At 70.6% G+C, this 57,671-nt stretch carries 47 protein-coding genes (1 of these 47 running past the window's edge); 19 read left to right on the top strand and 28 right to left on the bottom strand.

The window, feature by feature from the left end; genetic code table 11:
• On the bottom strand, positions 1-402 hold the start of the coding sequence (locus BMY07_RS29965; protein ID WP_092786040.1) for a cysteine desulfurase-like protein. Its footprint begins 801 nt before the window's first position; only the first 402 of its 1,203 coding nucleotides appear in the window; its start codon is at positions 400-402; its stop codon lies beyond the left edge, outside the window.
• 60 nt (positions 403-462) lie between these two features.
• Between BMY07_RS29965 and BMY07_RS29960 the strand changes: the two genes are divergently transcribed.
• A complete protein-coding gene (locus tag BMY07_RS29960; RefSeq protein WP_092786038.1) occupies positions 463-996 on the top strand; it encodes a bacterial proteasome activator family protein in 534 nt (177 codons plus the stop codon).
• Between the two features lie 462 nt (positions 997-1,458).
• Here BMY07_RS29960 and BMY07_RS29955 read toward each other — a convergent pair whose 3' ends face one another.
• A complete protein-coding gene (locus BMY07_RS29955) occupies positions 1,459-2,118 on the bottom strand; it encodes an acylneuraminate cytidylyltransferase family protein (protein WP_092786036.1) in 660 nt (219 codons plus the stop codon).
• A gap of 77 nt (positions 2,119-2,195) precedes the next feature.
• Between BMY07_RS29955 and BMY07_RS29950 the strand changes: the two genes are divergently transcribed.
• Positions 2,196-2,843 carry a hypothetical protein gene (locus tag BMY07_RS29950; RefSeq protein WP_245782738.1) on the top strand — a complete coding sequence of 216 codons (648 nt, stop codon included), beginning with the start codon at positions 2,196-2,198 and terminating at the stop codon, positions 2,841-2,843.
• Complete coding sequence (locus tag BMY07_RS29945; protein WP_092786032.1) at positions 2,840-3,247, top strand: hypothetical protein; 408 nt, start codon at positions 2,840-2,842, stop codon at positions 3,245-3,247. The genes BMY07_RS29950 and BMY07_RS29945 overlap by 4 nt, the downstream gene beginning before the upstream one ends.
• 660 nt (positions 3,248-3,907) lie before the next feature.
• Here BMY07_RS29945 and neuC read toward each other — a convergent pair.
• Positions 3,908-5,020: a UDP-N-acetylglucosamine 2-epimerase gene (gene neuC / locus BMY07_RS29940; RefSeq protein WP_245782737.1), complete on the bottom strand. Its 1,113-nt coding sequence runs from the start codon at positions 5,018-5,020 to the stop codon at positions 3,908-3,910.
• Between the two features lie 22 nt (positions 5,021-5,042).
• Positions 5,043-6,080, bottom strand: a complete 1,038-nt coding sequence (locus tag BMY07_RS29935; protein ID WP_092786028.1) for an N-acetylneuraminate synthase family protein — start codon at positions 6,078-6,080, stop codon at positions 5,043-5,045.
• Between the two features lie 137 nt (positions 6,081-6,217).
• On the opposite strand from BMY07_RS29935, the gene wzm reads away from it, so the two are divergent.
• The 3 genes from wzm to glfT1 are packed head-to-tail and all read left to right on the top strand — an operon-like array spanning position 6,218 to position 8,806.
• Positions 6,218-7,105: a galactan export ABC transporter permease subunit Wzm/RfbD gene (gene wzm / locus BMY07_RS29930; protein ID WP_092786222.1), complete on the top strand. Its 888-nt coding sequence runs from the start codon at positions 6,218-6,220 to the stop codon at positions 7,103-7,105.
• A 16-nt stretch (positions 7,106-7,121) separates the two neighbouring features.
• Complete coding sequence (gene wzt / locus BMY07_RS29925; protein WP_092786026.1) at positions 7,122-7,910, top strand: galactan export ABC transporter ATP-binding subunit Wzt/RfbE; 789 nt, start codon at positions 7,122-7,124, stop codon at positions 7,908-7,910.
• Complete coding sequence (gene glfT1 / locus BMY07_RS29920) at positions 7,910-8,806, top strand: galactofuranosyltransferase GlfT1 (RefSeq protein ID WP_092786024.1); 897 nt, start codon at positions 7,910-7,912, stop codon at positions 8,804-8,806. Before wzt ends, glfT1 begins: the two co-directional genes overlap by 1 nt.
• Here the strand turns inward: glfT1 and BMY07_RS29915 are convergent.
• Entirely contained in the window at positions 8,803-9,309 is a 507-nt protein-coding gene (locus tag BMY07_RS29915; RefSeq protein ID WP_092786022.1) for a DUF6817 domain-containing protein, read from the bottom strand. The genes glfT1 and BMY07_RS29915 overlap by 4 nt on opposite strands.
• Before the next feature lie 94 nt (positions 9,310-9,403).
• Between BMY07_RS29915 and BMY07_RS29910 the strand changes: the two genes are divergently transcribed.
• Positions 9,404-9,676 carry a hypothetical protein gene (locus BMY07_RS29910; RefSeq protein ID WP_092786020.1) on the top strand — a complete coding sequence of 91 codons (273 nt, stop codon included), beginning with the start codon at positions 9,404-9,406 and terminating at the stop codon, positions 9,674-9,676.
• Positions 9,677-9,680: 4 nt separating this feature from the next.
• On the opposite strand, the gene BMY07_RS29905 is transcribed toward BMY07_RS29910, so the two are convergent.
• Positions 9,681-10,103: a GtrA family protein gene (locus BMY07_RS29905; protein WP_092786018.1), complete on the bottom strand. Its 423-nt coding sequence runs from the start codon at positions 10,101-10,103 to the stop codon at positions 9,681-9,683.
• Positions 10,104-10,180: 77 nt separating this feature from the next.
• On the opposite strand from BMY07_RS29905, the gene dprE1 reads away from it, so the two are divergent.
• Genes dprE1 through BMY07_RS29890 form a run of 4 tightly spaced genes read left to right on the top strand, consistent with a single transcriptional unit; the run spans position 10,181 to position 15,670 of the window.
• A complete protein-coding gene (gene dprE1, locus BMY07_RS29900; RefSeq protein ID WP_092786016.1) occupies positions 10,181-11,548 on the top strand; it encodes a decaprenylphosphoryl-beta-D-ribose oxidase in 1,368 nt (455 codons plus the stop codon).
• Positions 11,545-12,300, top strand: a complete 756-nt coding sequence (dprE2, locus tag BMY07_RS29895) for a decaprenylphospho-beta-D-erythro-pentofuranosid-2-ulose 2-reductase (RefSeq protein ID WP_092786014.1) — start codon at positions 11,545-11,547, stop codon at positions 12,298-12,300. The genes dprE1 and dprE2 overlap by 4 nt, the downstream gene beginning before the upstream one ends.
• A gap of 48 nt (positions 12,301-12,348) precedes the next feature.
• On the top strand, positions 12,349-12,513 hold the full coding sequence (locus BMY07_RS34660) for a hypothetical protein (protein WP_177215880.1): 165 nt from the start codon (positions 12,349-12,351) through the stop codon (positions 12,511-12,513).
• A gap of 58 nt (positions 12,514-12,571) precedes the next feature.
• On the top strand, positions 12,572-15,670 hold the full coding sequence (locus BMY07_RS29890) for an AfsR/SARP family transcriptional regulator (protein WP_092786012.1): 3,099 nt from the start codon (positions 12,572-12,574) through the stop codon (positions 15,668-15,670).
• 229 nt (positions 15,671-15,899) lie between these two features.
• Here the strand turns inward: BMY07_RS29890 and BMY07_RS29885 are convergent, their stop codons facing one another.
• The 4 genes from BMY07_RS29885 to BMY07_RS29870 form a co-directional block, all read right to left on the bottom strand.
• A complete protein-coding gene (locus BMY07_RS29885) occupies positions 15,900-16,766 on the bottom strand; it encodes a decaprenyl-phosphate phosphoribosyltransferase (RefSeq protein WP_245782745.1) in 867 nt (288 codons plus the stop codon).
• A gap of 56 nt (positions 16,767-16,822) precedes the next feature.
• Complete coding sequence (locus BMY07_RS29880; protein ID WP_245782744.1) at positions 16,823-17,305, bottom strand: phosphatase PAP2 family protein; 483 nt, start codon at positions 17,303-17,305, stop codon at positions 16,823-16,825.
• Between the two features lie 108 nt (positions 17,306-17,413).
• Complete coding sequence (gene glf / locus BMY07_RS29875; protein WP_092786005.1) at positions 17,414-18,631, bottom strand: UDP-galactopyranose mutase; 1,218 nt, start codon at positions 18,629-18,631, stop codon at positions 17,414-17,416.
• Between the two features lie 121 nt (positions 18,632-18,752).
• A complete protein-coding gene (locus BMY07_RS29870) occupies positions 18,753-19,739 on the bottom strand; it encodes an LLM class flavin-dependent oxidoreductase (protein WP_092786003.1) in 987 nt (328 codons plus the stop codon).
• Between the two features lie 80 nt (positions 19,740-19,819).
• On the opposite strand from BMY07_RS29870, the gene BMY07_RS29865 reads away from it, so the two are divergent.
• On the top strand, positions 19,820-20,635 hold the full coding sequence (locus BMY07_RS29865) for an HAD family hydrolase (protein WP_092786000.1): 816 nt from the start codon (positions 19,820-19,822) through the stop codon (positions 20,633-20,635).
• 46 nt (positions 20,636-20,681) lie between these two features.
• Here BMY07_RS29865 and BMY07_RS29860 read toward each other — a convergent pair whose 3' ends face one another.
• Positions 20,682-21,038 (bottom strand): hypothetical protein, encoded by a 357-nt coding sequence (locus tag BMY07_RS29860; RefSeq protein WP_092785998.1) that lies wholly within the window; start codon positions 21,036-21,038, stop codon positions 20,682-20,684.
• A 245-nt stretch (positions 21,039-21,283) separates the two neighbouring features.
• Between BMY07_RS29860 and BMY07_RS29855 the strand changes: the two genes are divergently transcribed.
• A complete protein-coding gene (locus BMY07_RS29855) occupies positions 21,284-21,487 on the top strand; it encodes a cold-shock protein (RefSeq protein ID WP_092785996.1) in 204 nt (67 codons plus the stop codon).
• A gap of 286 nt (positions 21,488-21,773) precedes the next feature.
• Here the strand turns inward: BMY07_RS29855 and BMY07_RS29850 are convergent, their stop codons facing one another.
• The 6 genes from BMY07_RS29850 to BMY07_RS29825 form a co-directional block, all read right to left on the bottom strand.
• Positions 21,774-23,666: a glycosyltransferase gene (locus BMY07_RS29850; protein WP_092785994.1), complete on the bottom strand. Its 1,893-nt coding sequence runs from the start codon at positions 23,664-23,666 to the stop codon at positions 21,774-21,776.
• 70 nt (positions 23,667-23,736) lie between these two features.
• Positions 23,737-25,638, bottom strand: a complete 1,902-nt coding sequence (locus BMY07_RS29845; RefSeq protein ID WP_092785992.1) for a glycosyltransferase — start codon at positions 25,636-25,638, stop codon at positions 23,737-23,739.
• Between the two features lie 232 nt (positions 25,639-25,870).
• Positions 25,871-26,326, bottom strand: a complete 456-nt coding sequence (locus BMY07_RS29840) for a DUF2304 domain-containing protein (RefSeq protein ID WP_092785990.1) — start codon at positions 26,324-26,326, stop codon at positions 25,871-25,873.
• Between the two features lie 9 nt (positions 26,327-26,335).
• Positions 26,336-27,073, bottom strand: a complete 738-nt coding sequence (locus BMY07_RS29835; RefSeq protein ID WP_092785988.1) for a glycosyltransferase family 2 protein — start codon at positions 27,071-27,073, stop codon at positions 26,336-26,338.
• A 70-nt stretch (positions 27,074-27,143) separates the two neighbouring features.
• Positions 27,144-28,463 carry a lipopolysaccharide biosynthesis protein gene (locus tag BMY07_RS29830; protein ID WP_092785986.1) on the bottom strand — a complete coding sequence of 440 codons (1,320 nt, stop codon included), beginning with the start codon at positions 28,461-28,463 and terminating at the stop codon, positions 27,144-27,146.
• Positions 28,460-29,470, bottom strand: coding sequence for a glycosyltransferase family 2 protein (locus BMY07_RS29825; protein ID WP_092785984.1), 1,011 nt, complete (start codon positions 29,468-29,470; stop codon positions 28,460-28,462). The genes BMY07_RS29830 and BMY07_RS29825 overlap by 4 nt, the downstream gene beginning before the upstream one ends.
• A gap of 86 nt (positions 29,471-29,556) precedes the next feature.
• On the opposite strand from BMY07_RS29825, the gene BMY07_RS29820 reads away from it, so the two are divergent.
• Positions 29,557-30,657 carry a UDP-N-acetylglucosamine 2-epimerase gene (locus BMY07_RS29820; protein ID WP_092785982.1) on the top strand — a complete coding sequence of 367 codons (1,101 nt, stop codon included), beginning with the start codon at positions 29,557-29,559 and terminating at the stop codon, positions 30,655-30,657.
• Positions 30,658-31,215: 558 nt separating this feature from the next.
• On the opposite strand, the gene BMY07_RS29815 is transcribed toward BMY07_RS29820, so the two are convergent.
• The 4 genes from BMY07_RS29815 to BMY07_RS29800 form a co-directional block, all read right to left on the bottom strand.
• The gene (locus BMY07_RS29815; RefSeq protein WP_092785980.1) at positions 31,216-31,899 is read right to left on the bottom strand and encodes an LbetaH domain-containing protein; all 684 of its coding nucleotides are present in this window, start codon (positions 31,897-31,899) and stop codon (positions 31,216-31,218) included.
• On the bottom strand, positions 31,899-32,849 hold the full coding sequence (locus tag BMY07_RS29810) for a Gfo/Idh/MocA family protein (protein WP_092785978.1): 951 nt from the start codon (positions 32,847-32,849) through the stop codon (positions 31,899-31,901). Before BMY07_RS29810 ends, BMY07_RS29815 begins: the two co-directional genes overlap by 1 nt.
• Positions 32,846-33,943: a DegT/DnrJ/EryC1/StrS family aminotransferase gene (locus tag BMY07_RS29805; protein WP_092785976.1), complete on the bottom strand. Its 1,098-nt coding sequence runs from the start codon at positions 33,941-33,943 to the stop codon at positions 32,846-32,848. Before BMY07_RS29805 ends, BMY07_RS29810 begins: the two co-directional genes overlap by 4 nt.
• A gap of 76 nt (positions 33,944-34,019) precedes the next feature.
• Positions 34,020-35,711, bottom strand: a complete 1,692-nt coding sequence (locus tag BMY07_RS29800; protein WP_143073712.1) for a glycosyltransferase family 39 protein — start codon at positions 35,709-35,711, stop codon at positions 34,020-34,022.
• Between the two features lie 158 nt (positions 35,712-35,869).
• Between BMY07_RS29800 and lhgO the strand changes: the two genes are divergently transcribed.
• Complete coding sequence (lhgO, locus tag BMY07_RS29795) at positions 35,870-37,063, top strand: L-2-hydroxyglutarate oxidase (RefSeq protein WP_092785972.1); 1,194 nt, start codon at positions 35,870-35,872, stop codon at positions 37,061-37,063.
• Between the two features lie 38 nt (positions 37,064-37,101).
• Positions 37,102-38,181, top strand: coding sequence for an acyltransferase family protein (locus BMY07_RS29790; RefSeq protein ID WP_245782735.1), 1,080 nt, complete (start codon positions 37,102-37,104; stop codon positions 38,179-38,181).
• A gap of 569 nt (positions 38,182-38,750) precedes the next feature.
• On the opposite strand, the gene serS is transcribed toward BMY07_RS29790, so the two are convergent.
• The 4 genes from serS to BMY07_RS29770 form a co-directional block, all read right to left on the bottom strand.
• Positions 38,751-40,013, bottom strand: coding sequence for a serine--tRNA ligase (serS, locus tag BMY07_RS29785; protein WP_092785970.1), 1,263 nt, complete (start codon positions 40,011-40,013; stop codon positions 38,751-38,753).
• Positions 40,014-40,078: 65 nt separating this feature from the next.
• Entirely contained in the window at positions 40,079-40,561 is a 483-nt protein-coding gene (locus tag BMY07_RS29780; protein ID WP_092785968.1) for a DUF350 domain-containing protein, read from the bottom strand.
• 5 nt (positions 40,562-40,566) lie between these two features.
• Positions 40,567-41,730, bottom strand: coding sequence for a glutathionylspermidine synthase family protein (locus tag BMY07_RS29775; RefSeq protein ID WP_092785965.1), 1,164 nt, complete (start codon positions 41,728-41,730; stop codon positions 40,567-40,569).
• A 1-nt stretch (position 41,731) separates the two neighbouring features.
• Positions 41,732-42,376 (bottom strand): hypothetical protein, encoded by a 645-nt coding sequence (locus BMY07_RS29770; RefSeq protein WP_342741566.1) that lies wholly within the window; start codon positions 42,374-42,376, stop codon positions 41,732-41,734.
• 131 nt (positions 42,377-42,507) lie between these two features.
• Between BMY07_RS29770 and BMY07_RS29765 the strand changes: the two genes are divergently transcribed.
• On the top strand, positions 42,508-43,455 hold the full coding sequence (locus BMY07_RS29765) for a septum formation family protein (protein ID WP_092785963.1): 948 nt from the start codon (positions 42,508-42,510) through the stop codon (positions 43,453-43,455).
• Positions 43,452-43,802 (top strand): metallopeptidase family protein, encoded by a 351-nt coding sequence (locus tag BMY07_RS29760; RefSeq protein WP_092786216.1) that lies wholly within the window; start codon positions 43,452-43,454, stop codon positions 43,800-43,802. The genes BMY07_RS29765 and BMY07_RS29760 overlap by 4 nt, the downstream gene beginning before the upstream one ends.
• Positions 43,803-43,873: 71 nt before the next feature.
• Here the strand turns inward: BMY07_RS29760 and BMY07_RS29755 are convergent, their stop codons facing one another.
• The 3 genes from BMY07_RS29755 to BMY07_RS29745 all read right to left on the bottom strand — a co-directional run bounded on the left by BMY07_RS29755 (position 43,874) and on the right by BMY07_RS29745 (position 56,251).
• The gene (locus BMY07_RS29755) at positions 43,874-44,383 is read right to left on the bottom strand and encodes a hypothetical protein (protein ID WP_092785961.1); all 510 of its coding nucleotides are present in this window, start codon (positions 44,381-44,383) and stop codon (positions 43,874-43,876) included.
• Complete coding sequence (locus BMY07_RS29750; RefSeq protein WP_092785959.1) at positions 44,380-50,220, bottom strand: RHS repeat-associated core domain-containing protein; 5,841 nt, start codon at positions 50,218-50,220, stop codon at positions 44,380-44,382. Before BMY07_RS29750 ends, BMY07_RS29755 begins: the two co-directional genes overlap by 4 nt.
• A 76-nt stretch (positions 50,221-50,296) precedes the next feature.
• On the bottom strand, positions 50,297-56,251 hold the full coding sequence (locus tag BMY07_RS29745) for a LamG domain-containing protein (RefSeq protein ID WP_143073711.1): 5,955 nt from the start codon (positions 56,249-56,251) through the stop codon (positions 50,297-50,299).
• A gap of 363 nt (positions 56,252-56,614) precedes the next feature.
• Between BMY07_RS29745 and BMY07_RS29740 the strand changes: the two genes are divergently transcribed.
• Positions 56,615-57,289: a DddA-like double-stranded DNA deaminase toxin gene (locus BMY07_RS29740; RefSeq protein WP_092785955.1), complete on the top strand. Its 675-nt coding sequence runs from the start codon at positions 56,615-56,617 to the stop codon at positions 57,287-57,289.
• Positions 57,290-57,671 lie beyond the last annotated feature (382 nt).

The following is a 57,671-nucleotide window of genomic DNA, read 5'->3' as shown; positions in this document are numbered from 1 at the left end:
CCGCACCGTCGCCCCGGCGCGCTGGGCGACGCGCAACCACGGCGCCGTGTTGGCCTGGTGGTCGAGGCGCGACAGCACGACCTCGTCGCCGATCAACCACCCGTCGCCCAGCGCTTCGGCGAGCCTGGCGAGCAGCACCGCGGTGTTCGGCCCGAGCACGACCCCGGCCGGGTCGGCGTTCACCAGGTCCGCGACCGCGCGCCGGGCGGCGTCCACGATCGCCTCCGCGCGTTGCGACGCGGGGAAAACCCCGCCGGGACCGGACACCGGCGCGCGCAACGCCGTCGACACCGCGGTCGCCACCTGTTCGGGGACCTGCATGCCCGCGGGCGAGTCGAGGTGGACCCAGCCGTCACCCAGCGCGGGGAACAACCCGCGAATGCGCGCGACGTCGAAGGCCATGCGCCACACCGTACGAGAGTCCCCCCGCCCCACGCCGCGTGGGGCACTACCCTCGAACGCGTGACTCAACCCACCCCTGGCTCGGACGACGCGCACCACGTGGTGGTGGTCGGACCCGACGGTTCCCCGCTCGGCACCGCGAAGATCCCGGACAACTCTGACGCCGAGTCGGTCGGCGACATGGTCGAGCAACCCGCGAAGGTCATGCGGATCGGCACCATGATCAAGCAGCTGCTGGAGGAGGTGCGCGCCGCCCCGCTCGACGAGGCGAGCCGGGCCCGGCTGCGCGAGATCCACAAGCGCTCGATCGCCGAACTGGAGGACGGCCTGGCGCCCGAGCTGCGCGAGGAACTGGAGCGGCTGTCGCTCCCGTTCACCGAGGAGCACACGCCCTCGGACGCGGAACTGCGCATCGCCCAAGCCCAACTGGTCGGCTGGCTCGAAGGCCTCTTCCACGGCATCCAGACCGCGCTGTTCGCCCAGCAGATGGCCGCCCGCGTACAACTGGAACAAATGCGCCGCGGCCTGCCCCCCGGCACGGGAACCGAAGACCAAACCCACCTCCGCACCGGCGGCAGCGGGCAGTACCTGTAAGCCACCCCACGCGAAGGCCGACACCCACAGCCCGGGTGTCGGCCTTCCGTCATTCCCGGCCGATCGCTACCCGCAGCCGCTCCGCAGAACACCCACCCACGGACGAACCCGACTGACTCTGCGCCAGTCCACTCGCACCCAAGCCACCCTGCGCAGGGCAAGCCCCCGATCAACTCTGCGCCAGTCCGCTCACGCAGCCCACCCGACCAGGCCCAATCCTTGCCCGCACAGGCCCGCCGCCCCAGCACGCGAGCCCGGCCGACCAAGATCAACTCCGCTCCGGGGGCCCACCCTCCCGGGGCCCGGGGCCCCATCTCTGAACGTATCGAACTCGGCGACTTGTCACTAGGGGCCGCGGGCGGGCTGTGGATGACCGGCGGGGTTGTGGACAGCACGGTCCGGCAGAGGGCCAGCGAGGTCGGGATGCCAGGGGCTCGCGCGCTTGGATCGGGTGGGGTGCCGTCATTGCTGGGCGCGGGCGAGATCATCCGGGGTGTCGATGTCGATCGCGCGGTGTGGCGGGATCACCTGCGCCAGGACCTCGGGGATGAAGAACCTGCGGTGCGCACGGAGATCGGCGGCACCCACGACGTAGACGCCACCGGTCGGTCGTAGCACCGGCGGCAAGTTTTGGCGCGGGGCCTCAAGATCGGACCAGTCGTGCGCGGGTTCGATGCTGCCGTCGTGGACGATGCACGACTTCCACGGGTGATGCGCCTGCGCCGCGACCATCTGGACGACCGACCCGGTTGGCCGGTCGCCGTGCAGGGCCAGGCAGTCCGCGATGTCCTCGGCGGTGCGCAGCGGGGTGGTCGGCTGCACCAGGACGAGCACCGTCCCCGGGTGCAGCCCCAGGTGGTCGACGACGTGCAGGACCGCGTCGACGGAACGGCTGTCGGGGCCGGACAACCCGGCGGGCCGCACCACCACCTCGGCGCCCGCGCTCTGCTCGGCGATCGCCGGGTCGTCGGTCGTGACCACCACCCGGTCGACGCCCTCGGCCGCCACCGCGGTCAGCACCGCGTGCGCGACCAGCGACCTGCCCCGGAACAGCGCGAGGTTCTTCCCGGCGAACCCCCTGGACCCACCGCGCGCGGTCACCACCGCCACCACGTCACGCATGTTGCCCCTCCCGCACTGCGGCGATCAGCCCAACACTCTAGGCTTATCAACCCAGTACACCCGACCCCCCACCGGTGATGAACATTCTTCTCCAGCGTTCGGCCGCCATGCTCGCCGAACTGCTCAACAGCTACGCCCGCAGCCACCCGCCCCGCGCCATCGCCGTGGTGGGCAACGCGCCCATGCCGCCGTGCGCGGCCCGTTCGCGCGCCGTCGACGACGCCGACCTGGTGATCAGGATGACCAGTTTCGCCGTCGACCCGGCCGCGCTGGGCACCCGCACCGACGTGGTCGTCCTGCACCGCGGCGTGATCGCCAGCCCGCACACCTTCGCCGACTACAAGTCCCGGCTGTACCTGCTGGTCGAACCGGGCAGGCTGCACTGGGAACCGGAGGCGATCCCCGACTGGTGGCCCGCCGACCTGGGGTTCGTGCCCGTGCCCAACCACGAGTTCACCGTCGCGCTCAACGACCTGCTCGGCCTCGACCCGGCCGCGCCGACGTGGTCGACCACCGGGACCATGGCCACCTACCTGGCCACCGAGTTGTTCCCCGGGGCCAGGGTCCTGCTCACCGGCACCTCGATCGTCGACACCCCGGACCAGACCACCTTCCCGCACGCCTGGGGCGACCCCGTCGCGGTCACCGCCGAACACCGCCTGATCGCCGAGTCGACCCTCCTGCGCTCCTGGGAGTCGACGGGCAGGATCGAGATCCTCAGATGAACCCCCTCGCCCTCCTCCGCACCCGCGTCCGCGCCCTGGCCCAACGCGAAGCCGCCGCCGCGGCCGCCGAGGTCCGCGCCGACCTGGAAGCCCTGCGCGCCGAGTTCACCACGAAACTGGACGACCTGACCCCGCGCCTCACCCACCTCACCGAAACCCTCGACTGGCTCAACGGCGAACACCGCCGCATAGCCCCCCAACTAGCCGCCGTCGAATCCCGCCTGGCCACCGTCGAACACCCCCTCTCCCGCCCCGCCCTCCCTCCCAGCACCGACCCCACCCTCACCGCCATGACCACCCTGGTCGCCGAGATCCGCGAGGAACACTCCCGAATCCGCGCCCGCCTCAGCCTCATCTCCCGCTACGAAGAACGCCTCTCCCGCCTAGAACTAGCCCCCGAATAACCCCCCAGCCCACGCCCCACCCACCCCCTCGGCGGCACCTCGAACAAGATCAACTCCGCTCCGGGGACCCACCCTCCCGAGGTCTGGGGCCCCATCTCTGAACCTATCGACCCCGCCGGTTTGTCAATAGGGCTCGGCTGGGGGCTGTGGATGGTTGAGGGGGTTGTGGACAGACGTCCCTTCGCTGGCCGCTCATTGCGGCTCGAAGCGGCTGGTCCGAGCTGGTGGAGACTCGGTGACGATGATCTCCACCCGGCCCGCACAGACGTTGGCCAATCACGCGCTCCTCGGAGTCGCTGGTGCCAAGCCGGCTCGATGGGGTGGACTTGTTTTGCGTGGGGGAGCACCAGTCGTAGCGTCGTTCGCGGACAGGGCCATGCTTTTCGGCCCCTGCTTTGCGGTCCTGCCACGGCTGGTGTCGGGGCCCCGCGCAAAACAAGTCCACCGCATCGAGCACAGCTCGTAAATCGCGCCCCAACGCAATGCCGAAGGCGAGCCGGTGACCGTCGACGCCGCAGGCGAGACCGAGAGCCGGAACACCCCTCAGCTCAAGATCAAACCGCTCAAAGCACCCCCCAACACACAGCGTATCGAGAATCCCCACACCCCCAGAACCACCAACTTCCCCCTGTGGACAACTCCACCCCATGTGGACGCCCCCTACCCACCCACCACCCGATCCACAAACTCCTTATAAAGCGACGGCTCCCACAAGTCATCCCCCTCAAACAACTCAATAATCCGCCGCCGAGCCCCCGGCACCCCAAACCCGTGGAACGCGCCCAACCGAGGCAACCCCACAAGCGACTCCACCGCAGCCCCAATAACCCCAGCATCAGCAGCCACATTAACCACCCCCAACGCCTCAGTCCGCCCCCGCTGACGAGTCCCCACATTCACCGCCCGTGTCCCCACAACAGGCGCCTCCCGCACCCCCGACGACGAATTCCCCAGCACCACATCAGCATGCCGCATCAACGTCACAAAGTGCTCGAACCGCATAGACGGCAATCGGGCGAACCGCGGCCCCACGCACCGGTCCAACTGGAGCCGGATATCCGCGCACCCCTCATCGTTGTTCGGGTCGATGATCACCCAGTTCCCCGGAGAACCCAGCACCGCGTCCACCACCGACGACGCCAGTGCCTGGGTTGCACCTGCCTCGTTGGTCACCGGGTGCATCACGAGCACCCCGTACCGGTCGAAGGGAATGTCGTACCGCGTGCGCACGGCGTCGAGTGATGGCAAGTCCGGTGACGTCAGGATGTCGATTTCCGGGCTGCCCACCACGAAGATCCGGTGCGATTCCTCCCCCATCTGCACCAACCGCAGCCGGGCTTGGTCGTTGGCGACCAAATGCACGTGCGCGTGCTTGGAGATCGAATGCCGGACCGAGTCGTCAATCGCGCCCGAGAGTTCGCCGCCTTCGATGTGGATTACTCGGACGTTGTGCAGCGACCCGACCAGGGCCGCGGCCAGGGCCTCCACGCGGTCGCCCTGGACGACTATGGCGTCGGGGCGTTCTTCGTAGACCAGGCGGGCCAGGGCTTGGACCGTGTTCGCCAGGACCAGGGCGGTGGGCTCGCCCTCGACCTGGTTGGGGATCAGGTGGAGTCGTTGGAGGCCAACGCGTTCCACCTCGTGGACGGTGTAACCGTAGCGGCGGAGCAGGTGCATGCCGGTGACGACGACGCGGGCCGACAGGTGGGTGCTCGACTGGACGGCCAGCATGATGTCGCGGAGTTTGCCGAAGTCCGCTCTGGTGCCGGTCACGAAGAGCACCTCGCGGCGGCCGTCAGCCATCCGCGAGGTCGCCGAGGGACAGCTGGTGGTCGGCGGGCAGCGCAAGGCGGACGCGGCGGCCGAGCAGAGTCGGGTACTGGGCGGCGCGGAGTTCGCCGGTGCCGGGGCGCTTGACCCACAGGTTCGACTCGGTCAGCACGTCCCCCGCGGCGACCGGCGCGGTCGTGACGACGCTGGCGTAGGCGAAGTCGATCGTGGGTTGTTCGGCGGTCAAGACTTCTTTGGTCCCACCGAGTGCGGCGTGGATCAGCCGGGAACCCGTGACCAGGTCGGCGAACTCGGCGGGCGTGGACGACACCGGGATGTCCGGACCCGGCCAACCGGGGTCGGACGTGAAGTGCCGCTCCAGCACCCGCGCCCCGAGCGGAACCGCGCCCAGGCACGGGTAGATCGACGTCGTGTGGTCGGACAGCCCGAGGACCGCGTCCGGGAACGCCGCGCCCAGTTCGGCGAGAGCACCCAGGCGGACCAGTTCCGGCGGTGTCGGGTACAGCGAGGTGCAGTGCAGCAGCGCGAACCCGACTCCCGCCGCCCGCAGCACCGCCACCGCCGGGGTGACGGACGCGATGTCGTTCATGCCGGTCGACAGGACCACCGGCTTGCCGAGCCCGGCGATGTGCTCGATCAGCGGGTAGTTGTTGCACTCCCCCGAGCCGATCTTGTACGCGGCCACGTCCAGCTCGGCGAGACGGTCGGCGGCCGCGCGGGAGAACGGCGTGGACAGGAAGACCATGCCCCGCTCCTCGGCGTGCGCCTTGAGCTCGCGCTCCACCGAGGCGGGCAGCGCGCAGCGGCGCATCATCGCGTAGATGGGCTCGTCGGCGTTGCCCGGCACGACGTCGTTGGGGACCATCTCGTCCTCGACCACGTGGGTCTGGAACTTCACGCACTCCAGGCCCGCGTCGGCCGCGTCGTCGACCATCCGGTGCGCCTTCGCCGGGTCGCCCTCGTGGTTGATGCCGATCTCCGCGACGACCAGCGGGGGGTGGGCGGGGCCGACGGGACGGGTGCCGACGAAGAACTCGACCAAGGTGCGTCCTCCCGGATCCTCGGAAACGGCCAGTCTAGCCGCGCGCACCACACCCGCGCGGTGTCAAGACCGGGCACACACCGCCGGACGAACCGCCGGTAGGCTCCGGCCCCGTGCAGGTAACGAGCGCGATAGACATCCCGGAGAAACCTGTCGTGCACTCCGGTCGGAGTTCGGCGCGGGCCGCGAAGGACATCCGGGACGGGATCGCGGCCCGTGAGCTGTGGGGCCACCTCGGCTGGCAGGACATCAAGCAGCGGTACCGGCGCTCGGTCATCGGTCCGTTGTGGATCACCATGAGCATGGGTGTCACCGCCGCGGGCCTGGGGTTCCTCTACTCCCAGCTCTTCGGCATCGAGGTCGACACCTTCCTGCCGTACCTGACCGTCGGGTTCATCGTCTGGGGCTTCATCCTGGGCTGCCTGACCGAGGGCTCGGACGCCTTCATCTCCAACGAGGGGCTGATCAAGCACCTCCCGGCCCCGCTGACGGTCTACGCGCTGCGCACCGTGTGGCGGCAGACGCTGATGCTGCTGCACAACATGCTGGTGTACGTGGTCGTGCTGGTGCTGTTCTTCGGCTCCATCAGCAAGTCCGGCTACGTGCTCTCCCCCGGCGGCGTCGGCCAGCCCGGGCTGAGCTGGACCGTGCTGCTGGCCATCCCGGCGTTCGTCGCGCTCGCCCTCAACGGCGCGTGGGTGACGCTGCTGTTCGGCATCATCAGCACCCGCTACCGCGACATCCCGCAGGTCATCAACGCACTGACCCAGCTGCTCTTCTACGCGACGCCGATCGTGTGGCCGGTCGACATCCTCACCCAGAAGCTGGGCCCGGGGGACTGGAAGCACCTCATCGTCGAGCTCAACCCGCTCTACCACTTCATCCAGGTCCTGCGCGCCCCGCTGATCGGCAGCGAGCAGAGCTGGCACCACTGGGTGGTCGTCGGCGTCATCACGGTGGTCGGGTGGACGCTGGCCTTCGCGGCCATGCGCAACTACCGTTCCCGTGTCTCCTACTGGGTCTGAGCGAGGCAGCCGCACCATGGTCAGCATCGACGTACGCAACGCCTGCGTGGACTTCCCGATCTTCGACGCCAAGACGCGCTCGCTGAAGAAGGCCGTGCTCGGCAAGGTCGGCGGCAAGATCGGCACCGAGGCGCGGGTCCCGATCATCGAGGCGCTGCAGGACATCAGCCTGAGCCTGCGCGACGGTGACCGGGTCGCCCTGATCGGGCACAACGGCGCGGGCAAGTCGACCCTGCTGCGCCTGCTGTCGGGCATCTACGAGCCGACCAGGGGCACCTCGGAGATCCACGGCAAGATCGCGCCGGTCTTCGACCTCGCGGTCGGCATGGACCCGGAGATCTCCGGCCTGGAGAACATCCTCATCCGCGGCCTGTTCCTGGGCATGACCCGCAAGCAGATGCAGGACCGGGTGGAGGACATCTCCCAGTTCACCGAGCTGGGCGACTACCTGCACCTGCCGCTGCGCACCTACTCGACCGGCATGCGGGTGCGGCTGGCGCTGGGCGTGGTCACCTCGATCGACCCGGAGATCCTGCTGCTCGACGAGGGCATCGGCGCGGTGGACGCGGCGTTCATGGCCAAGGCGCGGGACCGGCTGGTCGACCTGGTGCGCCGGTCGGGCATGCTGGTGTTCGCCTCGCACTCCGACGAACTGCTCTTCGAGCTGTGCAACACGGCCATCTGGATGGACGAGGGCCGGATCAAGATGCACGGCGACCTGCGCGAGGTGCTGACCGCGTACAAGGGCCGCGACCCGCTGGAAGGCATGAGCCCGGAGACCCTGGAAAGGCTCGGCGAGAAGTGATGAGGCGGTTGCCGACGGGTGCCGTGGTGGCCGTGGTGGTCACCAGGCACCGGCGAGCACTCCTGTCCGACTCCCTGAAGATGATCGCGGCGCAGACCCGGCCGCCGGACCACCTCGTCGTGGTCGACAACGGCCCGGACGACTCGGCGCAGGACGTGGTCGAGTCCAGTCCGCTGCCCACCACCTACCTGCCGTCGCACCGCAACCTGGGCGGCGCGGGCGGTTTCGCGCTGGGCATCCTGCACGCCCTGGCGATGGGCGCCGACTGGCTGTGGCTGGCCGACGACGACGGCCGCCCCGCCGACGAGTCCGTGCTGGCGACCCTGCTGGACGTGGCCGAGCGGCGCGGGCTGGCCGAGGTGTCACCGATGGTGACCAACATCGAGCACCCCGAGAAGCTGGCCTTCCCGCTGCGCCGCGGCCTGACCTGGAAGCGCGACGCCGACCAGCTCGGCGAGGACTTCCTGCCCGGCATCGCGTCCCTGTTCAACGGCGCCCTCTTCCGCGCCGACACCCTCGACGTGGTCGGCGTCCCCGACTACCGCCTCTTCTTCCGCGGCGACGAGGTCGAGATCCACCGCCGCCTCGTCCGCTCCGGCCTCCCCTTCGGCACCTGCCTGCGCGCCGCCTACCTGCACCCGGACGGCAGCGACGAGTTCAAGCCCATGCTCGGCGGCAAGCTGCACGCGCAGGACCCGGACAACGCGGTGAAGCGCTACTACACGTACCGCAACCGGGGTTACCTGCTGTCGCAGCCGGGCATGCGCAAACTGGGCATGCTGGAGGTCTTCCGCTTCGGCCTGTACTTCCTCGGCACCAAACGCGACCCGAAAGCCTTCTACGAATGGCTCAAACTGGTCCGGCGAGGGCAGCAAGAGCGCTTCTTCCGGCACTAGAGCCGTTCCAAGGCCTCTACCGCGGGAAGGCTTGCGTAGGCGGACCACGAGGTCAAGCGCAGGCGGAGTTCGGCGGCGTGGCGGCGGCGTAAGAGGGGGCTTTGGGTCATGACGTCTAGTTCGTTGGCGTAGGTGAGTTCGACTATGTCTCGGAGTAGGCCGTTGTCGACTTGGCTGGCGGTGCCGGTGAAGCGGTCGCGGACTATGCCGGTGAGGAGGCGGGGGTAGCTGAAGGCGCGGTCCAGGGCGCAGTAGGCGTACACGATGGCTTCGGCTTCGACGCCGATGTAGTCGACTAGGACTGGGCGTTCGTGGGGGGAGAGCAGGGAGTGCGGGAAGCCGTCGGTGCCGTAGGCGGCGTGGGCCAGTCCTGCGGTCTGTAGCGCCGGGCGGGCGCCCCAGGCGGCTAGGGCGTCGCGGGTGCGACCGAGGTGGGCGAGCAGGGTGCCGCCGGGGTGGGCGAGTTCACCTGCCCCGCGGGCGGCGAGCAACTCCTCGATCATGGTTGCCAGGCTACCCCGGCGTTTCCGCTCTCAGCGGATCCGCTACGGGTGAACTTCCCTTGCCAGACAACGGTTGTCGTGGTGTCCTCAGCCCATGAGCGAACAGCGGCACGCCCTCGTCCTGCACCTCGCCAGCGGCGGGGAGCCCCTCATCTTCTCCCTGTCGGAGCGCAGTGCCAAGAGCCTGTCCGCGCGGCTGCCGGTGCTGATGGCCTCCGGTGGCGTCGACACCCCGGACTTGGCGGACGGCACCACGGCGGCGGTCAACTTCGGACACGTCGCGAGCGCCCACATGGACACGCTGCCCGCGCACGTGAAGGTCTACGGCACCCCCAGCAACCGCACCCACGGGTTCGCCAGCAACTAGCCACCTAGCGACCGGCGCGGAACACCACCGTCCGCAGCAGCACGAAGTTGATCGTGGTGCCGACGCCCTGGGCGATCACCCAGGCCACCGCGTACTCCCAGCGGAAGGTCGGCAGCACGGCCAGCATCAGCGCGTTGGTGCCCACGTTGACGAAGAACGTCACCGTGTAGAGCAGCGCGAACCCCCCGGCCTGCCCCGCGCCGCGGTCGGCGGCGTCGGTGAAGGTGAACCGCTTGTTGAGGAAGTACGCCGTGGTGGTGCCCAGGACGAAGCTGAGCGCCTTCGCCAGGTGCACCCACAGGCCCGACTGCAGCAGCAGCCAGTAGGCCCCGGAGTCGACCAGCGCGCAGAAACCACCGACCAGCACGAACCGGACGAGCTGCTGGAGCAACCCGACCCGCTGGGTGTCGTCTCGGACCTCGGCCATCTCGTCACGTCCCCTGTTCGGCCCCGACCGCGGGGACAAGTCTAGGAGCGCGCGACGGCCCGGCTACCCTGGGTCCGGTGGAGCCAGGAAAGTACGAGACGCGGAGGCTGACCGGCTGGGGACGCACCGCGCCGACGGTTGCCTCGGTCGCCACCCCCACCACTCCCGAGGACGTCATCGCCGCGATCGCCTCGGCCGGACCGCGCGGGGTCATCGCCCGCGGCCTCGGCCGGTCCTACGGCGACCCGGCGCAGAACGCGGGTGGCCTGGTCGTGGACATGACCGGCCTCGACCGCATCCACTCGATCGACGCCGACTCCGGCCTCGCGGTGCTCGACGCCGGGGTGAACCTGGACCAGCTGATGCGGGCGGCGCTGCCGTTCGGCCTCTGGGTCCCGGTGCTGCCCGGCACCCGCCAGGTGACCATCGGCGGCGCGATCGGCTCGGACATCCACGGCAAGAACCACCACAGCGCGGGCAGCTTCGGCAACCACGTGCGGTCGCTGGACCTGCTGACCGCGGACGGCTCGGTCCGCACCCTCACCCCGGACGGCCCGGAGTCGGACCTGTTCTGGGCGACGGTCGGCGGCATGGGCCTGACCGGGATCGTCCTGCGGGCCACGGTGGCGCTCAAGCACACCGAGTCGGCGTACTTCATCTCCGACACCGACCGCACCGCGAACCTGGACGAGACGCTGGAGGTGTTCTCCGACGGCTCGGACGACACCTACGAGTACTCGATGGCGTGGTTCGACTCGATCTCCACCGACGGCAGGCTGGGCCGCGCGGTGTTCTCCCGCGGTTCGCTGGCCAAGCTCGACGAGCTGCCCAAGAAGTACCGCAAGGACCCGCTGCGCTTCGACGCCCCGCAGCTGCTGACGCTGCCGGACGCGTTCCCCAACGGCCTGGCCAACAAGCTGACCTTCCGGATGCTGGGCGAGGCCTGGTACCGCAAGGCGCCGAAGCAGTCGCGCGGGCAGGTCATGAACCTGACCGCGTTCTACCACCCGCTGGACATGTTCGGTGAGTGGAACCGGGCCTACGGCACCCACGGCTTCCTGCAGTACCAGTTCATCATCCCGTTCAGCGCCGACACCGAGCTGCGCTCGATCATCCGGCAGATGGCCGAGTCGGGGCACGTGTCGTTCCTCAACGTGTTCAAGCGCATGGGCGAGGGCAACCGGGCGCCGCTGTCGTTCCCCCAGCCGGGGTGGACGGTCACCGTCGACTTCCCGATCGCGCCGGGGCTGCACGAGTTCTGCGCGCGGCTGGACGAGCAGGTCCTGGCCGCCGGTGGTCGGCTCTACCTGGCCAAGGACTCGCGCACGGCGCCGGAGACCTTCCACCGGATGTACCCGGGGCTCGACGAGTGGCGCAAGGTGCGGCACTCGGTCGACCCGGACGGCCTGTTCACCTCGGACCAATCGCGAAGGCTCGGACTTTGATCAACGCAGTCGGTACCCCGCAGTCCCTGCTCCTGCTCGGTGGCACGTCCGAGATCGGGCTGGCCATCGCCGCCAACTACGCCAAGCAGCGCCCGCTGGCGGTGACCCTCGCCGCGCGGCCGTCGCCCCGGCTGGACGCCGCCGCCGAGCAGCTGCGCGCCCTGGGCGCCACGGTGCGCACGGTCGCCTTCGACGCCCGCGACTTCGACTCGCACCCGAAGGTGGTCGCCGAGGCGTTCGGCGACGGCGACATCGACGTGACGGTCGTCGCGTTCGGCGTGCTCGGGGACGCCGAGCAGCTGTGGCAGGACCACGCGGCAGGCGTCGAGGCGGCCCAGGTGAACTACACGGCGGCGGTGTCGGTCGGCATCGCGCTGGCCGAGCGGCTGCGCGCGCAGGGCCACGGTTCGGTGATCGCCCTGTCGTCGGTCGCCGGAGAGCGGGTGCGCAGGTCGAACTTCGTCTACGGCTCCACCAAGGCCGGGTTCGACGGCTTCTACCTGGGCCTCGGCGAGGCGCTGCGGCCGCAGGGGATCACCGTCACGGTCGTGCGGCCCGGGTTCGTGCACACCAAGATGACCGAGGGCCTCAAGGCCGCGCCGCTGGCCACCACCGCCGACAAGGTCGCCCAGATCGCGGTCGACGCGGTGCGCTCGCGCCGCGAACTGGTGTGGGCACCCGCGCCGTGGCGGGTTGTGATGTCGGTCCTGCGGCACGTTCCGCGACCCATTTTCCGCAAACTTCCCATCTGAACCGTTCGCCCCATCGCCCGGTGCGCGCCGGGCTAGCATCCCCACGAGGTGGCGGAGGGGGGACCGATGGCGCTCGACGGGGTGTTCGCGCAGGCCGGGACCGGGTCGGCGCGGTACCGGCGCCCGATCTCCCGGCAGCCGGGCGCCCGCGTCCCGTGCGCGCCGAACGCGTCGATGCCACCGGTCACCGAGCCGCTGACGCGGTGGTGGTGACTTCCCGGACGCGACGGCCGATAGTGGTCACCAAGCACACTGACCTGGGGGTAGAGACGTGCGCATCCTGGTGCTGGGGCAGGTGGAGATCAGATCCGACGAGTCGGAGGACCCGGTCATCGCCCTCGGCGGGGCGAAACCGAAGGCGCTGCTCGCCGCGCTGATGATGCAGCCGCGGCAAGTGGTGCCGACCGAGCGGCTCATCGACCTGCTGTGGGACGACTCGCCGCCGGCGTCGGCGGTGGCGCTGGTGCACACCTACGTGTCGCTGGTGCGGCGGGCGGTCACGGCGGCCGGGCGGCGGGGGTCGCTGACCACCAAGGCCCCCGGTTACCTGCTCGACGTCGACCCGACCGACAGCGACCTGGAGAGCTTCGAGAACCACCTGTACGCGGCCAGGCACGCCGAGCGCCAGCTCGACCACGACTCGGCGACCGGCCTCTACGAGCAGGCGCTGCGGCTGTGGCGGGGTCCGGCGTTCGGCGGGGTCGACGCCGGTTTCGCCAGGACCCGCTCGGCCAGCCTGGCCGACGAGCGGTTGGCCGCCGAGGAGGGCCTGGCCAGGTGCATGCTGCAGCAGGGCAGGGCCGGTGAGGTCGCCGCCCACCTGCGCCGCCTGGTCAACACGCACCCGCTGCGCCAGCAGTCCAGGGTGCTGCTGATGCGCGCGCTGCACGAGAGCGGCAGGCAGGGCGACGCGCTCGCGGTGTACCGCAACGGCCGCGAGCACCTGATGGCCCAGCTCGGGGTCGAGCCGGGTGACGAGCTGCGGGAGCTGCACTCGGCGATCCTGAACGGCTCACTGCGCTCCACGACCACCAAGCGCAGGCCGCGCTCGCCCGCGGTCGTGCAGCACACCGTGCCCAGGCACCTGCCGCCGGACGTCAGCGACTTCACCGGTCGGGCCGAGCAGCTGCACACGATCATGGCGTTGAGCGAGGCCGGTGCGGCGACGGCGCCCGCGGTGCTGGTGTCCGGCGCCCCGGGGACCGGCAAGTCGGCGCTGGCGGTGCACGCCGCGCACCGGCTGCGGGTGCGCTACCCGGACGGGCAGCTGTTCGCCGACCTGCGCGGCAGCGGCCGCGACCTGGGCGCGCACGAGGTGCTCAGCCGGTTCCTCGGCGCGCTCGGGGTGGCGGCGGGAGATGTGCCGACCGACTTCGCGGAGCGGGTCGAGCTGTTCGGCAGGCGGGTCGCGGACAAGCGGCTGCTGATCGTGCTGGACAACGCCAGGGACGCCGAGCAGGTCAGGTACCTGCTGCCGCAGGCGCCGAACTGCCTGGTGATCGTGACCAGCCGGACGCGGTTGCCCGGGCTGCTCGGTGTGGTGCGGGTGGAGCTGGACCTGCTGTCCACCGAGGCGTCGATGCGGATGCTGGGCCGGGTGGTCGGGCTGAGCCGGGTGGAGTCGGAGCCGATCGCGGCGGCGACCATCGCCGAGCTGTGCGGCGGGATCCCGCTCGCGGTGCGCGCGGCCGGCGCGAAGCTGCTGGCCAGACCGAACTGGCCGCTGCGGGCGCTGGCCGCCCGGCTCTCCGACGAGCGCGGCAGGCTCGACGAACCCGCCGACGGCGACCTGGCCGTGCGGTGCGGGCTGCGGCTCAACTACGCCGAGCTCGACGACGTCCACCGGCACGCGTTCCACCTGCTCGCCCTGCTCGACCTGCCGGACTTCGGCTCGTGGCTGGCCGCCCCGCTGCTGGAGGTCGGCGTCGACGAGGCGGAGGACGTGGTGGAGCGGCTGGTCGACCTGCGGCTGGTCGAGGTCGCCGGGATCGACGCGATCGGCCGGGTGCGCTACCGCTTCCACGACATGGTGCAGCTCTTCGGCGCCGAGCAGGCCAACCGCGAGGAACCGGCGGACGCGGTGGCCGCCGCGGTGTGCCGCACGCTGGCGGCGTGGATGTGCCTGGTCGAGGCCGGGGCGAACAGGCTGCCCAGGGTGACGCTCGGGCTGCGGACCACGCCGCGGGCGGGGGTGGACCTGGACGCCAGGCTGGTCGCGGACACCGAGCAGGACCCGTCCGGCTGGTTCCGCTCGGAGACCGCCGCCGTGGTGCGGACCGTGGAGCGCGCGCACGAGCTGGGCATCGACGAGATGACCACGATGCTGATCGCCGCGCTGCTGTCGTCGCCGTTCGCCGCGCGCAACGAGTTCGACGGCTGGCAGCGCACCCACGAGGTCGCCCTCGCCGCCGCCAGGGACACCGGCGACACGCGCGCGGAGGCCACCGTGCTGACCGGGCTGGGCCAGCTGTACTACGAGAAGGACGAGTACCCGGACGCCCTGGCGCACTTCACCCAGGCGGCGGACGGCGCGAGCAAGGTCGACGACGACGCGACCCTGGCCATCGCCCTGGTCGGCATCGGCACCGTGCACCGCGACCTGGCCCAGTTCCGGCTGGCCCGCGAGCACCTGGCCAGGGCCACCCAGATCGGCGAACGCGGCGGTGACCTCAGCGTGGTCGCCGCCGCCGACTACGGCCTGGCCTCCATCTGGCGCGACCTCGGCGACATGCCCTCGGCCGCCGCCCGCTTCACCCGCTGCGCCGACGCCTACCGGGCGCTCGGCGACCCGCGGGGCGCTGGTCTGGCGCTGCGCGGGCTGAGCCTGTGCCACCGGGCGGTGGACGAGGTGGACCTGGCCGCGACCCTCAGCGAGCAGGCCGAGGCCATCCTGCGCGGGTCGGGCGACCAGCTGGGGGCGACGTACGCGGCCCAGTCGCTGGCCAAGGCCCGGATCCGGCAGGGCAGGGTGGCGGGGGTGGCGGAGGCGCTCGCGGACTGCCTGACGCTGTGCACCACCCAGGGCGACCGGTTCGGCGTGGCGCTGGTGACCAGGACGCTCGGGGAGCTGGCGCTGGCCGAGGGTGAGGCCGAGGCGGCCGTCCGGCTGCTGGCCGACGCACTGGGGAAGTGGACGGAGCTGCGGCTGCCGCTGTGGCAGGCGCGCACGCTGCGGGACCTGGCGGCGGCCGAGGCGGACAGCGACCCGGGCCTGGCGGACGCGCACTGGGCCAGGGCGGTGGCGCTGTTCACCCAGGTCGGCACCCGGGAGGTTGGGGAGCTGGCGGACCTCACGCCTGGGATGTGGTCGATGCGGGTCAGGCGTTGCTCGGCGGTGGCGGCGGAGCAGGGCTTGACCACCGGGACCTGAGGGCGGGGGTGGGGTGGTGGGCTCGATGGGGCGAACTTGTTTTGCGCGGGCCCCTGCACCCTCCTGGGAAGAGCACAAAGGCGGGGCCTGAAAAGCGGCCCTCCCCGCGCGGCGAGCTTACGGAGGGTGCCACCCCACACAAAACAAGTTCGCCCCATCGAGCAGTGTTCGTGTGGAGGGGCTGGAAGCAGTCAGGATGCGTGGAGTTCGCCAGTTGAGCGGGGAAGCGCTACAGGTAGATCGACAGGGCTAGGCAGGCCACCCAGGACAGGCCTAGGACCTGGAGCACCCGGTCCTTGAGGGCGATGTCCTCCGGGGTGCCCGCGTGGCCGCCGTCGACGTCGACGGCGTAGCGGAGGACGGCGATGACGAACGGGACGATGGAGATGACCGCCCAGACCGAGTTGTGCGGGTTGCGCTCGCGGATCTCGAAGGCCCACAGCGAGTAGGTGGTGATCATGACGGCGGCCGCGGTGGCCCACACGAAGCGCAGGTAGCTCGACGAGTACTTCGACAGCGACGCGCGGATCTTGGCGCCGGTCTTCTCGAACAGCACGATCTCGGCGTAGCGCTTGCCGGAGACCATGAACAGCGAGCCGAACGCGGTGACCAGCAGGAACCACTGCGAGAGCGGGATGCCGGCCGCGACACCACCGGCGATCGAGCGCAGCAGGAAGCCGGAGGCGACGATGCACAGGTCGATGACCGGCTGGTGCTTGAGGCCGAGGCAGTAGCCCAGCTGCACCGCGGCGTACACCGCGAGCACCACCGTCAGCTGCCACCCGGCGAGCAGGCTCACCCCGAGGGAGCCGAGGAACAGCACGACCGCGGCCGCGTACGCCAACCGCACCGGGACGATGCCCGAGGCGATCGGGCGGTTGCGCTTGGTCGGGTGCTCGCGGTCGGCCGCGACGTCGATGGCGTCGTTGACCAGGTAGACCGAGGAGGACACCAGGCAGAAGGACGCGAACGCGATCACGGCCGCGACCAGCACGTCCTGCTCGAAGATGCGGTTGGCGGTGAACGGGGCCGCCAGCACGAGGACGTTCTTGACCCACTGCCGGGGCCGCGCGGTGCGCAGCAGCCCGGCGAGCACGCCGGGGCGCGCGGTGGGGGTCGCCGACTCGGTCCGGTGTTCGGTCGCCTGGTCGCTCACCGCTTGCCTCCCCGGAGCTTGCGCCGCAGCAGCCCGCCGACGACGGCGCCGAGGGCGGAGCCCGCGAGCACGTCGGTCGGGTAGTGCACGCCGAGCACGAGCCGCGAGAGCAGCATCGGCGGGACGAGCACCGGGACCAGCTTGCGGCCGGTCAGCCCGGAGAACAACACGGCGGCCGCGGTGGTGGAGGTGGCGTGCGAGGACGGGAAGCTGAGCTTGCTCGGCGTGCCGACCAGGACCTGCACCGACGGGTCGTCGGGGCGGGGCCTGCGCACCACGCGCTTGATGGCGATCGACGCGGCGTGCGCTGCGACCACCCCGCCTGCGGCGACCAGCCAGTCCTTGCGCCGGTCCTTGTCGACGGCGGCGCCGAGCAGGCCGAGCGCGAACCAGCCCGCGCTGTGCTCGCCGAACAGGGACAACCCCCTGGCCGCTTTCACCACCGGCGGCGTGCCGATGGCGCTCTGCACGCGGCTCAGTGCGGCGGTCTCCCGCCCGGCCGCGGACGCGCTGCGGTCCACTTGGCTTTCCTCCCAGTCGTGGTGTTCCCCCGACAGAGCATCGGGGGAGCAGCCGCGGTGTTTCGCCTAGACGTCGATCGAGCCGTCGAGCGGGGCGCCGTCACGCAGGTGGGGGGCCACCTTGTTGTCGAAAACCGACAGCGCGGAGCCGATCGCCATGTGCATGTCGAGGTACTGGTAGGTGCCGAGCCTACCGCCGAAGATGACGTTCTTCGTGGCCGCTTCACCCTTGGCCAGGTCGCGGTAGCGGGCCAGCTTGGTGCGGTCCTCGGCGGTGTTGATCGGGTAGTACGGCTCGTCGTCGTCCTCGGCGGCGCGCGAGTACTCCTTGACGATCACCGTCTTGTCGGTCGGGTAGTGCGTGCGCTCCGGGTGGAAGTGCCGGAACTCGTGCACCCGGGTGTAGGGCACGTCCTGGTCGTTGTAGTTCATGACCGAGGTGCCCTGGAAGTCGCCGATCGGCAGGACCTCCACCTCGAGGTCGACCGTGCGCCAGCTCAACCGACCGGCGGAGTAGTCGAAGTACCGGTCCAGCGGTCCGGTGTAGACGGTCGGGGTGCCTGCCGGGATCCGGTCCCGCACGTCGAAGTAGTCGACGTCGAGGCGCACGTCGATGTTCGGGTGCGCGGCCATCTTCTCCAGCCACGCGGTGTACCCGTCGACGGGCAGGCCCTCGTAGGTGTCGTTGAAGTACCGGTTGTTGAAGTTGTAGCGCACCGGCAGCCGGGTGATGATCGACGGCGCCAGTTCCTTCGGGTCGGTCTGCCACTGCTTGGCGGTGTAGCCGCGGATGAACGCCTCGTAGAGCGGTCGTCCGATCAGCGAGACCGCCTTCTCCTCGAGGTTCTTGGCCTCGTCGGTGGCGATCTCGCTGGACTGCTCGGCGATGAGCGCCCGCGCCTCGTCCGGGGTGTGCGACTTGCCGAAGAAGGTGTTGATCAGCGCCAGGTTCATCGGCAGGGCGTAGACCTGGCCCTGGTACTTGCCGAACACCCGGTGCTGGTAGTCGGTGAACTCGGTGAACTGGTTCACGTAGTCCCACACCCGCTTGTTCGAGGTGTGGAACAGGTGCGCGCCGTAGCGGTGCACCTCGATGCCGGTCTCCGGCTCGTTCTCCGAGTAGGCGTTGCCGCCGATGTGCGGGCGGCGTTCGAGGACGAGCACCCGCTTGTCCAGTTGGGTCGCCGTCCGCTCGGCGATCGTCAGGCCGAAGAACCCGGACCCGACGATGACCAGGTCGTACCCGTCGTAGTTGTCATCACTGGTTTCTGCAACCGCGCTCACGGTGGGCCAGGCTACCCGCGCACCGGATTTCGCTTGACGGCGAGGCACGGATCACTCCCGGGCCGGGGACGGCGATCGGCCCCGGCGTCCTCCCCCGGGCGCCGGGGCCGATCGTTCCCCCCTATTTCCCTCCCCCGCCTTCTCGGACGCCTGACACCCCGGACCCGTTGCCCGGGTTCGCGGAGTTGTCGGCGTCGCGGCGGGTAGCCCTACCGCCCAGCAGCGGCAGCACGTCGGCGGCGACCTCTTCGAGCACCAGTTCGCGGCCCGCGTACGGCCCGTCCGGCCGGGGCCAGTGGATGACGACGTCGGTGAACCCGGTGTCGCGGGCCCGGCTGACGTGCTCGGTGAACGCCTCGACGCTCTCCAGGGCGAACAGCGGCGAGGCGTCGACGCTGACGTACCTGTCGATGGTCGAGGGGTCGCGGCCGATCTCCTCGAGCGCCCGGTCGAACCGGGCGGCCCGCTTGGCCACGTCGGCCCACCAGGCGGCCACGGTCTCGGCGCCGCCGGGGCGCCCGGTGGTGACCCAGCCCTGGCCGAAGCGGGCCGCGAGGCCCATCGCCTTGGGGCCGTTCGCGGCGATCAGGAACGGCACCCGGGGCCGCTGCACGCAGCCGGGGGCGTTCCTGGCGTCCTCGGTCCGGTAGTACTCGCCGGTGAAGGTGGTCTTCGGCCCGGTGAGCAGCGCGTCGGAGAGTTCGACGAACTCGGCGAAGCGGTCGGCGACCTGGGCCTGGGTGGTGTCCTCACCGCCGTGCCCCATGGCCTGGCGGTCGTACTGGCCGAGGCCGCTGGCCCCGGACCCGAGGCCGAGCATGAACCGGCCGTCGGAGATGTCGTCGATGGCCAGCGCCTGTCTGGCCAGCGGCACCGGGTGGCGGAAGTTGGGGGAGACGACGAAGGTGCCGAGCCGGATCTCGGAGGTCACCATCGCCGCCGCGGTCAGGGTGGGGACCGAGTCGAACCAGGGGCCGTCGACCAGGCTCCGCCACCCGAGGTGGTCGTAGGTCCAGGCGTGGTCGAAGCCGTATTCCTCGGCTCCGCGCCACTTCGGTTCGGCCGCCCACCAGCGATGCTCGGGGAGAATGACAATTCCTACGCGCACCAGGCGAACCTAGCGGCAGCCCGACCCGGGGGTAACGAAGGCCACCGGAACCGGGTCGACGGGTCCGGGAGGATGGGCGCGTGGACTCGCCCCGGCTCGTCGCCTCCGACATCGATGGAACGCTGCTCGGCCCGCTGGAGCGGGTGACCGACCGCACGGTGGGGGTGATCGCCAGGGTTGTCGCGACCGGGACGCCGTTCGTGCTGGTCAGCGGGCGTCCGCCGCGGTGGATCCCGCCGGTGTCCGACAGCGCGGGGCTGGACGGGTACGCGGTCTGCGCCAATGGGGCGATCATCTACGACATCAGCACCGGCTATGTGGTCTCGGCACACCAGTTGGACCCGGTCCAGCTGCACGACGTGGCGCACGTGCTGGACCGGGCGATCCCCGGTGCCGCGTTCGCGACCGAGCGGGTCGTGGTCGGCGGGCCGCACCTGGAGGCCCCGTACGCCGCGGAGCAGCGCTACTCGAACCCGTGGGGCGACGCAGTCGACGAGCTGACCGTCGCCTCCCGCGCCGAGGTGCTCGGCCGCCCCGCGGTGAAGCTGCTGGTGCGGCACGCGGGGATGACCAGCGCCGAGATGCTGTTCGCGGCCCGCGAACTGCTCGGCGACAGCGTCGATGTGACGTATTCGACGAACCTGGGCCTGCTGGAGGTCTCCGCGCCGGGTGTGACCAAGGCCAAGGGGCTGGCCGAGGTGGCCGAGCTGACCGGGGTGCCGCGGGCGTCGGTGATCGCCTTCGGGGACATGCCCAACGACATCGAGATGCTGCGCTGGGCCGGGCACGGGGTGGCGATGGCCAACGCCCACGACGACGTCAAGGCCGCGGCGGACGAGGTGACGGCGCCGAACTCCGAGGACGGGGTGGCGCAGGTCTTGGAGCGCTGGTTCTAGCGGGCCGACGCCCCGTCCCGGTGGCGGGACGGGGCGTGCCGGTGGGTCAGACCTCGCTGCCGCGGGCCAGGTGTTCGCGCAGGGCGATCGGGGCCCCTGCCAGGTCCTCGTCGTTGCAGAGCAGCTTGACGTCGTAGTACGGCCTGCCCTCGCGGTCGTCGTAGTCGAGGTGGATGGCGATCACGTCGACCGGTTCGCCGAGCCAGTCCTGGGTGCGCCGCAGCCAGGACGCCGCCCGCTCGAGCGCGGTGGGCAGGTCGTCGTCGCGGAACTCGACCGGTCGGTACGGGACGCCTTGGACCTGGTCACCCACATTGGCTGGCCTCGGCAGGTCGACGGATACGCCGACATCATCGAGGCGGAGTGCGATGGACTCGGTGTTGTCACTGGCGAGCTCGCTCACCTTGACAGCGTCTCCCAGCGGGTGGCTGGTCGCAACCCCCGGCATGCGGGTGCGCGGGTGCTGCGGTGTGTGGTTGACTGTATCCGGTCGTGAATTTTCTTGAGTACGTGTTAGATCACGCTCGCAAGAGATCGTTGCGGGCGCGCGGTTTTCCTCCAGGTCAAGCCGGAGAAGTCGCCGTCTGAAACCGACCATGGGTTTGCGCGACCGCGCAGAGCCAAGCGGTACCTGTTGAGGAGATAGACGTGGCACAGGGCACAGTGAAGTGGTTCAACTCCGAGAAGGGCTTCGGCTTCATCCAGCCGGACGACGGCGGCGCCGACGTCTTCGTGCACTACTCGGAGATCCAGGGCTCGGGCTTCAAGACCCTGGACGAGAACCAGCGCGTCGAGTTCGAGATCGGCCAGGGCCAGAAGGGCCCGCAGGCCACCGGCGTGCGCGCTCTCTGATCTTGACGCTAGCAACCTGAGGCCCGATCCCCGCTCCGGCGGAGATCGGGCCTCAGGCCATTTCCGAACCCTTGTCGGCTCTGGTCGGGAAAATTCACCCTATTGGGCGAAAGATGTGCGCGGGTCCCCGGAAAGGCGCCCAGAAGCGCCCTGGCGTCCCGCACCCCGCCCGTCCCGGTGCCGCCGCCCGATTCGCCCTCGACCGCCCGAGAAGGGCGGTGAGCGGGCCGCAAACGCACACGAGGGCGGCCCCTGGTGGGGACCGCCCTCGCCGAGTTCGTGCGGACTAGTTCTCGAAGACCTTGCGCCAGGACTCCGTCGAGGTGAGCTCCGGCATGGCCGCGCGCCAGGTCTCGCGGGCGGCGGGCCACTCGGTGGCCAGGCGCCGGTACGCCGCGGCGGCCTGCTTCGACAGCTCGCGGAACACCTTCGGGTCCCGTCTGCGGAAGGCGACCCCGCTGCCGTCCGGGTTGGAGACGGTGGCGCTGTCCAGGTTGCCGAGCAGGAACCACAGCGCGCTGCTGGCGGGCACGTTGACCTGCGGGCGGTCAGCCGCCTCCGGGGCCGGGGGGCGCAGGTTGTGCAGCAGCGCCTTGGAGGCCTGGGCGGCGATCTTGGCCGGGTTCACCGGCGGCCGCAGCATCCGCTCCGCGTGCACCGCGTCCAGCGACGGCGGCGGGAACTGGCTGGCCGAGGCCAGGGTCTGCGCGTCCGGGTACTGCTTGCGGATGCGCTGGACCTCCGGCAGGGCGGTCGGCAGCAGGTCGAAGAGCCGGTCGGGACCGGCCAGGAAGTCCTCGATCGCCTTGATCTCGATCGCGACCGTCGAGTACTCCATCGACAGCAGGCGGCGCAGGGTGTTGCGCATGCCCTGCTTGACCAGCACGGCGCGCTGGTCGTGCGGGCTGTGCAGCGCGGCGACGACCAGCCGGTTGCGCAGGTGGAAGTAGACCGTCCAGTCCGACAGGTCGTTCTTGTCGGTCCACGGCATGTGCCAGACCGCGGAGCCGGGCAGGGTGACCGTGGGGTACCCCTTGGCCAGCGCGCGCAGCGAGTACTCCGCGTCGTCCCACTTGATGAACAGCGGCAGCGGCAGGCCGTTGGCCTCGACGATCTCGCGCGGGAACAGGCACATCCACCAGCCGTTGTAGCTGGAGTCGATCCGCCGGTGCAGCTCGGGGGTCTCGCGCAGCGACTCCTCGCCGAAGTCGTGCTTGGTGACCGCGCCCGGCGCCGGGCGCCAGTAGCAGCTGTGCAGGTCGACGACCTCGCCCATGCTGTGCAGCTGGGCCTTCTCCTGCAGGTTGAGCATCTGCGAGCCGACGATCATCGGGCTGGTCGCCGCCCTGGCGAACGCGCTGGCCCGCAGGATCGAGTCCGGCTCCAGGGCGATGTCGTCGTCCATCAGCAGGATCTGGTCGACGTCGGAGTGCTCGATCGACTCGTAGAAGGCGCGGCTGAACCCGCCGGAGCCACCCAGGTTGCCCTGCTCGATGACCTCGAGCCTGGCCCCGAGCAGCTGGGCGGCCTCGGCGAAGCGCGGGTGCCCGGAGATCTTCTGGGTGCCCTGGTCGGCCACGTAGACCTTGGTGACCACGTCCAGGATCGCCGGGTCCTCGCCGAGGGCCAGCAGCGAGGCGACGCAGTCGTCGACCCGGTTGAACGTGGTGGTGCCGATGGACAGCTTCACCGGCGGCAGGTCCAGCTCGGTAGCCCACACCGCGTCCGCGAGCTCGAGGGTCGAGTCGTCGGTGAACAGGTCGAACCAGACCCAGCCGCCGTCCTCGAACGGGGCGAGGCTGACCCGGAACTCCGCGGTGGTCCACTCGGCGCCGGAGCGCACGGCCTGCCCGGCCAGGTGCGCCTGGTCGCCGTTGGGCTTGGACCGGTACACGTCGATCCGGCCGCCACCGCGCAGGTTCACCCGCAGGATGACCTCGGTGACCTTGGTCCAGCGCTTCCAGTACCCGGCCGGGAACGCGTTGAAGAACGCCGCGAACGACACCCGCGCCGAGACCGGCACGGTCACCGCGGTGCGCGAGGACACGTGGCTGTGCGCAGTCTCCAGCTCGTCCAGGTAGAGCGGTCGCACGTCCACCGGGTCGGTGTCGCGGGGCAGGATCACCCGCTGCAGCACCACCTGGTCATCGCTCCGCCGTGCCACGTCCTGCTCGGTCACTTCGCTCCTCCAGCGAACTGCGCTCACCCGGGGCGGTGTGCTGCCCCGGGCCTGTGGGGTTGGGACCTGCTCAGCGCAGGCCGTACAACCGCTCCCAGTTGTCCTTGTCGGTCAGTGCGGGCACCGCGGCGCGGTACTCCTCCTGAAGCCTGGGGCCTTCGGCGATGATCCGCCGCGCGACCTGGGCGACCCGCTTGGCCAGCTCGATGGTGGTCGCCTTGTCCCTGGTCCTGACCCGGACCGCGTCCTGGGCGGCGTCGGTGACGACGACCTTGTCGAACTGGGACACGTGCCACCACGCCGAGTCGACCGACGGCACGGCGCCGACCGGGTGCGTCGAGCGGCCGGTCGCCAGGTGCGCGAGCCGCTTGAGCAGCACCAGCCGGGGGCTCTTGGGCGCGGGCGCCGCCTGGATCAGCGGCACCGAGCCGAGGCCGAGCTCACCGAGCTTGCCGATCGGGTGCGCCACGGTGTCGGCGTACTCGGCGCGCAGCTTGCGGATGTCGGCCGCGGCCTGCTGGCCGCCGTCGTGCAGCGCGCGCGGGCCCTCCAGGAAGTCCTCGGCCGCCTTGATCATGGTGACCGCGAAGCCGTACTGCATGCCCAGCAGCGCGCGGGCCACCCGGGAGGTGATCACCCTGGCCATCTGCTTGGGCGGGAACGCCGAGTGCAGGGTGGCGACGATCATCGCGTTGCGGACGGCGAAGTACTCGTTCCACTTGTCGCCGTCCTTCCAGTCGAAGTCGGCGTGCCAGAGACCGGCGCCGGGCAGGGTCACCGTGTTGTACCCGCGGGAGCGGGCCCGGTAGCCGTACTCGACGTCGTCCCACTGGAAGAACACCGGAAGCGGGAGACCCAGCTCCCTGGCGACCTCGTTCGGGATCAGGCAGGACCACCAGGCGTTGTAGTCGGCCTCGACCCGGCGGTCGCCGCGCACCGGCTGGCCGGTCGGCTCGCCGTTGCCGTCGAGCGCGGGCTCGAGCAGGTCGACGTCGTCGAGGCCGTTGTGCACGACCTGGCCCGGGATGAGCTGGTTGAAGTCGGCGTACTCGGCGCTGGCGATGAGCCGGGTGGGGTGCAGCAGCCGCAGCATCTGGCCGCCGACCAGGGTCGGGCGCTGGGTGCGGTTGGCGAACGCGGAGAGCCGGACCGCGATCTCCGGCTCGCACAGCACGTCGTCGTCCATCAGCAGGATGTTCGACTCGCCGGACTTGGTGACCTCGTACATGCCGCGGCCGAAGCCACCGGCGCCGCCCAGGTTCGGCTGGCGCAGGTAGCGCAACCGGCCGCCGAGGGCGTTGTCGAGGTCGTTGAACTGGGGGCGCGACTGCACGGTGTCGGTGCCCTGGTCGACGACGTAGACGGCGTCGAGGACCTCGAGGGCCGCCTCGTCACCGGCGAGGGCGCCGAGGGTGCGGGTGCAGTCGTCGGCGCGGTTGAACGTGCAGATGACCACCGAGGTGGGCCGGTAGGTCTCCGGCGCGGCCACGGTCCAGACCAGCCGGTCGACGGCCAGGCCGGTGTCCTCGGTGTCGATCTCGACCCAGAGGAAGCCGCCGTCGAGGAACTTGTCCAGCTTGGCGGTGAGGGTGACGAGCTGGTCGGTGCCGCCGCGCACGTCGGTGGCGGCCTCCGGCCTGGTCTCGCCGCGGAAGTCCGAGGCGACCAGCGCGATCTTGGCCGACCCGCTGACCACCAGCTCCACGGTCACCTCGGTGACCACGGTCCAGCGCTGCCAGTGCGACGCCGGGAAGCGGCCGAAGTAGGTGTCGGTGCTCACCGCGGAGAACGGCTGCACGGTGATCCGCGTCCGCTCCCGCTCGGCCGCGCCGGAGACGATGGTGGTGTAGAGCTCGTCCGGGCACACCGGGTCGGGACCGCGGAACAACCCGCGTTGGGCGACCAGCCGCGCGGCTGGGGCGGTCGGCTCTGCCTCGGGTGCTGCGGTAGCGCTGGGGGCACTGCGGGTCATGCTTGTTCGGACCTCCAGAGAGCCGCCGCGCGCGGCCGTCTCAGTCGTCGGGCCGGTCACACGACCCGCGGGTCCCGGGTGCGCTGGGTGACCGATCGTGGGGTGAACCGGGCGCTGCACGGCGCCCGAGGCACTCCAAGGCTACCTGCTCGCCGCTGCCTTACCCGTTCGGCTGACCCCGAGCCCGGCCGCGGGTGGTAGGACCACGGCCGATGCCGGTGTCATGCCGGGTTCAGGACCGCGCCGAGGTGGTGGCGTGCGAGCCGTTGCGCGACGGGGTCCCGCTCGGGTCCCCCGCCTGCGCCGGGGCACCGGACTCGAGTTGGGCGATCCTGGCGTCGAGCTCCGCCCGCGTGCGCTCCAACTCGCAGCGCAGCAGGGCGATCTCCTCGACCGCCGTGCGCGTCTCCTCCTCCAGGTGACCGACCTCACTGCTGAGGTGCAGGCTCACCGCGGCCAGGACGATGCCGGAGAGCAGGAAGGTGAAGTTGGACGCGGTCTGCACGCCGACCAGGTCGGCGAGGTCCTGCGCGAAGTCGGGGAAGATGCCGAACACCAGCACGCCGACGCTGACCAGCAACCACATGCCCGCGTACTTCTCGCGCAGCTTGCGGCGCCGCATCAGCTCGACGACGAACAGCAGCACCAAGCAGGCGACGACGACGCTGAGCAACCGCCATCCGGCCATGGGGACCTCCTAGGCAGCGTCGGCCGACTCGACCGACGGACGACGGCGGACGAGCGCCAGCAGCAGGGCCAGCCCGGCCCGGAAAAGGTACACCGCGGCGCGGATCGGGGTCTGGCTCGGCTGGCCGCCGCTGCGCTCGCGCATCTCCACGGGGACCTGCCGGACGACCAGCCCGCCGCGGATGGCGAGCACGAGCGACTCGACGGTGTCACCGAGGTACTCGGCCGGGTAGTACTGGGCGAACATCTTCACCGCGCGCGGCCCGGCGGCCTTGAAGCCGGAGGTGACGTCGGTGAGCTTGGTCCTGGCCAGCCGCGAGATGACCACCGCCAGCACCCACATCGCCCAGCGGCGCGGGCCGGTGGCGCGGTAGGCGCCCTTGCCAGCGAAGCGGGCGCCGATGACCAGGTCGGCCTGGTCGAGGTGGTCGACGAGTTCCCGGACGTGCTCGGGGTCGTGCTGGCCGTCGGCGTCGACCTGGACCACCACGTCGTAGCCGTTGGCGACGGCGTAGCGGAAGCCGGTGCGCATCGCACCGCCGACGCCGAGGTTCACCGCGAGCCTGGCGACGGTGGCACCGGCCTCCCTGGCGCGGCGCGAGGTCTGGTCGGACGACCCGTCGTCCACCACGAGCACGCCCGCGTCGGGCAGCGTCTCGCGCACGTGGCGCACCACGGCGCCGACGTTGTTCTCTTCGTTGAGGGCGGGGAGCACGATGAGGATCCGCCGGGTGGCTACCTCGGCCATGGTGGAACCAATCCGTCGTAGGCCTGGAAACGCGGGAAGACGATACCGCGCGCGGTGCCGGGATCCGGTGTCAGGGCCGCGCGGCCGGGTCGACCGGCATGTCCCTGGGGTCCGATTTGGCCACCGCGGCCGCGGCGACGAGCAAGCCGACCGTGGGACCGACCACGAGCCCGAGCACGGCCTTGAGCACCGCGTCGCCCGGCCACAGCGCGACGACCAGGACGGCCGCGGTGGTGACCACCGCCCAGACGGCCAGCACCTGGGTCGGCCGGACCCTGGCCACGAGCACGGCGGCCAGCAGTTGCAGCACGGCGATCAGCACCGACGACCACACCAGACCGGCGACCGCCCAGCCCGCGACCACGAAGTCGGCGCCGAAGAGCAGCGACACCACCCACGGGCCGATGAGCAGCCCGACGAGGCCGCCGAGCGCGGCGAGCGCGACGGCGCCGACCGTGCCGACGACGAGCAGCCTGCGGAGCCTGCGCAGGCCGTCCGGGCTCTGCGAGAGGCGCACCACCACGGGCACCGCGATGGCCTGGACGGCGGAGAACAGCAGCAGCGGCACCCGCGCGACGGCGAGCGCGGCGAACAGGGTGCCGAGCCGGTCCTCGTCGCCGGGCGGGACGAGCAGGCTGACCACGGCCGGGTACCCGGTGATCACCGCGGCGGTGAGCGCCGAGCTGGTGAACAGCATCAGCATCCTGGGCACGACGACCCGCGGCGGGTCCCCGGGCAGCGCCGGGTCCACGTGGGCGCGGGTCCGCTTGGTGAACAGCACCCAGGCGAACGAGCCGACCGCGACCGCGACGGCCAGCGACACCATCCCGTCGAGCGCGGCGAGGACCAGGGCCACGATGACCAGCGGCCGGACGGCGGACTCGACCACGATCAGCCACGAGTAGGCGCCGACCTCGTTGGTGCCGACGAGCACCCCGCGCACCGCGAACTGCACCGCGAACGCGACCCCGGCGACCAGCACGACCACGGCCAGCCAGTGCTGGCCGCGGAAGAGGCGCTCGTTGACCGCGGGGATCAACGGGATGGCGGCGACCACGGCGACGGCGACGAGCCCGGTCACCAGGGCGGTGACGCCGTCCGCGCCGACCTTGGTGCCGCGGGCGCCCGCGAGCGCGGACTGGCGGGACAGCTCTTGTTCCAACGGGGACAGTGCGCTGCCCAGGCCGAACAGGAGACCCCAGAACGTCATGAAGATGGCGTAGTCGGCGGGGTTGAACAGCCGTCCGGTGAGGATCAGGACCGCATAGCCCAGGGCGGAGCCCGCGAGGATCGCCAGGCCCACCCGGCCGACCGACCTGCCCACGGCCTCGGTGGACTCCGGTTGCTCGTCCTGCGCGGGGTGAGCGGCGGGGTCGTGCTCGGTGGTCACCTGCGGAGCCAGGCCTTGGCGGCGAGGAAGAGGCCACGCAGGACACCGAGGCCGAAGCCGCCCGCGAACAGCGGGAGCAGCGTGGCGACCGCGCGCGCCTCCCCCGGCGTCGCGCCGCACCTGCGGACGGCGGCACCGGCGGCCGCGCAGCCGACCACGCCCGCGGCGATGGTCGTCTTCGGCTTGCGCACCAGCATCGCGACCGCGACGACGCCGACGCCGAGGGCGCCGAACAGGGCGGTGCGCGCGGGACCGGCCGAGGTGAGGTAGCTGTCGACGTAGGTCGTGCCGCGGTAGAGCGACTGCTTGGCGAACTTCTCCAGCGTGTCGCGGCCGTTGTAGACGGCGGCGAAACCGGGCGAGATGTTGATCCGCTCGCGGTCGATGATCCAGCGCAGCACCTTGGTGTCGTCGCTGGCGAGGGAGACGTCGTCGTAGAGCGAGTCGAAGGCCAGCACCGCGCCGTCGAGCGTGGTGCGCGGCGCGACGAAGAACCCGGTGCCCTTGGGGTACAGGTCGAACTCGTCGGGGCCGAAGGAGGTGAGCCTCGGGTCCGCGCAGTAGCGGCGCCACGGGATCTTGACCAGCCCGGCCATGAACCCGGCATACGGGTTGCCCGCGGAGGCGACGGTGATGTGGCCGTTCCACACCTTGCGCTCGGGGTGCTCGACGAGCTGGTCGCGCAGGTAGGTCAACGCGTCCGGCTCGACGATGACCCGGCTGTCGAGCAAGAGGACGAACTGGCCCGTCGCCTCGGACAGCCCTGCCTTGCGCGCCTCGAACCGGCCGCGGTTGGACTGGGAGACGACGGTGATGCCGTGTGTCTTGGCCAACTCGGCGAGCCTGTCACCGGTGGCGTCAGTACTACCGTCGTCGACGACGACGACCTGCGCCTCCCAGGCGGCCCGCTCCAGGGATTCCACGAGCGCCGCGACGCACCGCGGCACCCAGGATTCCTCGTTGTAGACCGGGATGACGACGCTCAACGTGGGCACGGGCGCGTTCACACCGGCTGACGATACCCGGGCACGGCGGTGGCGCGGACTGCGCCTATGCTGGCCGGGCTCTGCCGTCGAGCCGAAGAGGCCAGCTGGTGATCTCCTTCATCCTCGGCACCACCGCCGAACTGATCAAGATCGCGCCGGTGTACCACGCGATCGTCAACCGGGGCACGAAGCCGAAGATCTGGTTCACCGCCCAGCACGTCGACGAGGTCTCCGAGGTGCTGGCCGACCTCCAGCTGCCCGAGCCGGACGTGTGGCTGGTGCCGCGCTCCAAGGCGCGCAACCTGGAGACCCCGGCCCAGGTGCCCGGCTGGGCGCTGACCGTCGCCCGCAACGCGTGGAACCGCCGCTCGGAACTGCGCGCGATCCTCGCCGAGGACGGCCGCCCGCCGCTGGTCATCGTGCACGGCGACACCTTCACCACCCCCGGCGGCGCGCTGATCGCCAAGCGCTTCCTCGGCGCGCGGGTCGCCCACGTCGAGGCCGGGTGCCGCTCGGGCAGCCTGCTCAGCCCGCTGCCGGAGGAGATCAACCGCAAGGTCGCCGCCAAGCTGGTCGACCTGCACTTCGCCCCCAGCGCCCGCGAGGCCGACAACCTCCGCCACGCCCGCGGCGCGGTCATCGACACCGGCGCCAACACCGCCATCGACGCGCTGCGGATGGCCGTGAACGGCACCTTCCCGGACCTCGACCTGCCCGACGAGTACGGCCTGGCGACCCTGCACCGGTTCGAACTGGTCTCCCGCGCGGACAAGTACCGCGAGGCGCTGGAAGCCCTGCGCGACCACAGCTCGCAGTTGCCGATCCTGTACATGGCGGGCGCCCCGGAGCGGGAGCGCATCGAGCGGCTCGGCCTGGGCAACCTGTTCGACGGCAAGCGGTTCATCATCCAGCCGAAGATGCGGTACCTGCAGTTCCTGCCGCTGATGGCCCGCGCCAAGTTCGTCGTGACCGACTCAGGCGGCCTCGGCGCGGAGTGCTTCTACCTCGGGCTGCCGTGCGCGATCCACCGCGAGCGCACGGAATCACCGCAGCACATCGGCGAAACCGTTGTGCTGACCGGGATGCAGAAGGACAAACTCGCCGACTTCCTGTCCACATACCAGAACCGCCGGGGCCCGTCCCTTGTGGACCAGTACCAACCCAGCGACATCATCGTCGACACCCTGGCCCGGCTCGGCCACTGCTGATCTTTCGCACCTTCGACGGGGTGGGCACCGGCTTTCTCGGGTGCCCACCCTGTCGTTTGGGTCTGCTCCCGCCCGCTGGCCACCCGATCGCTCCCGCCTCGGGCCCGCCTGCCGCTCTCCAGGCCCTCTCGCCCGGCGTGCCCGCCCAGGCTCCCGCCTGTGGACAAGCCGCCCGACCGGGTGAACCCGCGCGCCTGAACCCCAGCCACCCGCAGGTCGCACCCATCCACAACCCCCGAGTTGTCCACAGCTCACGCCAATCCTCTGGCCCTGCAACCGTGGCCCGATAAAATGGTGCCGGGGCCGCCCCCCGGAGAGGGTGGGGGCTGGGGTAGGCGGGGAGGGCCTCCGGAACGGCGGCCGGAGGGGTGGCCGGGGGCGGGCAGCGGAGGTCGAGCCTGGGGCTCGCGGCGGCTGGCGGGCCTCACTGCGGCCACAGGCCTGGTGCGTGGCGACCGAAGGCGGCGATCGCGCGGCGGCTGAAGGCGGCGGCTGGCGGGTCGGCGCAGGTCGGCGCGTGGCGGCCGGGGCTGGGCTTTGCGGCGCGAAACCGGCGGGCTAGCGGTTCTGCCAGGCCTTGAGGAGGGTGGCGACGTCCGGGGGGAGGTCGGGGAGGGTGTCGGTGTGGCCGGAGAGGGTGGGGAGGAGTTCGGCGATGGTCTCGTCGGTGCAGCCGCGGCGGGAGAGGCCCACGGTGTTGTGGCCGATGGAGCGGGCGGGGTTGCCGACGACCTTGGCGAAGGCGCCGACCTCGCGGACGACGACGGTGCCCATGCCGACCATGGCGCCGGGGCCGATCTGGGTGCGCTGGTGCACCACGACTCCCAGGCCCAGGTTCGCGCCGGTCCACACGCGACAGTGGCCCGCGATCTGGACGCCGCTGGTGATGGTCACGTCGGAGTCGATGGCGCAGTCGTGGGCGATCCAGGAGCGGCCCATGACGTAGCAGCCGGAGCCGATCGTGGTGACGCCGAACATGCCCTGGGTGATGGAGACCGATTCCTTGAAGGTGTTGCCGTCGCCGATCACCACCCCGCCGCCGTCGACCTCGCCGTCCCAGCCGACCGGGTGCGGGCCGCCGCGGTAGTCGGCGGGTTGGCCGATGTCGGCGCGCGGGCCGAACCAGTTGCCGTCGCCGATGCGGGTCGGGCCGACGAGCACCGAGAACGGGCCGATGACGTTGCCGTCGCCCAGTTCGACCTCGGGGCCGATGATGGCGGTGGGGTGGATCCGGTTGGCCATCAGGACATCACGGCGGCGACCGCGCGGTGCGACGGCAGGATCGAGCGGCGCTCGGCGTCGGCGTCGACCCGGCCCGCGATCAGGTCCAGGAACCGGTCGAGCTGGGTGGCCAGCGGCTCGCGCGCGGTGACCAGCTCGGGGATCTCGATGATGCTCTGCTGCCGGTAGCCGCGGCCGTCCGGCGTGAAGGCGTCCTGCACGACGTTGCGGTACACGGTCACCGTGCGGCTGAGCAGGTCGACCTCGATGAGCCGGTCGAGCTCGTACACCGCGAGGGTGCGGATCTTGCGCTGCCCGATGCGGCTGGCCGACACGGTGGCGACGCCGGTCGTGAAGGTCAGCACCGCCTCGACGACGTCCTCCGCGCCGGGCACCGACGAGGGGTGGAACTGGCCGATGCCCGAGGACACCCGGACCGGCTCGACGCCGCGGAAGACCTGCAGCGCGATGTCGATGTCGTGCACCAGCAGGTCCCACGCGACACCGGTCTTGATCCGCGGCGCGTACGGGGAGTGCCGGGTGGCGGCGACGTGCACCGGCGCGTCGATCAGGCCGAGCGCGGTCATGACCGCCGGGTTGTAGCGCTCCAGCAGCCCGCACATGATCGGCAGGCCCGCCTTCTCGGAGAGCGCGAGGACCTCCTCGGTCTGCGGGAGGTTGGCGCACACCGGCTTCTCGATCAGCAGCGGCTTGCCCTGGCCGAGCACGTCCAGCGCGAGCTGGTGGTGCGCCTCGGTGGCCGCCGCGACGACCACGGCGTCCACATCGGACAGGTCGCCGAGCTCGGGGCGCCAGGTGGTCTCGTACTTCTGCGCCGCTGCGGTGCCGAACTCCTCGCGCGGGTCGATCACGACGGCGAGTTCGCAGTCCTGGCTCTGCGCGATGACGCGGGCGTGCAGCGAGCCCATCGTGCCGACCCCGACGAGCGCGATCCTGGGCAGTGCGGTCATGCGCCGAGCACCTCGCGAACCGTGGTGACGATGGTGTCGATGTCCCCGGCGGTCAGCTTCGGGTGCACCGGCAGCGACAGGGCCTGCTCGGCGACCTTGGTGGCGACCGGCGCGTCGGAGGCGATGACGCGCGGGTGGTCGCGGTAGCAGTCGTAGTCGAAGACGAGCTTGGGGTAGTAGATGCCGTTGCCGATGCCGCGCTCGGTGAGCTTGGCGGCGAACTCGTCGCGGTCGACGGCGGCGTCCTCGGTGACCAGGACCGTGTACTGGTGCCACACGTGCTCGCGGCCCGGCAGCACCGCGGGGGTCTCCAGGCCGGGGATGCCTGCCAGGCCCTCGCTCAGCGCGGTGGCGTTGCGGCGGCGTGCGTCGGTCAGCGTCGCGAGCTTCTCCAGCTGCGGGATGCCGACGGCGGCGTGCAGGTCGGTCATCCGGTAGTTGTGACCCGCGACCTCGTACTGGTACCTGGCGCGCATGCCCTGGTTGCGCAGCACGCGCAGCCGGTCGGCGAGCGCGGCGTCACCCGTCGTGATCACGCCGCCCTCGGCGGTGGTGACGTTCTTGGTGGCGTAGAGCGAGAAGCAGCCGATGCCGTAGCTACCGGCCGGGCGCCCGTCGAAGGTCGCGCCGACGGCCTGCGCGGCGTCCTCGACCAAGGCGAGGCCGTGCTCCTCGGCCAGCGGCACGAGCTTGCCCATGTCCGCGGTCTGCCCGTAGAGGTGCACGGGCATGAGGACCTTGGTCCGGTCGGTGACCGCGTCGGCGACCGAGTTCGGGTCGAGGTTGAAGTCGGTGCGGCTGATGTCGGCGAACCGGGCCGTCGCCCCGGCCTCGAGGATCGCGTTGAGCGTCGCGACGAAGGTGAACGGGGTGGTGACCACCTCGTCGCCCGGCTGCAGGTCGAGCACCTCGATGGCCGCGACCAGCGCCGTGGTGCCGTTGTTGACCGCGACCGCGTGCGGGACTCCGGCGACCTCGGCGAAGGCGTCCTCGAACCGCTTGACCATGGGCCCCTGCGCGATGACGCCCGACCGCAGCACTTCCAGGACCAGCGGCTCGGCGTCGGCGACGTCCACGACGGTGATAGGGATCATGCCTCGCTCAAGCTCCAACCTCGGGGTGGGCGGTCCGGACCGGGCCGCGCCCCCACGGTACCGGCCGCCGCCGGGGTCACTCCGTCTGGCCCGGGCGCAGCACCGGCCCGCAGTCGCGCCGGTTGGCGACGGCGTTCTCCCGCAGGATGGGCTCGACGCGGTCGTGGGTGTAGGTCCGCAGCCGCGCCAACTGGGCCTGGTCGGCGACGAGTTCCTTGCGCACCCAGAAGCCGACCCGGTTGTAGGACAGCAGGATCCCCGGCCACGGCGGCGCCGACTGGTAGACCAGGTAGTAGTCCTGGTCGAAGCGGGCGTCGGTGGTGAACCCGAGGGTGGTGTCCCAGGTGCCGATGAAGGTGATGATGCTGGGCTTGGCCTCGGTGAAGGTGTAGTCGCGCAGGCCCTGCAGGTCGGCGGCGCCCAGGTACTCGGCCATCTTGGCGTCGCCGAGCCCGGCCAGGTCGATCAGCCGCAGGTCGCTGGCCATGGACTGGCCGCCGAGGTCGATGACACCCGCGCTGAGGCCGTCGCGGCCGAGGATGTCGGCGATGCCGTTCATGGTCCGCGCGTCGCGCTCGACCACGATGCACAGCGGGGTCTTGGCGGCCATCCGCCAGCTGCGCGCGGAGGCCTCGAACTGCACGGAGGCCAGCGCGGCCGCGACGACGAGGCCGAGCGCGAGCAGGGCCCTGGCCCGCAGCCGCGACGCGTCCCACACGACGGTGAGCGACACCCCGGCGATGAGGGCGCCGAGGGTCCAGATCGGGGTGGCGAACCGGTACTCGCCCATCCAGTCGGCCTGCAGCACGCAGAACGCGGCGACGGCGAGGCCGAGCGGGACGAGCAGGCCCGCCATCTGCACCCTGGTCGGGGTGCGGCGGGCGAGGGTGGCGGCGACGAGCCCGACGACGAGCAGCGCGGCGGCCCAGCCGACGTAGCCGACCAGCAGGCTGGGCTTGCCGAGGTCCTCCAGCGCGGGCAGCGGCTGGTCCTTGGCCACGGCGGTGTTGGGCACCAGGCGGTGGAAGGTGAACCAGCGGTAGCCCAGGTACGCCCCGAACGGCACCGCGAACGCGCCGACCGAGATGACGCACGCCACGAAGGTCTGCTTGATCCGGTCGCGGCGCAGGAACAGCAGCGCGACGATGCCGAACGCGCCCGCGTAGATCGCGCCGTCCGGCCTGCTCAGCGCGGCACCGGCGGCGAGCACCCCGGCGAGCGCGCCGGTGCGCCAGTTCAGCAGCCGGTCGGCGGCGATGGCGCGGACCAGGACGGTCGCGACCGCGGTGACGAACAGCGCGTAGACCGGGTTCTCCAGGCCGGAGACGATCCAGATGACGAACGAGGGCATGGCCGCCAGCGCGGCGCCCGCGAGCAGGGTCGCCAGCCGGGGGCGCGGGGTGAGCACCTTGGCGGCGAAGTAGAACAGCGTCAGGATCCCCGCGCAGCAGGCGATGCCCAGCGCCTTGGGGAACAGCACGTAGTCGGGGACGCCGAAGATCGTGCCGTGGTCGAACAGGCCGACCAGCGCGCCGAGGGCGAGCAGCGCCATCCAGACCGGGTTCGAGTAGCCCTCGACCGGGTCGAGCCCCGGCTGCAGCACCGGGCCGTACCCGTCGGCGACGTTGCGGGCGTAACCGAAGGTGATCGCCGCGTCGTCCATGATCCAGTGGCCGTAGACGAACCCGTGCGCCGCGATCAGCGCGGTACCGGCCGCGATCGCGGCGACGGCACCGACTCGACCGGCCAGCACTCCGCTGCGGCGCACAGGTGGGACACTCTGTTCGTCCGGGTTCGGTTCCACCACTCGGTCCTGGGAAAGAGCGACGCTCACCGGGTAGCTCGCTTTCGTCGACTACGCGTTGCTGCGTTCGGGGGCGTCACAGGTTACCGAGCGCGTTCGGCTGCGTTGGAGAGGGTTGTGTCATGGCTCGCAAGGTGACGGTCATCGGCGGCGGGATCGTCGGCCTCGCGGTCGCCAGGTCCCTGGTGCAGCGCGGGGCGCAGGTCACCGTGCTGGAGAAGGAGGCGCGCTGGGGCGCGCACCAGACCGGCCACAACTCGAACGTCGTGCACGCGGGCCTGTACTACAAGCCCGGCTCGCTCAAGGCGCGGATGTCCGTCGCGGGCAACCGGTCGATGGTGGAGTACGCGCAGGCCAACGGGGTTCCGGTCGAGGTGTGCGGGAAGCTGGTCGTCGCGACCAGCGAGGCCGAACTGCCCGCGCTGGAGGTGCTCGCCCAGCGCGCCGAGGCCAACGGCGTCCCGGCCAAGATGATCACGCAGGGGCAGGCGCGGGAGTACGAGCCCGAGGTCGCCGCGGTCGCCGCGCTGCGGGTCGAGAGCACCGGGATCATCGACTTCCCGGCCGTCTGCGCCGCGATCGTGCGGGAGCTGGAAACTGCCGGTGCCGACCTGCGGCTGTCCACCCCGGCGCTGGGGATCCGCACGTCGGAGCGGGGAACGGTCGAGGTCGCGACGGGGGGCGCGATCGTGCGGTCGGACGCGCTGGTCAACTGCGCAGGCCTGCACAGCGACCGGGTGGCCAGGATGGCCGGGTTCAGCCCGAAGGCCAGGATCGTGCCCTTCCGCGGCGAGTACTACGAACTGCGGCCGGACCGGTCCCACCTGGTCAAGGGCCTGATCTACCCGGTGCCGGACCCGACGCTGCCGTTCCTGGGCGTGCACCTGACCCGGATGCTGGACGGCAGCGTCCACGCGGGCCCCAACGCGGTGCTGGCGCTGCGCCGCGAGGGGTACCGATGGGGTGATCTTTCGGTGGCCGACCTGCTGGAGACGGCCCGCTTCCCCGGCACCTGGCGGCTGGCCCGCAAGTACGCGTTCCCGGTCGGCTACGAGGAGGTGCGCCGCTCGCTGTCCAAGCGCCGGTTCGCCGCGAGCCTGGCCAAGCTGGTACCTGCTGTCGGCGAGGACGACCTGGTCCGCAGCGGTGCCGGGGTGCGCGCGCAGGCGTTGCTGCCGGACGGTTCGCTCGTCGACGATTTCCTGGTCGAACAGGGCCACCGGCAGGTGCACGTGCTGAACGCGCCCTCGCCTGCCGCCACGAGCGCGCTGGAAATCGGCAACCACTTGGCGGAGCTGCTTTTCACCACAATGTGACCTAATGTTCCCCCGGGGATTGATTCTCGGAGGACGCCATGCGGACGATCAGCCACGCCGACTACCTGGCCATGCGCAGGTTCGACGCGTTGGACGGTCTTCGCGCGATAGCGGCCGTTCTGGTTGTCTTCTCACACTTCGCGGGCCCGCAAGCCGCTTTCCTCAACGGCTACCTGGGCGTTGACTTGTTCTTCGTGATCTCCGGTTTCCTGATCACCACGCTCGCGCTGCGCGAGGAGGGCAGGAACCGCAAGATCTCGATCAAGGAGTTCTACCTCAGGCGGGCCTTCCGGATCCTGCCCGCGTACTACGTGATCCTCGGCGCGATCGCCGCCATCCTGTGGCTGCGCCGCGAGTACACCGCGAGCGGCATGCCGACGCTGATGCCGTACTACCTGTGGTTCAACCAGGAACTGGCGCCGCCGAACTGGTGGTTCGGCCAGAGCTGGACGCTGGGCATCGAGCAGAAGTTCTACATCGTGTGGCCGCTGCTGCTCGGCGCGACGTTCCTGCTGCGCCCGGCCTGGCGGATCGCGGGCACGGCCGCGCTGATGGCCAGCACGTTCTTCCTGCTGCCCTACGCCTCCCCGTACCTGATGATCATGATCGGCTGCCAGGTCGCGTTCCTGCTGCACTCGGCCAAGGGCTTCCGGCTGCTGCGCCCGCTGACCCACCCGCTGACCGCACCGCCGATCGCGGTCGCGGCGTTCCTGGTGCAGATCAACATCGCGAACATCTCGGAGTGGAAGGGCGGGCTGCTCCCGATCATCGGCTACACCGTCCTGTGCGCGATGCTGGTCGTCGCCACCCTCGGCCCTGGCCCGATGCAGTGGCTCCTGACCCTGCGCCCCATGGTCTTCATCGGCGAACGCTCGTACTCGCTGTACCTCCTGCAGAACATCGCAGGCTTCGTCGTCGCCTCAGCCATCCCGATGTTCGCCCCCCACGGCCTGGCCACCGCAGTCGTCGTCACGGCCGTGGGAGTCCTGATGGCAGACGTGATCTACCGCCGAGTAGAACTCCCCATGATCGCCCTCGGCCGCCGCGTGATCCAGTTCCTGCGCGCCCGCAAACAGGAACGCACCACCGCCGCCCCGGCCCCCGCCCTGGCCACCTGACTCTCTCCGGCGCGTCCTGCCATACCGTTGCCAGCCCTGTGGACCAACCCTCCCAATCGAGTGAACCCCAGCGCCGACAACTCGCTGCCGCCGTCATTTCCCCAGGTCGCGCTTGTCCACATCCCCACACTTATCCACAGCTCGCGCCGAACCTCTGGCCCTGCACCCGTCGCCCGATAGAATGGAGCCGGGGCCGCCCCCCGGAGAGGGTGGGGGCTGGGATAGGCGGGGAGGGCCTCCGCGATGGCGGCCTCCGGAACGGCGGCGCGGCTGCGGCAGGGTGCGCGAGGGGGCCGCGAGGGTGGCGGGCAGACGGCGCGAGGCGGGTGGGCGCGAGGCGGGGCGGGCGGCGGGCGCGAGGCTGGTGGGCAAGACGCGAGGTGGGCGCGCGGTAGGCGGGTGAGTTCGCGGCAACGGTCCGCGTGCGCCTGGGGGCGCAGGGCGGGCGGCGGGCGTGCGGACGCGAGGTTGGCGAGCGATTAGCGGGTGGGAGCAGGGCGGGCCATCAAGGGGCCGGACAAAGCGGAAGGCGCCTCCGGGAGGGAGGCGCCTTCGCGGGGAATCGGGGGCTAGTTGGTGGGGCGCAAGACGTCCAGGCCTAGGAAGGGGCGTAGGGCTTCTGGGACGGTGACGGAGCCGTCTGCTTGCTGGTGGTTCTCCAGGATGGCGACGATCCAGCGGGTGGTGGCCAGGGTGCCGTTGAGGGTGGCGGCGGTTTGCGGCTTGTTGTTCTCGTCGCGGTAGCGCACGCCCAGCCTGCGGGCCTGGAACGTCGTGCAGTTCGAGGTGGAGGTCAGTTCCCGGTACGCCTGCTGGGTCGGGACCCAGGCCTCGCAGTCGAACTTGCGGGCGGCGCTGGTGCCGAGGTCGCCGGTGGCCGTGTCGATCACCCGGTAGGGGACCTCGATCTTGGCCAGCATCTGCTTCTCCCAGTCGAGCAGCCGCTGGTGTTCGGCGGGGGCGTCCTCCGGCTTGCAGTAGGAGAACATCTCGATCTTGTCGAACTGGTGCACCCGGATGATGCCCCTGGTGTCCTTGCCGTACGACCCGGCCTCGCGGCGGAAGCAGGTCGACCACCCGGCGTACCGGCGGGGGCCCGCCGAGAGGTCGATGATCTCGTCGGCGTGGTAGCCGGCGAGGGCGACCTCGGAGGTGCCGACCAGGTACAGGTCGTCGTCGCGGAGGCGGTAGATCTCGCTGGCGTGGGCGCCGAGGAAGCCGGTGCCCGCCATGATCTCGGGGCGGACCAGGACCGGCGGGATGATCAGGGTGAAGCCCGCGGCGGTCGCCTGCGCGGCGGCGAGGTTCAGCAGGGCCAGCTGGAGCTGGGCGCCGATGCCGGTGAGGAAGTAGAAGCGCGAGCCGGAGACCTTCGCGCCGCGTTCCATGTCCAGGGCGCCGAGGCGGACGCCGAGGTCGAGGTGGTCGAGCGGGGTGAAGTCGAACTCGCGGGGCGTGCCGACGTGCTCGAGGACCGCGTAGTCGTCCTCGCCACCGACCGGGGCGGCCGGGTCGACCAGGTTCGGCAGGGCGCGGTGGGCCTCGTCGAGGGCCTGCTCGGCCTCGTGCTGCTCGGCCTCGGCCTCCTTGACCCCGGCGGAGAGCTCCTTGCCCTTGGCCAGCAGCGCCTCGCGCTCCTCGCCCCTGGCCTTGCCGACCTGCTTGCCGAACAGCTTCTGCTCGGCGCGCAGGGAGTCGGCGCGGGAGATCACCGTGCGCCGCCGGTCGTCCGCGGACAGCAGCGCGTCCACGGTCGCGGGGTCCTCACCGCGGGCGCGCTGCGAGGCGCGCACGGTGTCCGGGTCTTCGCGCAGAACCTTGAGGTCGATCACAGGTGCCGAGGGTAGTCCGCGCCGGCCGGGTCCCGCCTGCGGTATCCCGGCCGGTGCGCGGAGCCCTAGGAGATGGCGACCGCGACGATCAGGCCGAGCGCGATGTGCACCGCGGCGACGACCACGCTGGCCGGGGCGAACTTGTCGTCCTGGATGGTGGAGCCGACGTCCAGCTTGGTCACCCATTCGAGGGTGCGCACGGCGAGCACCTGCACGACGATGCCGATCAGGCCGTAGACCACCGAGGTGATCAGGCCCGCGGTCAGGTCGCTGGCGGAGAAGAAGATCGCCACCACGATGATCAGCGCCATGCTGAGCATCCCGGAGGCGGTCACGATCACCGCGTTCGGCTTGCCGGTGCGGACCAGGTCGGACAGCTTGCCCGGCGTGGTCCAGTCGATGGCGTAGAAGCCGATCAGCATCAGGACCAGGCCGATGATCGCGTACAGGGCGATCGCGCCGATGCCCTTGCCGAGGTCGGCGCCGAAGCCCGCGGGCAGGGCGATGTTCGACACCGCGGCGAGTTGAGTGGTCACGAGGTTCTCCATGGGTCTTACTGGGGGATGCGGTGTGGGACGAAAGCGGCGCCGTCGTCGGTGACCAGGCCAGCGGTCTCCCGGATGCCCAGGCCTGCGGCGCCGTCGCCGACGATCCAGGCGCCGAGCGCGGGGCGGTACCCGTCGAACTCGGGCAGCGGGTCGAAGGCCTGGTAGACGAAACCCTCGGCCCCGTACACGCCGCCGGTCTGGGTCTCGTAGCCGGTGGCGACGATCTGCACGTTGGCGCCCTCGCGGCCGAGCTTCGGTTTGCGCACGTACTCGGTGAGCAGGCCGGGCTCGTCGAGGAACGCGGGCAGCAGGTTCGGGTGGCCGGGGTACATCTCCCACAGCACCGCGAGGATCGCCTTGTTCGACAGCAGCATCTTCCACAGCGGCTCGACCCACAGGGTCCGCGGCAGTGACTCCACGACGCGCTTGCCGAAGTCCTCGCTGGTGACCCACTCCCAGGGGTAGAGCTTGCAGACCGTGGCCATGGTCGACTCGGCGAGGTCGACGAACCGGCCGAGGTCGGCGTCCCAGCCGATGTCCTCGATGGCCAGCCCGACGGTGTCCAGTCCCGCCTCGGCCGCGGTCTCCTGCAGGTACGCGGTGGTCAGGTGGTCCTCACCGCTGGGGTCGGCCCCGGACCAGGTGAAGTGGACCTCCTGCGAGGGCAGCAGGTCCTTGACCTCGGTCCACCGCTCGACCAGCTTCTCGTGGATGGAGTTCCACTGGTCGTCCTCGGGGAACACGTCGGTCTTCCAGTACCACTGCACGACGGCGGCCTCGAGCAGGGAGGTCGGGGTGTCGGCGTTGTACTCCAGCAGCCGCGCCGGGCCGGAGCCGTCGTAGCGCAGGTCGAAGCGGCCGTACACGTGCGGGTCGCGGCGCTTCCACGACTCGGCGATGTGCGGCCACACCCACTCGGGGATGCCGAAGTCGCGGTAGCGCTCGGTCAGCACGATGTTGTCGACGGCTTCCAGGCACATGGAGTGCAGGAGTTCGACGTCCGCCTCGACGGAGAGGATCTCGTCCATCTCGAAGGCGTAGTGCACGGACTCGTCCCAGTACGGGCGCAGGCCGCCCCCGCCGTAGCGCGCGGGGGTGCCGAACACCAGTCCCTGCGACTCGATCCTGGCCCGCCAGTCGCCGCGGGCCGGGTGACGCTCTCGGCGCAAGTCAGCTGCCCCCGCTCTTTCCGCCGCTGCTGACGCCGAGACCACCGCGCTGCACGGTCTTACCGGAGTTGGTCTTGACCGTGGTGTCACTGCCCGGCGACACGTAGCTACCACCGGTGACCTTCTGGCCGACCGAGCCGGAGCCACCGTAGTTGTAGCGGTAGGAGGAGCCGCCGATGTAGATGAAGCCGCCGCTGGAGTACCCACCGTGGCTGGTCGCGTACGTCGAGTCGCAGTAGTCGTCGTCGACGATGACGCCGTCGCTGGTGGTGCACTGCGCGGTCACCTCGTCCGGTGTGGACGCGGCGTAGACCACGGCGACCAGCGCCACCACGCCGACGGTGACCCCGGAGCCGATGAGGATGCGCTTGCGCTTCTTGCGCTTGCGCTCGGCCTCCTCGTACGCCGCCTGCTCCGCCTCGCGCTGGCGGCGCTGCGCGTCTCGACGGGCGCGTTGCTCGGCCACCGAGGGTTTCTTGGCCCTGGTGGTCTCGTCCTGGTAGCTGACCGAGCCGCGCTTGGGCTCGTCCTCGGGCAGTGGCTCCGGGACGTAAGCGGGGACGTCGGTGCTGTTGTCGCTGGTCTTGCCGCTGGCAGGCCCGTCGGTGGGCTGCTCGGCGCCCGAGGGCTTGTCGTTGTCAGTCATGAACCACTCCCGGCGCGAACCCTAGCTGACCAGCGGCGCGGCTGTCGGATGTTTGTCACGATCGCAACCTCTCCCCCGCTGTTGTGCTCCCGTGGCCGCGTCCCCCGCCGGGACACGGCATCATGGAGTAGATGTCTGGCAGCGGCGGTTGGTTTCGGTCGAACGACAACACGGCGAAAACCCGGGTCATGATGGGCGGGGCGTTCGCCGGTTCGCTGCTGCTCCTGACCACGAGCATGGTCTTCTCCTGGCCGGTCGGCGCGGGCGGCGCGGACCTGACCGCGGCCGAGGAGGCGGACCTCGCGTTCGACTCCCCCGCGGGCAGCTGTCTCACCTGGACACCCCCGGACGGCACCGACATGGCCCGCGTCGACTGCGCCAAGCCGCACCTGTTCGAGGTGACCAGCAACGTCGACATCTCGGCGGAGTACCCAGCCGACGCGCCCCCGCCGGACCAGACCCGCTGGCAGGACATCGCCGAGCAGAAGTGCACCCCCAGCGCCACGTCGTACCTGGGCGGCAAGCTCGACCCGTACGGCCGGTACCGGATCAACGCGCTCAAGCCCGTCGACGCGAAGTGGCTCGACGGCGACCGCAAGGTCCGCTGCGGCCTGCAGCGCACGGCACCTTCGGGCAGCCTGATGCCGGTCACCGGTTCCGCCGCGCGCCAGGACCAGTCCAATGTGCACGACCCGGGCACCTGCCTGGCCCTGGAGGGCCAGAAGATCGGCGACCCGATCGCGTGCGACAAGGCCCACGCGTACGAGATCGTCGGCAACGTGAACCTGGGCGCGGTCTTCCAGGGCGAGTTCCCCCAGGAAACCGTCCAGCGCGAACGGGCGATCGAACTCTGCGCCACCATCACCGCCGAGTACACGGGCGGCGCGGACCTCGCCGCGAAGGGCCTGACCCCGTACCCGGACACCCTCCAGCAGGAGAGCTGGGACGCGGGCTCGCGCAAGGTCGACTGCAAGGTGGGCGCCAAGCTCCCCGACGGCTCCGGCCTGGCCCCGGTGACCAACAGCGTCCGCGGGACTCCCGGCACCGCACCCGCACCCACCTCGACACCCGGCGGCTGACGGTGGAGATGTCCCGGGAGCGCTTCGAGGAGCTGGTGGCCGAGGCGCTCGACGAGATCCCGCGCGAGCTGGCCCGGGCCATGGACAACGTGGTGGTCCTGGTCGAAGACCGCGACCCCGGCGACCCGACCTTGCTGGGGCTCTACCACGGTGTAGCCCTGACCGAACGCACCTCACAATACGGCGGCGAATTACCGGACCGCATTTTCATCTACCGCTCGGCCATTCTCGACATCTGCCAGACGGACGAGGACGTGGTGGAGGAAGTCGCCATCACGGTGGTCCACGAAATAGCCCACCACTTCGGCATAGACGACGCCCGCCTCCACGACCTGGGCTGGGGCTGATCGCGACCAGACCGTGAACCCACCGTGGGGATCGGCCCGCCGCGATCGCAGCGGGCCGATCCCCACGTGGGTCAGGACTTGCCGACCACCTCGGCCCACCGCAGCGGGACGAACTCGGAGTCCCACGCCGGGGTATCTCGGTCGATCTCCTGCCGGGACGCCTCCCCGTACGGCGGGCGCACCTCGGGCAGGCCGGGGATGTCGCCGGTCCAGAACGAGCACCGCTGGGCCTGGAGCTCGATGTCGCCACCGCCCGAGATCATCCCGAGGCTCGCGGTGACCCTCTCCCCGATCTCGAAGGCCGAGGAGACGATGAGCCGCGGCATCGGGTTCCACCGATCCCCGGGGAATTGCCAATTCAGGTTGCGAACGCCGGACAGCAGGATCAGTCCGGCACTGCCCTCGTCGAGCTGGAGGGCGCCACGGAGGTCCACGAGCAGGGCGAGGGTCGACCAGGGCAGGTCGAGCCAGGCGTCTACCAGCTCGACCTCCTGCAGCGAGTCTTGCTCAAGCAGGTAGGTGTCCTCGACGCCGCCCACGGCTCGCGCCTGGGCTCCCACGAGCAGGTCGCGGATCCTCATGATCCTCCCTCGATCGGGATGTGCCGGTACGGGTGCGACGTGGGAATACTATTGCCGGTGAGGGGGTGAATCGGGTCCCTCATCTTGTTGAGGTAGCTGACGTAACCGTTCGGGTACTGGTACTTCCCCTTGGTCACCGGTTCCATTACGCGAACGTAGAAGACCTTGGGATCAACACCAGGTGTGCCGGGCGGGATGTGGTAGATCAGGCCCTTTCCGGTATCGGACAGCTCGCCGGGGCCCATACCGCCGGGGAGGTCTTCGCCGTTGGGGCCCTTGAACTTCCTGGGCATCGGTGTGGACTCGGCCGCCTCTTCCGCTGCCTTCGCCGCCTTCGTCCCCTTCGCCACCCTGGCTGCGTCGACGCCGACCTCGATGCCCTCCTCGGCGACCTTGGCGATCTTCGCCGCCTTGCCGAGCGGGGGCACGGCGGTGTTGAGCAGCGCCATGCCGCACGCCGAGGTGAACCCGAAGTTCTTCCCGCACTCCACGTAGTCGCCCACGAAGAACTCGAGGACGTCCTTCACGGTGAGCGGTTCGGGCGCCTTCGGTGCCTGGCTGAACGAGTCAGGGCACCGCGGCACGGCGGGCGAGCCGCAGGGGAAGATCTCGTGCAGCTGCGAGCGCGGGATCCCGATGTACTGCCCGGTGCAGTCCAGCACCGGCCCCACCCCGCCCGGGATGGCGTTGCAGTTTCCCTCGACCGAGTAGATGTCGATGCGGACGTCGTACGACTCCCAGCTCTTGGTGTTGAAGTTGTGGTAGAGGCCGCGCTTGTAGGGACCGTGTCCCGAGTTCGCCAGCGGGTTGACGGAGTTGACGAAGGTCAGCTTCGGTCCGCCGCTCATGACCACACCGGTGACGTTCGGCTTGCCGCCGTAGCGGATCTCCTGGCCGGGGTTGTCGTAGTCGGCGATGAGACCGCTCGGGTCCGACGCGGTGACCGGCGAGTTGCTCGCGTAGGCGTAGCCGGTCCACGACACGGGGTCGGTCAGGTCCAGCAGCGGGTCGACGCTGATGAACCTGCCGTTCGCCGAGTCGTACTCGCGGGCGCCGATGTGGACGAGACCGCTCGGGTCGTTGGTCCCACCGACGAAACCGCGTTCCCCGGCCAGCGCGGGCACGGCCGTTCCGCGCGAGCCGCCGAAGGGCGACTGCCACCGCTTGGACACGGTCATCGACGAGGAGTCGACCGCGATCGAGGCGCTGCCCTGGTGGTCGCCCGCCAGCCAGGTGAGCTTGCCGCCCTGCCGCATCGCGACGACGGTGCCGTTGTGGCGGTAGTACCGGGTGACCGTCGGGGTCATCGAGCCCGCGGCCAGCCGGACCTCCTGGTCGCCCAGGTAGAGGGTGGTCGAGTCGGCGTCCTTGCGGAGCAGCCGGACGCCACCGGTGGTGTAGATGGTGGTGCTGACCTTCGGGCCCTCGGTGACCTTGGCGAGCTTGCCCTCGACGTCCCAGTCGAGGGTCTGGTCGCGCCCACCGGCCGTACGACCGGTGGTGTTGCCGACGGCGTCGTAGCGGAACGAGTCGGTGGACGTCGCGCCCGCCGGGGTCGACACCGCCACCGTGTCCAACCGGTGCGGTTTGGTCGGGTCGGTGTAGTTGTAGGTGCGCGTCGTGTCGCCCGCCGCGGTGTGGCCGATCTCCTTGGTGCGGTTGCCGGACAGGTCGTAGGTGTAGGAGTTCCAGTACGGCGCCGGTCCGGTCAGCGCGCTCGCGCTGGGGTTCTGCGCGCAGTCGGCGTTCGGCGTCCACGCCTCGGTGAGCCGCTGGAGGTGGTCGTAGCGGAAGCACTGCCGGTCGACCGTCCCACCCTGCGGCTGGTCGGTGATCGACAGGATGTTGCCCGCGGCGTCCCTGGTGTAGTTGACGTCGGCCTGCGACGGACCCGCGGTCTCGGTGTCGACGATGGAGCGCCGCAGCCTGCGGGTGTCGCTCTCGTAGATCGAGGTGATCCACGCCCGGTTGTGCAGCGCCGGGTCCCCGATCTCGACCCGCTGCTCCTCGCCGTACTTGGTGTACAGCGTCGAGGAGACGATGTCGTCCACACCGGCGTTGGAGAAGCTCGCCCTGCCGAGCGCGTCGAAGTTGTTCACCACGGATTCGCGCGCGACGTTGGCCGCGGTCACCGCGGGCATCGTCTCGCTGGCGACCTGACCGTCGAAGGTGTAGCCGTAGTCACTGGTGTAGGTGCCCTGCAAAGGCCCCTCACTGGCGGGGACGACGACGGACGCCTTCGAGATCTGGCCCATCGTGGTGTAGGAGTCCACCTGCGTGGTGTAGGCGTTGCCGTCGACGAACCGGGTAGCGGCGGCGGGCATGCCCTTGCCGTTGACCGCGGTGTCGTAGGTGAACTGCTGGCGCAGCGCGCCCGTCAGCGAACCCTGCCGGACCTCGGTCGTGCGCCCGAGCAGGTCGTACTTGTAGGCGAGGGTCTGGTTGCGGCCGTCAGTCGTCGACTCGACCTGGTTGACGGCGTTGAACACGGTGGTCGTCGTGCCCGAGTCCGGGTCTTCCTTGCGGATCACGTTCCCGCGCGCGTCGTAGAACCACCGCCACTCGGTGCCCGCCGGGTTGCGCGTCGTGGCCAGCAGGCCGTTCTTGCCGTAGGTGTAGGTGGTCGCGTCGTAGGCCCCGGTCGGCGTCGTCCCCCGGTACTGGCGGGACTCGGTGGTGCGGCCGAGCGCGTCCATGACGGTGGTGGTCGGCGTGGCGCCCTGCGGCGGGGTGACGTGCACCCGGTCGCCCTCGTAGGCCGTGGTCGTGCGCCACCGCTCGGTGCTGCCCGACTTGTAGATCGAGGCGACCTCGCGACCGGCGCCGTCGAACTCGGTGAAGGTCAGCCCCGGGATGTCCACATCGGACCCGACGGACAGCGTCGTGTCGACCGCGCTCGAGTTGAAGTAGGGCTGGGTCCGCTTGTACACGCGCCCCTGCGAGTCGTAGCGGGTGTCGGTCAGCAACCTGCCGCCGTCGGTGGGCACCTGGTGCTGCCGCTCCCGGTAGAGGCCGTCGAGGATGGAGGTGCTGACGTTGTAGAGGCCGCTCGGTGCGATCGCGGACGTCGTCACCGCCGACGGACCGTCGTTGCGGACGGTGTAGGCGTACTTCACCGAGGCGCCGTTGCGGGCGCGCGGGCGGTTGGGCAACCAGACCTGCGTCGTGCGACCGAGTGCGTCGAAGTCGGTCTCGGTGATCTCCGACCGGGCGCCGACCGTCTTGGTGATCAGGCCGCGGACCGGGTGGAACGTGGTGGTGCTGGACAGGCCGAGCTCACCGGTCGACTTCACCTGGGTGACCGGTCCACCATCAGCCGGGGTGTAGGCGATGGTCGAGCGGGCGCCCTTGGGGTCCTTGAAGGTCAGCGGGCGGCCGTAGCGGTCGTAGGTGGCCTCGGTGGAGGCGGTGTACGTCGTCGGCGCACCCGCGGCGTGCTCGCGCAGGCCCTGTACCTGGGTCACGTTGCCCGTCGTGGGTACCACGCCGAAGTCAGTGCCGTCGTAGGCGAACCGGCTGTCCGACAGCGCGTCGGCGGGGAACGTCGGGGTGGCGCCGCAACTGACGGACACCGTCTCGACCCTGGTGGCGTAGCTGATCAGCCACTTGGCCGTGTTGTAGCCGTAGGTGGTGGTCGAGCAGGTCTCGTCGCCTGCGACCTGGGTGTCGCCGAGCGAGCTGACCTTGGTGACCTGGCCGTAGGAGTCGTAACCGAACTCCGTCCTGGTCTTGCGCCACCCGGCGCCCAGTGCTGTCCACGCTTCCTGCGACCCGACACCGACCAGGTAGGACTTGAGGTTGTCGCGGGTCGCGGTGGGCCCTTGCCAGGTGGGCGTCGAGAACGCCTTGCTGACCACGGTCTCGGTCTGGCCGAGGTGCTGCTGGGACTCGTACTCGATGCCCTGCAGCCAGTCCTCGTCCACGCGGGTGGTGCCTGACGAGTCGGTCACCGTGGCCGAGCGGGTGCCGGTGGGGAGTTTGTCGCCGTTCATGCCGCGGTAGAAGCGTTGTTCGGTCATGGTGATGGGGCTGGCGTCGTCGGCGGTGCCCTTGTGGGTGCGGACCCGGGCGTAGCCGCGGTACTCGTCCCAGGTCTTGTCGGCGTCCTTGGTGAACTCCGAGGTGTCGCGGTGCCACGCGGCGCCGTCGAGGTACTCGTAGCGGGTCACCTGGCGCGGGTTGGCGAGGACCTGACCGGCGAGGACGCGGTCGGTGGCGGTGACCGTGTCGACGACGTACTTGTGGAAGTAGTCGGTGCGCTCGGTGAAGTCTTTCTTCGCCCACTTCGCCGGGAAGCAGCGCAGGGTGTTCGTCTCGGGGCTGGTGGGCATCGAGGTGCCGGGGACGCAGTTCGGTGCGGCGTAGGCGATCTCGGTGACGCCGCCGGACTCGGCGACGACGGCGGTGACGCGGTAGCGCATCAGCGGGCCCATGCCGGAGACGGTGTCGACGCGGTTGGCCATCGGCCTGCCTTCGAACACCACCGGCGGCAGGGTGATCGCCGCGGCGCCCGTGGCGGCGGCGGCGTGGCCGGTGTGCTGGACGCTGCGCAGCCAGAGTGCGGGGCGCTCACCGTCGCCGGTCGTCGGGAACTGCTGGTCCAGTGCCCAGGAGTCGACGTCGACCAGGGCGGTGCCGTTCCAGGCGCGGGCGATGACCTTGGTCAGCATCTTGGTGGACCAGAAGGTCGGCGCGTGCTTGCCCGCGCACGTGGCGGTGTCGCACTTGTCGGTCCACGGCACGTCCGGCCAGTTCGCGGGCTGGGCGGCGGTGCAGGTGCTGCCGCGCACGCAGCGGTCGGCGGTGACGAAGTCGACCACGCCGAGGGCCTGGCCGGGGAGGTCGTCGCGCAGGCCGTACTCGGCCTTGAGCAGGGTGCCGCCGCGGATGTAGGACACGGCCGGGTTCTGCAGGTTCTGGCCGTAGGAGTTCGTCTCGGTCGCGTAGGTGTAGACGATGGCGTTGCCGCGCGGGTCGACGACCTTGTCCAGGTTCCACCGCCACGCCTGCGTGCACGACGACGCGGCGAAGGAGCTGCTGTTGCAGGGCTCCCCCGCGTCGTCGCCGTAGACCGGCACGGTCCAGGTGGAGCTCGAGGTGGGCCGGGAGCCGTAGAAGTACTGGGTGCCGTCGAGCGAGGTCACCTTCCAGTACTCGCCGTTGTTGTCGCCGTTGCCCGCGCCGGTGAGCCGCTGCACCCGGCTGCCGTCGTCCTGCTGGAAGCGGAACGTCGTCTCGTCGACCTTGATCAGCACACCGCCGGTCGCCGAGACGGCGTTGTCGCTGCGCCAGCACATGTCACCGGTCTTGGGCGGCGTGGTGCCGCCCGCGGTGTCGGCCGAGCAGGGGCCGTAGGCGCGCTGGATGAACCCGACGCCGAGGTTCCACCCGTCGCCGACCCAGGACGCCTGGTTGTTCGTCGCCGAGGTCAGACCGTCCACAGCGGACGATCGGTAGGACAGGCTCAGGCTCGGCGTCAGCCCACCCGGCACCTGGGGGACCGGCATCGGGTAGGACCACGCGAAGTCGCCGGTCTGCGTCGACACGTTCCACGAAGCGGACGCCGAGAGAGGGGTCGCAGTCGAGCTGCCACCACCGTCAGCGCTACCGCCCGCGGTGCTCTGGTTGCCGGACAACGCGTTCTGCGTCGCCGGGTCGACCGGCCTCGCCTGCATGCCCCCGGAGGTGACGGCCACTGAGGGGATGTCGGGCAACCCGACCCCCGGTGATCCCGCCGTGGCGGGTGACGGACCCGCCACCGCAGTGATCAGCGACGCACCCAGCGCCACCACAGCGACCCGGGCGATCAGCCGGGCCGTTCTCCGCGCGGAACCCACTACGCAATCCCCTCGATCTGTTGGATGACAGCGAAAACCGGGTGGCGCGCTGCCCCAGCGCGCCACCCGGCGTCGATCAGCTCGCGCGCAGCGCGATCTCGGTGTCGGGCACCATGCCCTGGTCGACCCGGACCTCGTCGACCGTGCCCACGAACGTGTTGCCCGCCTGGCCGTTGACCTTGCCGCGCGCGACGGCCAGCGGGCCGGTCGCCGCCCAGGTGCGGGCGCCGCTCGTGACACCGGCCAGGGTTCCGTCGACGTAGATCCGGAACTGGCCGAGGCCGTGGTCGTACACACCGGTGAGGTGCGTCCACTTGCCGGTCGTCGCGGGGATCACCGACTGGGCGACGGCCCACTGGGCCGCGTCCGTGTCGGTGACCGGGGCGCCGAAGACCCAGGCCCCGTCGTTCGCGCCCGTTGCCCGGTAGCCCAGCGCGAAGCCGCTGGTCCTGCTGCCGTCCTGGCTGATAGCGGTGGCGTCGCGGTCACGGCGGTTGAGCTGCACCCAGGCGGAGACGGTGAAGCTGTCCCGCGTGCTGACCAGCGGGCCTGCGGCGACCGCGCCCGGACCGGTGTACCCGACCAGCGCACGACCCTTGGGTCCGTCGGCGTAGACGGCGCCGGTCATCGTCAGGTCGTTGCCCGCCCCGGAGGAGTCGGCACCGGAGTTGGCGTTGAAGGTGTAGGCGCCGCGTGCGAGGGGAGCACGGTCGTCGTGCACCCGGCGGACCTCGCCCGCGGTGAGCGCCGAACCGAACACGCGCACGTCGTCCACGCCACCGCGGAAGAACGCGGCGAACGCGCCGTTGACCTTGGCACGGCCGACCGCGAAGGCGCCGTCGACGTCCAAGATGGACACCCCGGTGCGCGCGACCGCGAGCAGGCCGTTGACGTAGAGCCGGACCTGCCGGTTCGGCGCGTCGTAGGTGAGCGTCAGGTGCTGCCACTCGCCCACCGCGGCGGTCTCGGCACCGGACACCACGGTCGTGGCCGGGTTGTCCGCGTCGGTGCTGGGAACCACGATCGCCCACTTGCCGGTGTCGCCCCGGTACTGCACGGAGAAGGTGCTGGTCCGGTTCGCGTCCTGCCCGAACACGGTCCGGTTCACCGATCCCGGGCCGTCGGCCTTCGCCCACGCCGACACCGAGAAGCTGCGGCTGGTCTCCACCACCGACACCGAGCTGTGCGCGGCACCGCTGACCCCGCCGAGCACCAGGTTCGACCCGTTGACCGACGCGTCACCGTAGGCGGTCAACGTCTGGTTCTTGCCGCTGGTGTCGACCAGCGCCGTCCCCGCGGTCTCGTTCATCTGCCACGCGCCACCGTTGGCCGTGGGCAGCGTCCCGTTGGTGTTGTCCGCGACGTTGGCCGGGTAGCTCTGCCACAGCGAGGCGACCCGGGCCTTGTCGAAGACACCGCTGTAGAAGCGGACGTCGTCGATCTGGCCGGACCAGAAGTCCGACGGCTCACCGGCGAACCGACCGCGACCGAGCACGAGGCCACCGTTGGCGGCCCAGCTCGACAGGACGGTGCCGTCGCCCTCGCGGACGCCGTTGACCCAGATCCGGGTCTTCTTCGACACCGAGTCGTAGGTGCCGACGAGGTGGACCCAGGTGCCGAAGTCGGCCGAGGCCGCGGACACCGACGCCTTGGTCACCTCGGTCTCGCCGGAGTACTCCGGCATCTCGAAGGTCCAGCGGCCGTCCGGGTTCTGCCCGTCGATGACCAGGCCGAGCCGGAACTTGCTCTTCGCGGTGTCGTCCTGGCTCACCGCGGTCCACATGCAGAAGCTCGCGGCGCACTCGGTGGCGTTGGCGGGCTTGTCGATCTTGAGCCAGCTGGACACGGTGAAGCTCTTGTCGGTGGCGAGCGCCAGTTTCGGCGTGGTGGCGATGTCGTCGGTGCCGTCGAAGGCGGCCGCGTTGCCGACCCGGCCGGGCACGTGCCCGATCCCGCCGGTCATGGTCGCGGGGAAGGACCCCACCGAGTCGGCCGCCACGGCACCGGACGGCTCGTCGAGGCGGTAGTGGTGCACGAGCGAGGTGTCCCGCCCGGCCATGGCCCGCACCTCGTCGGAGAACAGCGACCGCGAGTAGACGGCCACGTCGTCGATGGCGCCGGGGAAGTAGTCGGTCAGGTTCCCGTTGAACTTCGACCGGCCGATGGTGAACTTGCCCGCCGGGTTGGTCCACGTCTGCGGGTGCGCCGCGGAACCGGCGAGCTCGCCGTTGACGTAGAGCTGCACCAGCTTGGCGTCGGCGTCGTAGACCGCGGCCAGGTGCGTCCACACGCCCACCTGGATCGCGGGTCCGTAGGCGCGGTCCTGGCGAGGACCACCACCCGCGGCGTCGGCACCGTGCATCACGAACGCCCACCGGCCGTCCCAGGTGGCCTGCACCTGGAACGCGCTGGCGGTGGTGCCGTCCTGCGAGACCACGGACGGGTTGCCGCCGACGCGGTCCAGCTTGGCCCACACGGCCACCGAGAAGCTGCGCGTGGCGTCGACCAGGTTGGGCACCTCCACCGCGCCGGTCCCGTCCAGGCGCACGGCCAGGTCGGAGTCGGTCGGCTGCTGGCTCTGTCCCGCGGTCCAGTCGACGGTGCCCACGGCGGTGCCGTGCTTGCGGTCGAGTTCGTCGCGGGCGTCGCCGTCGAACTTGTAGGACGCCAGCCGCACGTTGTCGCCCGCGACGATGCCGCGGACCTCGTTGGCGCCCAGCGCCCGGGTGTAGGCGCGGACCTCGTCGACGGAACCGGCGAGGTAGTCCACCCACGCGGTGCCCCACTTGGCGCGGCCGACCTCGAACCTGCCGTCGGCGAACCACAGCGGCTTGTCGATGCTCGACTCAGAGGCCAGCTCACCGTTGACGTAGAGCCGGACCTTGCGGTTGACCGCGTCCTGCACCGCGGCCACGTGCGTCCACTCGCCCGCCTTGACCGGGGTGCTGTCGTAGGCGTAGGCGGAGGTGGCCTGGGTGTCCTTCTCGGTGGTCTTGACGTTCCACTCCGGGACCCACGTCCCGTTGCGGTTCATCCCGCGCACACCCACGATGACGCCGCTGGAGCCGGTCAGCCCGGTCTGGCTCAACACCGTCATGGCCGCGTCGCCCTCGGGCAGCCTGGCCAGCTTGACCCACGCCGCGACGGTGTAGTTGCTGTCGGTGCGGACCTGCGGCGCGTAGGCCTCGGCGGCGATGTCGACACCGGTGAGCACGAGGCTGTCACCGACGGCGCCTGGCTCGTAGGCCACCTTGGGAACGTTGCCCGCGTTGTAGCCCTGGCGCGGGATCAACTCATCGCCGGTGGTCACCGCGTTTGCGGTGCTCTCGTCGTCGAACTTCCAGTGCCCGGAGGTGACGTTGTCGCGCACCACGGCGCTCTTGATCTCGTTCTCGCCGACCGCGCGGTCGTAGACCTGGACCTCGTCGAACCGGGTGCTGCCCGCGACCACCTTGCCCGCCGAGCGCATCGCGCCCATCAGGAAGTCGCCGGTCGTGTTCCACGGGGTGTAGGGCACGGCGGTCTCACCGGCCAGGTCGCCGTTGACGTAGATGCGCAGCTTGCCCGCGGTGGCGTCGTACACGCCTGCCAGGTGCGTCCAGGTCTTCGCTTGCACCGGGACAGCCGCCTCGACACCCTTGAGCTCGGTGCTGCTGTCGGAGACCGCGGCCCCGAACACCCACTTGCCGCCGAGGGTGGGCTGCGCCGGGTCGTTCGGCTTGTACCAGAGCGCGGCGCCGGTCTGCTGGGAACCGGACTGGCTCAGCACGGCACTGGCGACCTTGGGGTAGCCGTCGACGCGCGCCCAGGTGGCGAAGGTGAAGCTCTCGTCCGTGCGCACGGCGTTCGGGGCGGTCAGGTTGAGCCCGCCCTGGATGGAGTGCGCCAGGCCGATCGCGCCCTGGATGTAGGTGACGTCCTGCACCGAGCTGGACCGCGCGTCCCGGGAGCCCAGGTAGGCGGTGTCCTTGAAGTTGCCCTCCAAGGACCACTGCGCGAGCGGACCGGTGCCGGAGCGGACGTAGAAGTGGTGGACGGTGACCGGGGACCGGTTGCCCGCGCGGTCCACGCTCTGCACGAACAGGTCGCGGGGACCGTCACCGGGCGGCGTCAACCGCACGGTCGCGGAACCACCGAGGGCCGGGGCGGCGACGAACTGGTCCGCCGGGTCGGTCCAGCCGTAGCGGTAGCCCGCGACGTCGTTGACCGCGGTCCCGCCGAAGGTGTCGGAGACGCCGTTCGAGCTGAAGGTGAAGGTGCCCGCGACGCCCGCGCCACCGTGCCAGCGGTTGTCGGCCGGGTAGAGGGTGGCGTCGATGAGCGGCGCCTTGTTCGGCGCGACGGTGTCGATGTAGAACGTCTGCGGGCCTGGGGCGTGCGCCCCGACCGAGCCCGCGGAGTCCGCCGCGCCAGCCGACCAGTACACGGACTGGCCGTGACGACCGGCGAACGGGATGCGGTAACTGGCCGCACCGCCGGAGGCCACCAACGGGTTGCCGTTGTACTGCACCAGGGCACCGTCGAAGCGGGCGTGCCACTGCGGGGACACGCTGTCACCGTCGGGGTCGGAGAAGTTCGCGATCAGGTACGCCTCGGTGCCGCCGACGTACGGGGTGGTGCCGCACAGCGCGCACGCGGTCATCGGCGGGTCGGTGCGCAGACCGGTCGGCGCGTTCGGCGGGTTGTTGTAGGTGATCGCCAGCTTGGTCATGGTCGGGTCGTACTTGCGCCACGCCAGGTCGTCGGTCTCGCTGACCGCCTGCATCATGTACGCGGTCGGGCCCGCGCCGTTGTAGACCTCGTTGACCCGCACGTCGCGGCGCCACTCGACGCCCTTGCGCCCCGCGCAGCCGGGTTCGCGCTGCGACCCGACCGCGGCGTTGCCGACCTTGAACCCCAGCGGCGGCTGGCTGCTCCAGCTGGTGCTCGGGGTGATCTGCGCCCAGGTGACCCACAGGTCGTGGCTGGCGGTGCCGCAGTCGGGGCCGTAGGCGGAGGCGCTGGTGAACTGGACCAGGCTCACCGGCGCGGAGCCGATGAACGCGGTGTCGAACTGGAAGTACGACCGGGTCACCAGCTTCTGCTGGTAGGCCTTGCCGACCCGCGCCGACGGGTTCGGGATCCACGGCTTGGTGTCCGGCTCGGAGTTGTAGCCGTTCCAGTGCGTGCCGTTGCGCATGCTCGAGGTGCCGTCGTCGTAGATGGTGGTCCAGCCGGAGCGGTCCAGCGTGCGCAGCGTCGGGTCGATGATGACCGGGAAGACGGTGTCGGCCGCGGTGAGCATCGCCTGGTCGGGGACCAGCGACAGCGAGTCCGCGGCCACCTCGACGCCGACGAGGGCCTTGCCCAGGCCCGGGTTGTCGGTCTCGACCCGCGGCTTGGCGTCCCACATGTACGACTCACCGGAGGCGAACACGGTCTCGCCCGCGGCGTCGACACCCTCCAGGCCGCCGATGCCGACCTCGCGCAGGGTCACGCCGGTGGACTTGAGGCCGAGCCGGAGGTGGGCCAGGGCGGGGTTGGCGGCGGCCTCGCGGGTCTTGACCACGAAGTGCTGGGCGTACCCGTCGACCTGGGCGGTCATCTTCAGGTCGACGCCGGGCAGCACGTCGGCGTAGGTCGCGGTCGCGCCGTCGACGGTGGGGGTGGGCAGGACGCCCGGCCAGGTCAGCTCGACGCTCTTGTCGCCACGCCCCAGCCGCACGACGGGCTTGTCCGCGCCACCGGTCGAGAAGGCCACGTCGGCGACGGTCGCCACCGGCCGGATGACGCCACCCGCGGGGCGCAGGGTCGGGTCGGGGTCGACCCAGCCGGTGCCCCTGCGGACCCGGGTGGGGACGACGCTGAACTCGGCGCGCAACTGCCCGTCCGGCTGCGCGTAGACGGTGCGGGTCTCCGCCCGCTCACCGACCACCTCGACCGGCGTGCCCTGCACCTTGGCCGCCGCCATCGCAGCCACCGCGTCCGGCGCCTGCGCCACCGGCTCCCCCACAACGACATCCGGCCCACCGGACACCGCGACAACGATCACAGCGGACAGCGAGGCCACCGACAACGCGGCTGCCCCACCCCGAACAAGCGCGCGCGAACGCGCCGTCGACTGACGACGAAACACCTGACCCCCAGGTCGGCTCGAACGCCGCCAGGTGTGGCGACAGAGCAGAAATGTCCAGGAAGTGAATATCAACAACAACCTCCGCCCGAGCGGAAGTGGTCGAGATAACACCGATTTAACCTGTGATCAACAATGGTGTCTGACTGGGTCTACTGAGCACACATACGCAGCTAGAACCCTATTTCTGCTGAGATGACACCCCAGCAACGAGATGGTCCGTCCGAGCGATCCTGGCCGGATTCCCCTCCCGGGCAGTGCGGCTCTCCCTAACCTGCCGAAGTGTCGATCCCCGACAACATCAAACGGCTGCGCACAACCCGAGAACGCCTCAACACCGCCCGCCACAACCTCACCCCACCCGCCGAGTGGGTCACCGAGACCGAACAAGTCACCGGCTACATCCTGGGCCACACCGCCCGGTACGCACCGGTGATGGGCGCCCTCGAAGCAACCCGATGGCAAATCGACGCCCTGCTGGCCTGTGTCGCACAGGTGGAAGCGGCCATCAACGCGGCCATCGCCCACCACACCGAGCAGGCGACCGAGGCACGTTCAAGCACCACACGCCCACCGCCCTGGGTGCAGAACAGCCACGGCGATCGCTATCCCGAAGAAGTGATGCCGTACGAGGAGGCCCTCCCGCGGCGCGTCCGAGCGGGGGCGGGGATGCCGATAGTCGGCTACATCCAACTCGATGGCCGGGACTTCGGTGCGATCACCGCGATTCGGACCGACCCGTGGGCCATCGCGGTTGCGCGGCGGGTGGCGGAGCTCAAACTGCGCAGGAGCAGGACACTCTTCAACCACGTGGAGATGAAGGCGGTGGCTATGATGATCGAAACAGGAGCAAGGCACGGGCAGGTGATAGTCAACCACGCTCCTTGCTTGCGACACGATGTCGCATGCGTCAAGTGGATGCACCGATATGGAGGTCTGATTATGTCGGAGGTGTAGTCCCGGCTTTGTGTCCAACAAGCTGTCCCCGCTTTCGACGTGCGTTGCTGGTAACGGCAGGGTGCGAAGCTCGAATGGAAGCCGAAGGGTTCCTGTTCCATCCGGGAGCTACGGGCGAGGGGAAGGTCGGACGGGTGAATGCAGTGAACCCTCAGTGATGCCGCGTTAGGTGGACCCTCGCCGGTGGGAGATATCAGGCGGGGTATAGGGCTGGCCGTTGAGAAGCGGCAGGTGCCGGTCATGGAGCAAGGGTTGACCGGGTGGACATCACCGCCCCGCGGTCCAGGGGGCACCCACCCCGACCGTTTCTTGCGCATGTGGAACGTGGTAACCCCGTCGAGGTCCATGAGGACTCCCTCGTGGTAGGCCGACCGCGAGGGAA

Source organism: Actinokineospora terrae, assembly GCF_900111175.1.
GTDB classification, from domain to species: Bacteria; Actinomycetota; Actinomycetes; order Mycobacteriales; family Pseudonocardiaceae; genus Actinokineospora; species Actinokineospora terrae.
This window is presented reverse-complemented; position numbering and strand designations above follow the sequence as displayed.

Excerpts from the sequence above, each read along its gene's own strand:
- BMY07_RS29915 (WP_092786022.1), bottom strand. The coding sequence starts at position 9,309 with ATGATCGAGGAGTTGCTCGCCGCCCGCGGGGCAGGTGAACTCGCCCAC.
- BMY07_RS29845 (WP_092785992.1), bottom strand. The coding sequence starts at position 25,638 with ATGACCCGCAGTGCCCCCAGCGCTACCGCAGCACCCGAGGCAGAGCCG.
- BMY07_RS29955 (WP_092786036.1), bottom strand. The coding sequence starts at position 2,118 with ATGCGTGACGTGGTGGCGGTGGTGACCGCGCGCGGTGGGTCCAGGGGG.
- BMY07_RS29770 (WP_342741566.1), bottom strand. The coding sequence starts at position 42,376 with ATGACTGACAACGACAAGCCCTCGGGCGCCGAGCAGCCCACCGACGGG.
- BMY07_RS29780 (WP_092785968.1), bottom strand. The coding sequence starts at position 40,561 with ATGGAGAACCTCGTGACCACTCAACTCGCCGCGGTGTCGAACATCGCC.
- BMY07_RS29840 (WP_092785990.1), bottom strand. The coding sequence starts at position 26,326 with ATGGCCGGATGGCGGTTGCTCAGCGTCGTCGTCGCCTGCTTGGTGCTG.
- BMY07_RS29950 (WP_245782738.1), top strand. The coding sequence starts at position 2,196 with ATGAACATTCTTCTCCAGCGTTCGGCCGCCATGCTCGCCGAACTGCTC.
- BMY07_RS29765 (WP_092785963.1), top strand. The coding sequence starts at position 42,508 with ATGTCTGGCAGCGGCGGTTGGTTTCGGTCGAACGACAACACGGCGAAA.
- BMY07_RS29945 (WP_092786032.1), top strand. The coding sequence starts at position 2,840 with ATGAACCCCCTCGCCCTCCTCCGCACCCGCGTCCGCGCCCTGGCCCAA.
- BMY07_RS29755 (WP_092785961.1), bottom strand. The coding sequence starts at position 44,383 with ATGAGGATCCGCGACCTGCTCGTGGGAGCCCAGGCGCGAGCCGTGGGC.
- lhgO (WP_092785972.1), top strand. The coding sequence starts at position 35,870 with ATGGCTCGCAAGGTGACGGTCATCGGCGGCGGGATCGTCGGCCTCGCG.
- BMY07_RS29810 (WP_092785978.1), bottom strand. The coding sequence starts at position 32,849 with ATGACCGCACTGCCCAGGATCGCGCTCGTCGGGGTCGGCACGATGGGC.
- BMY07_RS29905 (WP_092786018.1), bottom strand. The coding sequence starts at position 10,103 with ATGGCCGAGGTCCGAGACGACACCCAGCGGGTCGGGTTGCTCCAGCAG.
- BMY07_RS29805 (WP_092785976.1), bottom strand. The coding sequence starts at position 33,943 with ATGATCCCTATCACCGTCGTGGACGTCGCCGACGCCGAGCCGCTGGTC.
- glfT1 (WP_092786024.1), top strand. The coding sequence starts at position 7,910 with ATGAGGCGGTTGCCGACGGGTGCCGTGGTGGCCGTGGTGGTCACCAGG.
- BMY07_RS29790 (WP_245782735.1), top strand. The coding sequence starts at position 37,102 with ATGCGGACGATCAGCCACGCCGACTACCTGGCCATGCGCAGGTTCGAC.
- BMY07_RS29815 (WP_092785980.1), bottom strand. The coding sequence starts at position 31,899 with ATGGCCAACCGGATCCACCCCACCGCCATCATCGGCCCCGAGGTCGAA.
- wzt (WP_092786026.1), top strand. The coding sequence starts at position 7,122 with ATGGTCAGCATCGACGTACGCAACGCCTGCGTGGACTTCCCGATCTTC.
- BMY07_RS29835 (WP_092785988.1), bottom strand. The coding sequence starts at position 27,073 with ATGGCCGAGGTAGCCACCCGGCGGATCCTCATCGTGCTCCCCGCCCTC.
- BMY07_RS29910 (WP_092786020.1), top strand. The coding sequence starts at position 9,404 with ATGAGCGAACAGCGGCACGCCCTCGTCCTGCACCTCGCCAGCGGCGGG.